The sequence below is a fragment of the Brevundimonas phoenicis genome, from assembly GCF_047237745.1.
Lineage (GTDB): Bacteria > Pseudomonadota > Alphaproteobacteria > Caulobacterales > Caulobacteraceae > Brevundimonas.
Map to the genome: position 1 here is coordinate 2,244,507 of NZ_JBDFLN010000001.1, position 56,777 is coordinate 2,301,283.

Below are 56,777 nucleotides of genomic sequence, written 5' to 3' on the forward strand. Positions count from 1 at the left end.
GGCTTTCAAAGACGAACTTCATCGAGGCCAAGTCCTGGGGCCTTACGCCGCGCACCATGCCGCCGGTCGCCAGATTGCCCGCGCGGAACATGGCGGGGCTTTCGGTCAAAGGCGTCACAGACACGACGCCCGGCACGTCGGCGATCCGCTTCAGCGCGGCGTCGCGATCGGGCGCATAGAGCACCGGCCCCTGCACATACATATGGCCGTTGAACGACAGGATCCGATCCATCAGCGTGCCGCGAAAGCCCGCCATGATGCTCATCACGCTGATCAGCACGGCGACGGCCAGCATGATGCCGATGAAGCTGATCATGGCGATCAGCGCCACCCCGCCCTGCTTGCGCTTGGCGCGCAGATAGCGGAGCGCCAGCCCGATCTCCCAGCTGGAGAACGGGCCGGCCGGCTTGGGCGCGGGCTGCGGGGCGGAAGCCGTCGCGGCGTCGGTCATTTCGTCAGCAGCTCCAAGGCGGCGTCCAGCGACAGGCTCTGATTCTCGCCGGTGGCGCGGCGCTTCAGTTCAACCACGCCGTCAGCCAAACCCTTGGGCCCGATGGTCAGCTGCCACGGCACGCCGATCAGGTCGGCGGTGGCGAACTTGCCGCCCGGCCGCTCGTCCGTGTCGTCGTAGAGGACGTCCTTGCCCAGAGCTTCCAGCTTGGCCACGGCGTCTTCACACGCGGCCGAGACGGCTTCGTCGCTGGCGCGCAGGTTGATCACCGCCACGTCGAACGGTGCGACCGAGTCCGGCCAGATGATGCCGCCCTCGTCATGGCTGGCCTCGATGATGGCGCCCAGCAGGCGCGACACGCCGACGCCGTAGCTGCCCATGTGGACCTCGGTGTCCTGGCCGTTCGGCCCGGCGACCTTGGCCTTCATGGCGGCCGAGTATTTGGTGCCGAAGTAGAAGATGTGGCCGACCTCGATGCCGCGCGCCGACAGGCGGTCGCCCTCGGCGGTCTGGGTCTCGAACTGGGCCGCGTCGTGCATTTCCTCGGTCGCGGCGTAGAGGGCCGTGCGTTCGTTGAACACGCCCTCCAACTGCTCGACGCTGAGATTGTGGCCGGGCGCAGCCATCTCGACCAGCTTGCGGTCGCAGAAGACCTCGCTCTCGCCGGTCTCGGCCAGAACGATGAACTCGTGGCTCAGGTCGCCGCCGATCGGGCCGGTATCGGCGCGCATCGGCACCGCCTTCAGGCCCAGGCGGGCGAAGGTGTTCAGATAGGCGGCGAACATCCGCTTGTAGGCGATGCGGGCCGAGGCCTCGTCCAGATCGAAGGAATAGGCGTCCTTCATCAGGAACTCGCGACCGCGCATGACGCCGAAGCGCGGGCGGCGCTCGTCGCGAAACTTCCACTGGATGTGGAAGAGGTTCAGCGGCAGGGCCTTGTAGCTCTTCACATAGGCCCGGAAGATATCCGTGACCATTTCCTCGTTGGTCGGTCCGTACAGCAGCTCGCGCTCATGACGGTCGGTGATGCGCAGCATCTCCGGGCCATAGGCGTCGTAGCGGCCGCTCTCGCGCCACAGGTCCGCCAGTTGCAGCGTCGGCATCAGCAGCTCGACGGCGCCGGCTTTGACCTGCTCGTCGCGGACGATGTTCTCGATCTTGCGCAGCACCCGCAGGCCCAGCGGCAGCCAGGCGTAGATGCCCGCGGCCTCTTGCTTGATCATGCCCGCGCGCAGCATCAGCTGATGCGACACGATCTGGGCGTCGGAGGGGGCTTCTTTCAGGATCGGCAGGAAGTAGCGCGACAGGCGCATGGGAGGATTCTCGGCAAATTCAGTCAGGCCCGAGGTTTAACCGGGCGAAGGGGGCGAAAGCTAGAGCGCGTTGGCGTGGGTGATGTCGGGCACGGGGGTCCAGCCGATCCAGACGATGGCGACGATGATGACCCAGACGATGATCGACACCCAGGTCGTGGTGATGAACTTCTTCTTGAGGTTCGGGTTCTTCGGCGCTCCCCACTGGGTGCCGTCCGTCGGCGGATCCTTGATCTGGTCCGACATGCCCAGCGGCAGAATCGCGAACAGCACGATCCACCACACCGTCAGAAAGGTGGCGACCAGGGTGAAGGGGCCAAGGGGCATCGTCTCTAAAGTCCGTTCATCGCAATCATCGTCGCGGCGCGATAAGAGAGGCTCCGCAACAAGGACGCCCTGAATGCCACAGATTACGCTGGAACACTCCACCCATTTCGACGCGACCGACTGGCGCGCCATGGCGCTGGAGATTCATCGCCTCTGTGTCGAGATGGTCGGCGCGACCCTTCCCGCCTGCAAGACGCGCATCGTGCGCTGCGACCGCCTGATCATCGCCGACGGCGACCCGGATCAGGCCATGGTCCACTGCGACCTGCGCATCCTCAGCGGCCGCACCCAGGAACAGAAGACCGCCCTGGGCGAGGCGGTGGAGGCGGCCTTGCTGGCGGGCCTGGCGCCTTATGACGGGCCGCAGCAGGTGTCGGTCGAGATCGGGAATCTCGACCGGGATAACTATCGCAAGGTCACGCTGGGGAGTTGATTCCCTCTCCCTCCCCTTCATGGGGAGGGTGGTCGCGAAGCGACCGGGTGGGGAGGGCGAGGCGATCCTGGCCTCCGCGCCTGAACAGCCTTGCCGCCCCCACCCGGCTTCGCCCTATCTGGCTCAGCCACCCTCCCCATGAAGGGGAGGGAGAAAGAGGCGCTCCTTTTTCCTCCCCACAAAGTGGGCAGGGGGACCGCGAAGTGGTGGAGGGGCTTAGCGACAGCGGAACCAAGCAGCCCCTCCGTCTCGGGCGCTCACGCGCCCGATCCACCTCCCCATTTCATGGGGAGGAGAAGGCCTTACGGATGCGGTCGCCCGATCCCGTAGCGCGCGGCCCAGTACGGCAGGATAGCGTCGTCCTGCAGGAAGCGCGCGCCGGTCTCTTCGCTGACCTGGGCGTCGGGCCAGTCGAACTCGTCATCCAGCACCAGCAGCGGGCAGCTCTGGTTCGCCTCCCCCACCTCGGCGATCACGGCCGGGCGCGGGCGCGGGTGATCCAGGTGGGTCACCGTCAGATGCTCGCGCAGGCGCGGATACAGGCCCAGCACCCCCTCGATCCGCGCCCCGGGCGGGCAAAACCACGGCCCGCCCTGATCATCGAACCAGTCGGCGTTCAGAAGATACAGACGATCCGCCATCAGAGCCTCAGCACCACGGTTTCCACGATCGGACGACGATCCCAGATCTGCTGGCTGGCCTTCTTCAGGGTCCGGCTGACGGCCTGTTCGATGACGGCTTCGTCTTCCAGAGCCTCGCCCTTCAGGCCGCGCACCGTGTTCTCCACGCGCTCGGCCATGTCGTCCAGAACATCGCCCAGCGGACGGTCCGCGTCGCCGGGCAGGCCGATGCCGCGCACGTCGATGTCGCTGGCGATCCGGCCGCGCTTGTCCAGGGCGAAGCTGACGATCAGGATGCCGTTGCTGGCGGCGTGCTTGCGCTCGCGCAGGGCCTCGCCCGCCTCCTCCACCAGCATGCCGCCGTCGACGAACAGACGGCCCGAGGGCACTTCGTCGATGATGGCGGCGGGTCCGGGCGCCAGGCGCACCATGTCGCCGTTGCGCGGCGTGACCGTCTCGGGCACCTGCATGTCCTTGGCCAGGTTGCCGTGCTCGATCAGGTGGCGACGCATGCCGTGGGTCGGCACGGCGATCTGCGGCCGGGCCCACTGATACATCTGGCGCAGTTCGTCACGGCACGGGTGGCCCGAGACGTGGATGCCGGGGTGATCCTTCTCGGTGTAGATGCGGATTCCGCGCTCAGCCATCTTGTCCTGCAGACGGCCGATGGACAGCTCGTTGCCGGGGATGACGCGCGACGAGAAGATGCAGTGATCCCCCTCGCCCAGCTTGATGAAGGGATGCGTCCCTTCGGCCACGCGCGACAGGGCGGCGCGCGCCTCGCCCTGGCTGCCGGTGCACAGGTACAGGATCTCGTCGGCCGGCCAGACCTTGGCCTCCTGTTCGGACAAGAAGGGCTTGATGTCGTTCAACATGCCGACCGACTTGGCGGCGGCGGTGATGCGGTGCATCGAGCGCCCGGCCAGGGCCACGCGGCGCCCGGCGGCCTCTGCGGCGCTGATGACGCTGTGCATCCGCGCGACGTTGGAGGCGAAGCAGCCCACGGCGACCCGCCCCTTCAGGCCCTGGATCAGTTCGGCCAGCTTGACCTTCACATCGCCCTCGGACCCGGCGACGCCGTCCACGAAGACGTTGGTGGAGTCGCACACCATCGCCAGGACGCCCTCGTCGCCCAGCTTCTGAATGAAGTCGACGTCGGTGCGCTCGCCCACGACCGGATCGTTGTCGATCTTCCAGTCGCCGGTGTGCAGCACCGTGCCCAGCGGCGTCTTGATGGCCAGGCCGTTCGGCTCGGCGATCGAGTGGGTGATGGTGACGTAGGTCACCTCGAACGGGCCCAGGTTCACCGTCGAACCCAACGGCGCCTCGTGCAGCTCGACATCTTCATAGATGCCGGCGTCGCGCAGCTTCTCGCGGATCAGGAAGGCAGTGAAGGGCGTGGCGTACAGCGGCGCCTGGATGCGCGGCCACAGCCAGCCCAGGGCGCCGATGTGGTCCTCGTGGGCGTGCGTCAGCACGATGCCCAGGATGTTCTCGCCTTCAAGGAAGGTCGGATCAGGCACGATGACGTCCACGCCGGGCGTGGACTGGTCGCCAAAGGTCACGCCGACATCGACGATGATCCATTTGCGGTCATGCGCCGGGCCGAAGCCATAGGCGTTCAGGTTCATACCGACCTCGTTCGAGCCGCCCAGCGGCAGGAAGACGAGTTCGTCGTTTTGAGTTTTCTTAGTCATGCGGCCTTACAGATGGGAGTTCCGCCGCCAGATTTCGAGTAGGCCGCGGATGGTCAGGTCCGGATCAAACCGGTCGATAGAGTCGGTTGCGCCCTCGAACAGGGAGGCGACGCCGCCGGTGCCGATGACCGTCATGGGCTTGCCCCACTCGGCCTTTATACGGTCCACCAGCCCTTCGATCAGGGCGACATAGCCCCAGAAGACGCCCGATTGCATTGAGGTGACGGTGTCGCGCCCGATCACGGTGTCGGGGCGCTGGATGGCGATGCGCGGCAACTTGGCCGCCGCCTCGTGCAGGGCCTGAAGCGACAGGTTGATGCCGGGCGCGATCAGCCCGCCTTCGAAGGCCCCCGCCCCCTGCCCGTTCGCGCCGGACACGACGTCGAAGGTCGTGGCCGTGCCGCTGTCGATCAGCAGCAGGTCGCCCTCATAGACCTGAAGCGCGCCGATGGCGTTGACCAGACGGTCGGCTCCGGCCTCGCTGGGCTTATGGATGCGCACTTCGATGCCCAGTTCGACGTTCTCGCCGATCACCAGGGGTTCGACGTTCAGGTACCGCCGCGCCAGGTTGCGCAGGTTGAAGATCGACTGCGGCACCACGCTGGAGATGATGCAGCCGTCCATGTCGGCCATGGTCTGGCCCTGGCCGCGCATCTCGAACAACTGATGCAGCCAGACGGCGTATTCATCGGCCGTGCGCATGGGGTCGGTGGCGGTGCGCCACTGGAAGATCCACTCTTCGCCATCGTGAACGGCGAACAGGGTGTTGGTGTTGCCTTGCTCGATCGCCAGAAGCATCAGGCGGCCTCTCCGAAGAAGACGTCGCCGGCGGAGATGACCCGCAGGCTTCCGTCCGGCAGTTTCAGGCGCAGGGCGCCGTCGGCCTCGACGCCGTCAGCGATCCCGCTCAGGGTTTCATGGCTCAGCCGCGCCGTGCATGGGCCGAACAGGCCCGGCGTCCGCGCGACCCAGGCGTCTAGCACGGGCTGAAAGCCCAAGCGCGTCCAGCGTTCCAGCCAGTCATCGAAGGTTTCGGCTAACGCCTTGGCTCCCTCCTCCATCGACGGCGCGGCGGCCACGTCATGACGCAGGTGCTCGACGATGCAGGTGGTCGGGCGCTCGGTCCCTTCGGGTGCGTGGGACAGGTTCACGCCGACGCCCACAGCCAGCCACAGGCCGCCGGAAGGCGCAGGTCCAGATTCGATCAGGATGCCCGACGACTTGCGCCCGTCCAGCAGGACGTCATTGGGCCATTTGATGCTGACCAGCGCGGGCGGAACATAGCGATCCAGCAGGTCGGCCACCGCGAGTGCGGCGGCGAAGGTCAGTTGCGCCGCCTCGGCCGGGGTGCGGTTCAGCGTCAACAGCAGGGTCGTGGCCAGATTGCCGTCCCGGCTGTCCCAGGCGCGGCCGCGACGGCCCCGCCCGGCGGATTGACGCCGGGCCGCGATCCACAGCGGCCCGGCCTCGCCCGCCTCGGCGCGACGACGCGCCTCGGCGTTGGTGGAGTCGGTCTCTTCGAGGATCAGGACCGGAGCCGCCAAGGCCCCTTATCCGATCCCGACGCCCGCGGCCGCCGCGCGCGTCAGCGGCTCCAGCCAGGTCAGGGCGATCAGCAGCACGGGGAAGCTGAAGGCCGCAGCCGCCCAGCCGATCCATTGCGCGCCGGCCGGCGCCTTGTCCGTCGTCACGTCGAACTCAGGCGTGTCGAACCAGATCACCTTGATGATGCGCAGATAGTAGAAGGCCGCGACGACCGAGGCCACCAGACCCGCAGCGCCCGCCATCCAGTAGCCGGCGTCGGCGGCGGCGCCGAAAACGTAGAACTTGCCCCAGAAGCCCGACATCGGCGGAATGCCGACGGCCGACAGCGACAGGATCGTCAGGGCGACGGCCGTCACCGGACGGTCCTTCTTCAGACCGGCCAGATCGGCGATCTTGCGGATCGGACGGCCGTTGCGGCTCAACGACAGCAGGATGGCGAAGAAGCCGATCTGATCCACGACATACAAGGTCATGAACATCAGGGTCGCCTGAACGCCGACCTGGGTGCCCGCCGCCACGCCCAGCAGGGCGTAGCCGATGTTGATGATGGACGAATAGGCCAGCAGGCGCTGGATGTCCTTCTGCATCAGGCCGCCGAAGGCGCCGACCGCGAAGCTGATCAGCGAGATCAGGATCAGCACCTGGGCCCACTGGGCATGAGCCAGGCCGAAGCCTTCGACCAGCACGCGGATGATCAGCACCATGGCCGCCACCTTGGGCGCCGTCGAGAACAGGGCCACGACCGGGGTCGGGGCGCCTTCATAGACGTCCGGCGTCCACATGTGGAACGGCGCAGCCGAAACCTTGAACGCCAGACCGCAGATCAGGAAGACCAGGCCGAAGATCAGACCCGGACCGGGGTTGGCGGTGGCGAAGGCGGCGATGTCCTCGAACCGCATCGAACCGGCGAAACCGTAGATCAGGCTGGCGCCGTACAGCAGCAGACCCGACGACAGGGCGCCCAGGACGAAATACTTCAGGCCTGCTTCCGAGGCCTTCAGGTCGTCGCGGCGATAGGCGGCCAGGACGTAGAGAGCCAGCGAGTGCATCTCGATGCCGATGTAGAGCGAGATCAGATCGCCCGACGACGCCATCATGCCCATGCCGACCGAGGCCAGCACGATCAGGATCGGATATTCGAACTTGGCGATGTTGTTGCGATGCATCCAGCCATCGCCCAGCACCACGGCCACGGCGGCGGACAGGAAGATCACCGCCTTGCCGAAGACGGCCAGCGGATCGGCAACATAGGCCCCGTTGAAGGCGGACCCCAGCGGGCCGACGACGGCCAGAGCCGTCGCCGCCAGCAGCAGCAGCACCGACAGGCCCGAGACCAGGCGCGTTGACTTCTCGCCGGCGAAGGCGCCGAGCATGAGCAGCACCAGCCCGCCGACCGCAAGGGTCAGCTCCGGGGCGGCGAGTTGGAGAGCGGAGGACAGATCAGGCATTATGGTCTCACCCGCCGATCGCGGCGCGATAGGCGCTGGTCAGGGCTTCAACAGTCGGCCCGGTGTAGTCGAGAACGGCGTTGGGATAGAGGCCCAGCCAGATGGTGCCGACGATCAGGGGCACGAAGATCAGCAGTTCGCGCTTGTCGATGTCGGTGATGTTTTCCAGCGCCGGATTGGTGATCGGGCCGTACATGACGTTGCGGAACAGCGTCAGCGCATAGACCGCCGAGAAAATCACGCCCGAGGCCGCGATCAGGGCCGCCCAGGTCGAGACCTGATAGGCGCCCGTCATCGTCAGCACTTCGCCGATAAAGCCCGAGGTGCCCGGCAGGCCGACGTTGGCCATGGTGAACATCAGGAAGATGGCCGCATACCAGGGCATCCGCGCCGTCAGGCCGCCGTAGAAGGCGATCTCACGGGTGTGCATCCGGTCATAGACCACGCCGACGCAGAGGAAGAGCGCGCCCGAGATCAGGCCGTGGCTCAGCATCTGGAAGACCGCGCCCTGCACGCCCGTGTCATTGCCCGCGAAGATGCCCATGGTCACGAAGCCCATGTGGGCGACCGACGAATAGGCGATCAGCTTCTTGATGTCCGTCTGACGGAAGGCGACCAGCGAGGTGTAGACCACGGCGATGACCGACAGCGTCAGCACCAGAGGCGTGAACATCTGCGACGCCAGCGGGAACATCGGAATGTTGAACAGGATGAAGCCGTAGCCGCCCAGCTTCAGCAGGATGCCGGCCAGGATGACCGAACCGGCCGTCGGCGCCTGAACGTGGGCGTCGGGCAGCCAGGTGTGCACCGGCCACATCGGCATCTTCACCGCGAAGGAGGCGAAGAAGGCCAGCCACAGCAGCGGCTGCACCGCCGGGTCGAAGGCGTACTGCTTCAGTTCCGGAATGCTGGTGGTGCCGGTCGTGTGGGCCATCCACAGCATGGCCAGCAGCATCAGGACCGATCCCAGCAGGGTGTACAGGAAGAACTTGTACGCCGCGTAGATGCGGTTGGCGCCGCCCCAGATGCCGATGATCAGATACATCGGGACCAGGGTGCCTTCGAAGAAGATGTAGAAGAGGAACAGGTCCAGCGAGGTGAACACGCCGATGACCATGGTCTCCAGGATCAGGAAGGCGATCATGTATTCGACGACGCGCGTCTCGATCGACTTCCAGCTGGCCACGATGCAGATCGGCAGCAGGAAGGCCGTCAGCAGGACGAACAGGATCGAGATCCCGTCCACGCCCAGGTGATAGCCGGCGCCCGCGAACCAGGCGTAGTTCTCGACGAACTGATAGGCCGGGTTCGACGGATCGAACTGCGCGACCAGCAGGACGGACACGGCCAGCACCACCATTGTGGTGATCAGGGCGATCCAGCGAGCGGCCGGGGCCGCGGCGTCCTGACCGCCCTTGTTCAGCAGGCGCGCGACCAGGATCGCGGCTGCGCCCAGAAGCGGCAGGAAGGTGACGATGCTCAGAATGTGAGGCACGAGGCTCAGGCTCCCCACGTGAAGATGGCGAAGGCAAGGAACGCAGCCACGCCGATCAGCATCACGAATGCATAGAAGTAGACGAAACCGGACTGGAACCGGGACAACCAGCCGCCCGACTTCAGCGAAGCCCAGGCCGCGCCGTTCGGACCGAGGCCGTCGATGATCTTCACGTCGCCGATCTTCCAGAAGAAGTCGCCGATCGCCTTGGTCCCCTTCACGAAGACGGCGTCGTACAGCTCATCGAAGAACCACTTGTTGTAGAGGAAGGTCCACAGCGGGCCCTTGCGGTCGGCCATCTCCTTGGCCGCGCCTTCCTTCACGACATACAGCCAGTAGGCGATGGCCGTGCCCAGCAGCGTCACGATCAGCGGCGCCCACTTCACCCAGGTCGGGACGTTGTGGCTTTCGTGCAGGACGTGGTTCTCAGCCCCGACGAAGATGGCGCCGCGCCAGAACTCAGCCTCATGGTGACCGATGAAGTGCGGGGCGAAGATCATGCCCGCGAACACCGCGCCGATCGACAGCACCAGCAGCGGCACGACCATGACCAGCGGGCTCTCATGCGGCTTCAGCGGACCATGGTGATGGTCGTCATGCGCATGATCGTCGTGGGCGTGATGATCATCATGAGCGTCATGAGCGTGGGCGTCCGCATGGTGCGCGCCCTCCTCTTCCTTCCACACAGGCTTGTTGTGGAAGGTCATGAACACCAGACGCCACGAGTAGTAAGCCGTCAGCAGGGCCGCCGAGATGCCGATGACGAAGGCGAACATGCCCGCAGCCGAGTGGCCGGTCGTCGCCGCCGCATAGGCGCTCTCGAGGATGGAGTCCTTGGAGTAGAAGCCGGCGAAGCCGCCGACGCCGGGCATGCCCAGGCCGGTGATGGCGATGGTGCCGATCATCATCGTCGCATAGGTGACGGGCAGCAGCTTCCACAGGCCGCCCATCTTCCGCATGTCCTGCTCGTGGTGCATGCCGTGGATCACCGAACCGGCGCCCAGGAACAGCAGGGCCTTGAAGAAGGCGTGGGTGAACAGGTGGAACATGGCAGGCTGGTAGGCGCCGACGCCCGCCGCGAAGAACATGTAGCCCAGCTGCGAACAGGTCGAATAGGCGATCACCCGCTTGATGTCGTTCTGCATCATGCCGACGGTCGCGGCGAAGATGGCCGTGATCCCGCCGATGATGGCGATGAACTGCGACGCGACGGGCGCGTGCTCATAAAGGGGCGACAGCAGGCAGACCATATAGACGCCGGCCGTGACCATGGTGGCCGCGTGGATCAGCGCCGACACGGGCGTCGGGCCTTCCATCGCGTCCGGCAGCCAGGTGTGCAGGAAGAACTGCGCCGACTTGCCCATCGCGCCGATGAACAGCAGCAGACCGGCCAGATCCAGCGCCGACCAGGTGTGGTCCAGGAATTCCCAGCCCGTCCCGGCCTTGCCCGCGATCAGCGGGAACAGCTTGGCGAACTCGATCGTGCCGAACATCCAGAACACGGTCATCATGCCGAGCAGGAAGCCGAAGTCGCCGACGCGGTTGACCACGAAGGCCTTGATCGAGGCGGCGGTGGCCGAGGGCTTCTTATACCAGAAACCAATCAGCAGATAGGACGCCAGGCCCACGCCTTCCCAACCGAAGAACATCTGCAGGAAGTCGGCCGCCGTCACCAGCGCCAGCATCATGAAGGTGAACAGCGACAGATAGGCGAAGAAGCGAGGACGGCTGTCGTCCTCCTTCATGTAGCCCCAGGAATAGAGGTGAACCAGCGAGGACACCGACGTCACAACGATCAGCATGACAGCCGACATGGCGTCGACGCGGATCGACCAGTTCGACTGGAACTCGCCCACGTGGATAAACGGCGCCAGGTGCACGGTGAAGGCTTCCAGCCCGCCCCAGGTCCACTGGCTGAACACGATCCAGGAGACCGCGCACGAGAAGAACAGCAGGCCCGTGGTGACGGCCTGCGAGGCGACGTCGCCGATCCGGCGACCGAAGAAGCCGGCGATCATGGCCCCCAGCAGGGGGGCGAAGACGCCGAGAGTGACGAGAGTCTGGATAGTCACGGTTCCGATCAGCCCTTCATCACGGAGGCGTCGTCGACCGCGATGTCGCCGCGGTTACGGAAGAAGGTCACGAGAATGGCCAGGCCGACGGCGGCCTCGGCCGCGGCGACGGTCAGGACGAACATGGCCATCAGCTGACCCGACACGTCGTTCAGGTGAGTCGAGAAGGCCACGAAGTTGATGTTCACCGCGAGCAGGATCATCTCGACCGACATCAGGATGATGATGACGTTCTTGCGGTTCACGAAGATGCCGAAGACGCCGATGGTGAACAGCATGGCGGCGACCGCCAGATAATGCTGGAGCGAGATATCCATTACAGAAGCTCCTCGGGGGTGACGCCCTGGCCCGTGGTCACGGACTTGATCTCGACGGCCTTGGCGCGTTCGCGGTTGGCCTGGGCGGCCAGATCCTGGCGATGCACGCCCGGACGGTGACGGAGGGTCAGGACGATGGCGCCGATCATGGCGATCAGCAGGACCACGCCCGCCGCCTGGAAGAAGTAGACGTAGTCCGTGTAGAGCACGCGGCCGATCGTCTCGATGTTGGTGACGTCAGGCCCGGCCGGAACCGGCGCGGTTGCGTCGCGGGCGGCCCCGCCCTGAACGACGGTGATCGACACCATGATCATCTCGGCCAGCAGCACGCCCGCCACGATGCCCGCCAGCGGCAGGTAGCGCGCGTAACCCTCGCGCAGCTTCACGAAGTCGACGTCCAGCATCATGACGACGAACAGGAACAGCACCGCCACGGCGCCGACGTAGACGACGACCAGCAGCATCGCCAGGAACTCGGCGCTCAGCAGTACGAACAGACCGGCCGCCGAGAAGAAGGTCAGGATCAGCCAGAGAACGGAGTGCACGGGATTGCGCGCGGTCACCACCAGCAGGGCGGAAACCACGGCGACCGTCGCGAGAAGATAGAAGGCCAGGCCTTGCAACATGTGCGGGACGACGCCCCTCTTCAAAACCAATGGCCCGAGGGGAAACCTCGGACCCTTCCAAAATCGGCCCCGGCCCGAAGGTCAGGGTCAGCGTGGCGGAATCGCCGCTCCGTTTAGCGATACGGAGCGTCGAGTTCCAGATTCTTCGCGATCAGACGCTCCCAGCGGTCGCCGTTGTCCAGCAGGCGCGCCTTGTCATAGAGCAGTTCTTCGCGCGTCTCGGTGGCGAACTCGCTGTTCGGTCCCTCGACGATGGCGTCCACCGGGCAGGCCTCTTGGCACAGGCCGCAGTAGATGCATTTGACCATGTCGATGTCGTAGCGCGTCGTGCGGCGGCTGCCGTCGGCGCGCGGTTCGGCCTCGATGGTGATGGCCTGGGCGGGGCAGATGGCCTCGCACAGCTTGCAGGCGATGCAGCGTTCTTCGCCGTTCGGATAGCGGCGCAGCGCGTGTTCGCCACGGAAGCGCGGCGACTGCGGGTTGCGCTCGAACGGATAGTTCACCGTCGCCTTCGGCTTCATCATGTACTTCATCGACAGGCCGACGGCGCCGAACACGTCGGTCAGCATCGCGCCCTTGGCCGCCTGAACGATACGGGTCAGCATTACGATTTCACTCCGGCGCACTCGCGTTGATAGCGGGCGCTTTCCTTGTCGAGGGTCTGGCAAAGGCGCTGGCGTTCCGCCTCGCGCCGTTCGATTTCCTGCACCTTGCGCTCCCACTGATAGACCGACACCGGGTCGGCCTCATAGGGCGCGCAGGCCGACGCCAGCATGGGCGCGGCCAGGGCGAACATCAGGGCTGCGGCTTTCGTCTTCATCCGCCGATCCGGCGTTCGCAGCCGTCCCTGCTGAAGCGCGGATCGTCCCGCGACAGACGTTGGCAATAGGCGCGCTTGTCCGCCTCCTCTCCCCGCTCGCGGTCCAGCCGCTCGAGACGCGCGGACGCGGTCTCGGGCGCAGCCGGATCCATCGGCTTGAAGGTGCAGGCCGACAGGCCGGCGGCGAGCGCCAGCGCGATCAGGACTGTGGCGCGAGCGCCCATCACGCACCCACCGCGAAGACGCGCCACGCCGCCACGAAGACCACGGCCACCAGCGAAGCCGGCAGGAAGATCTTCCAGCCCAGACGCATCAGCTGGTCATAGCGGTAGCGGGGCACGAAGGCCTTCACCAGGGCGATCATGAAGAACCAGAAGACGACCTTGGTGATGAAGACCAGCAGGTAGAACAGGTTGGCGACGAAGGCCGGGACGCTGTTCAGGAAGTCGGTCGGGAAGCCCGGATTCCACCCGCCGCAGAACAGCAGGGTGATCATGGCGCACATGAAGACGATGTTGGCGTATTCGCCGATCATGAACAGCAGGTAGGGCGTCGAGGAATATTCGACCTGATAACCGGCCACCAGTTCCGACTCCGCTTCCGGAAGGTCGAACGGCGGGCGGTTGGTCTCGGCCAGAGCCGAGATGAAGAAGACGATGGTCATCGGCAGCATGACGATGATCGTCGGCAGGGTCTCAAGGCCGCCGCCGAAGGCGTTCCAGTTCCAGAACCAGCCGGACTGCTGGGTCACGATCTGCGTCAGGTTCATCGTCCCGGCCAGCAGGATGACGTTGATGATGATGAGGCCCATCGAGACCTCATAGGACACCATCTGCGCCGCCGAACGCAGCGCCCCCAGGAACGGGTACTTCGAGTTCGAAGCCCAGCCGCCCATGATGATGCCGTAAACGCCCAGTGAGCTGATCGCCAGAATGTACAGGATGCCGACGTTCAGGTCCGCGACCACCCAGCCCGGCGCGAACGGGATCGCCGCCCACGCCACGAAGGCCAGCACGAAGCTGATCAGCGGGGCCAGGATGAAGACCACCTTGTCCGACCCGGCCGGAATGACGATCTCCTTCAGCACGAACTTGAAGAAGTCGGCGAAGGACTGCAGCAGGCCGAAGGGGCCGACCACGTTCGGACCCTTGCGCAGCTGAACGCCCGCCCAGATCTTGCGGTCGGCCAGCAGCAGGAAGGCCAGGGAGATCAGGATACCGACCACCACCAGCAGGATCCCGCCGACAGTGGCGAGGGTCCAACCCAGAGGCGTAGTCCAGAAGGAAGTCGCAGCGTCCATGATTTACTCCGCCGCCAGGGCGACCGGCGCCGTCCGCTCAGCGGACAGTTGGGCCATGGTTTCACTGGCGCGCGCGATCGGGTTGGTCAGATAGGGATCGGCGATGACGGAGACGAAGGCGACGTCGCCCAGGTCTCCCTTGGCGCCCAGCTTGGCGACGTCGAACGTCGCGGCCGGGGCCAGATAGTCGATGCGGCCGAAGGTCGGATGGTCGCCCATCAGCTTGGCGCGCAGTTGCTCAAGCGTGTCGAACGGCAGCTTGTGGCCGACGCGCTCGGACAGGGCGCGGATGATGGCCCAGTCGTCCTTGGCTTCGCCCTTCGGGAAGACCACGCGCTCGGCCATCTGCACCCGGCCTTCGGTGTTGACGTACAGGCCCGACTTCTCGGTGTAGGCCGCGCCCGGCAGGATCACGTCCGCGCCGTGCGCGCCGCGATCGCCGTGCGAGCCCAGATAGACGCGGAAGGCGCCCGATGCGTCCGCGTTCACCTCATCGGCGCCCAGCAGGAACAGCACGTCCAGCGCGCCCGGCTTCAGCATAGCGGCGACATCCAGACCGCCCTCGCCCGGCAGGAAGCCCATGTCCAGACCGCCGACGCGCGCGGCGGCGCTGTGCAGGACGTTGAAGCCGTTCCAGCCGTCCTTGACCACGCCGACCTTCTTGGCCAGCGCGCCCAGGGCGTTCAGCACGGACGGGCCGGTCTCGCCGGTCAGGGCGCCCGCGCCGATGATGATGGCGGGACGTTCGGCCTTGGTCAGGAAGTCGGTCGCGGCCTTGGGCAGCTTGCCCAGGGTCTTCGAACCGGCGCCCAGCCAGGCGTAGCCATAGGTCAGATCGGCTTGCGGCCCGATGACGCCGACCTCGACGCCGCCCTTCAGCCAGGTCTTGCGGATGCGCGCGTTCAGCAGCGGCGCTTCCGTGCGCGGATTGGCGCCGACGATCAGGATGGCGTCAGCGTTTTCAATGCCTTGCAGGCCAGAGTTGAACAACCAGCCCTCGCGAGCCTCGCCGCCCAGCGCTGCGCCGTCCTGACGGCAGTCCGTGTTGGCCGAACCCAGCGAACGGAACAGATCCAGCAGAGCCTTCATCGACTCGGCGTCCTGCAGGTCGCCGGCGATGGCGCCGATACGGTCGGCCGGGGCCGCCTTCAGCTTGTCGGCGACGGCGGTCAGCGCCTCGTCCCACGACGCCGGACGCAGCTTGCCGTTCTCACGCACCCACGGACGGTCTAGGCGACGCGCCTGCAGGCCGTCGACGGCGTAGCGGCTCTTGTCCGACAGCCATTCCTCGTTGATGCCCTCGTTCACGCGCGGCAGCACGCGCATGACCTCGGCGCCGCGGGAGTCGGCGCGGATGTTCGAACCGAGCGCATCCATCACGTCGATGGTCTCGGTCTTCTTCAGCTCCCACGGACGATAGTGGTACTGCCACGGGCGGTGCGTCAGGGCGCCCACCGGGCACAGGTCGTTGACGTTGCCCGACAGTTCGCTGTCGATGTTCTTTTCCAGATAGGTCGTGATCTCGGCGCTTTCGCCACGCGAGATCATGCCGATGTCCGGCACGCCCGCCACTTCGGTGATGAAGCGAACGCAACGCGTGCACTGGATGCAGCGCGTCATGAACGTCTTGACCGTCGGGCCCATGTTCTTTTCTTCAACCGCGCGCTTGTTCTCGCCGTAGCGCGAACCATCGCGGCCGTAGCCGACCGCCTGATCCTGCAGGTCGCATTCGCCGCCCTGGTCGCAGATCGGGCAGTCCAGCGGGTGGTTGATGAGCAGGAACTCCATCACCCCTTCGCGGGCCTTCTTGACCATAGGCGTGTCAGTAAAGATTTCCTGACCGTCGGCGGCCGGCAGCGCGCACGAAGCCTGCGGCTTCGGCGGTCCAGGCTTCACCTCGACCAGGCACATACGGCAGTTGCCGGCGATGGACAGGCGCTCGTGGTAGCAGAACCGCGGGATTTCCTGCCCGGCGCGCTCGGCGACCTGCAGCACGGTCATGCCCGGTTCGAACTCGACTTCAACGCCGTTGACTTTGGCGATGGGCATCAGCGGGCCTCACTCTCGGCGGCTTGACCCGCCTCGGACGAAAGAGAAACGGTCTGGGTCTGGCCGTCGCGCGACAGCGACACCGTGGAATCCTTGACCGAACAGTTGAAGGTGACATGGCCGCCATCGACCGGCGCGCGCCACGACACGGTGGAGGCCGCCGCGTCGAACGTCACAGCATCGTCGCCTTGGCCATACAGCGTCAGCACCGCTTGGCGGCAAGCCTGTTCGCCCTCGAGCGGCGCGGACGGCGCCGCCGCCCCCCGGATGAAGGCGTCCCCCACCTCGGATGGCAGCACATACGGTTCGCGCGTGTTTGCCTGCTCGCCGCAGGCGGCGAGAGCGATCAGGCAAAGAAGCACTGGAGCTGCGCGTTTCATGCGGTCAGTCCTGCGCCCATTCGATGGTGGAAATGGCGCCCGACTGGGTGCAGGCCGCAGGGCCCATCAGCACCGTCGTCTTCAGCAGAAGCATCGGAGATCGCATAGCCCTACTCCGCCGCGATCGCGTGGCCGGCGAAGTTCGCGCGGCGGCTGCGGTAGGTGTGGATGCGCTCTTCGATCTCGTGACGGAAGTGCCGGATCAGGCCCTGAACGGGCCAGGCGGCGGCGTCGCCGAGGGCGCAGATGGTATGGCCTTCGACCTGACCGGCCACGTCGAGCAGCAGGTCGATCTCGGACGGGTCGGCGTCGCCGATGGCCATGCGTTCCAGCACGCGCCACATCCAGCCGGTGCCTTCACGGCACGGCGTGCACTGGCCGCAGCTCTCGTGCTTGAAGAAGTAGCTGATGCGGGCGATCGCCTTCACGATGTCGGTGGACTCGTCCATGACGGTCACGCCAGCCGTACCCAGCGACGAACGCATTTCGCGCATGGAGTCGAAGTCCATCAGCGCGACTTCAGCCTGCTCGCGCGTGATGACCGGGCAGGACGCGCCGCCCGGGATGATGGCCTTCAGATTGCCCCAACCGCCGCGCACGCCGCCGCCGTGATCCTCAATCAACTGGCGCAGCGGGATCGACATGGCCTCTTCGACCACGCAGGGCGTGTTCACGTGACCCGACAGGGACATCAGCTTGGTGCCGGTGTTGTTCGGGCGACCGAAGCTGGCGAACCAATCCGCGCCACGGCGCAGGATGGTGCCGACCACGGCGATCGATTCCACGTTGTTCACGGTCGTCGGGCAGCCGTACAGACCGGCGCCCGCCGGGAACGGCGGCTTCAGGCGCGGCTGGCCCTTCTTGCCTTCCAGGCTTTCCAGCAGGGCCGTCTCTTCGCCGCAGATATAGGCGCCGGCGCCGTGGTGGATATAGACGTCGAAGTCCCAGCCGTGGACGTTGTTCTTGCCGATCAGCTTGGCCTCATAGGCCTGCTTAACGGCGGCTTCCATGCGCTCGCGCTCAAGGATGTATTCGCCGCGCAGGTAGATGTAGCAGGCGTGGGCCTGCATCGCGAAGGAGGCGATCATCGCGCCTTCGATCAGCAGTTGCGGATCATGACGCATGATCTCGCGGTCTTTACACGTCGCGGGCTCGGACTCATCGGCGTTGATGACCAGGTAGTGAGGGCGATCCTTCACTTCCTTGGGCATGAAGGACCACTTCAGGCCGGTCGAGAAACCGGCGCCGCCGCGTCCGCGCAGGCCCGAGTTCTTGACGTTGGTGATGATCCAGTCGCGGCCAAGGTCCAGCATGTCCTTGGTGGCGTTCCACGCGCCGCGCTGCTTCGCCCCCTCAAGGCCCCAGTCCTGGAGACCGTAGAGGTTGGTGAATATCCGATCCTTGTCTTGGAGGATGCCGACCATGATCCCTTAAAGTCCTTCCGCCATGCGGCGCTTGTGGTGGCGGGTGCGCTGGAAGACGGCGTAGATCACCAGCACCCATCCGACGGCCAACAGGCCATAGGCCGCCACCGCGGCGTTTTCAGTCAGGCCGAAACGGCCTTCGCGCGCGAATATCACCAGAGCGGCCGCGACCACGATACAGGCCAGCCCCGCCCAGCGCGGACGCCAGCCGACGCGACGCAGCTCGGCCCGATAGGCCGCCCTGCCCGTTTCTGTTTCGAGGTCCGGCCGCGCCATCAGGCCGGAGCCTTTTCAGCGGCAGGCTCCGAGTTCGGCAGCTTCTTGATCTTCTTGGCGGCCGAGCCGTCGTACAGCGACGGATCGGTCAGCGTCCGCGCGCCGCCTTCAGGCTCCGACGTGTGACGGCCGACATAGCTGCCCGCCTTCGGCGTCTTGCCGGCGGCGAAGTCGTCGATGATCTGAGCCATATTCTCGGGCGTCAGGTCTTCGTAATAGAGGTCGTTGATCTGGGCCACCGGCGCGTTCGAGCAGGCGCCGATGCACTCGATCTCCTGCCAGGTGAAGCGGCCGTCGGCGGACAGCTCGTCCTTGGGGCCGATCTTCTCGCGGCAAACGCGCATCAGATCGTTGGAGCCGCGCAGCATGCACTGCGTCGTGCCGCACACCTGGATCAGGGCCGCCGTGCCGACCGGCGTCAGCTGGAACATGGTGTAGAAGGTCGCGACCTCCAGCACCCGGATATAGGCCATGCCCAGCAGCTCGCCGACAGCGCGCAGCGAGGGCTCAGACACCCAGCCTTCCTGCTTCTGGACCAGCCACAGCACCGGGATCACGGCCGACTGGCGACGCGATTCCGGGTATTTCTTGATCCACCACTGAGCCTTGTCCATCGTCTCTTTCGAGAACTCGAAAGAGGCGGGTTGCTCCTTGGCCAGACGACGAACGCTCATCGGTCCACTTCTCCGAACACCATGTCGAGCGAGCCGAGGATGGCGGACACGTCCGCCAGCATGTGGCCGCGGTTCATCCAGTCCATCGCCTGCAGGTGACGGAAGCCGGGCGCCGACAGCTTGACGCGGTAGGGTTTGTTGGTGCCGTCCGACACCAGATAGACGCCGAACTCGCCCTTGGGCGCTTCGACGGCCGCATAGACCTCGCCTTCCGGGGTGCGGAAGCCTTCGGTGTAGAGCTTGAAGTGGTGGATCAGCGCTTCCATCGAACGCTTCATCTCACCGCGACGCGGCGGAGCGATCTTGTGGTCCTCGGTCAGCACCGGCTCGCCGGGGCAGTTGCGGAGCTTGTGGATGCACTGCTCCATGATGCGGACCGACTGACGCATCTCTTCGACGCGGACCAGGTAGCGGTCCCAGCAGTCGCCGTTCTTGCCGACGACGATGTCGAACTCCATGTCGGCGTAGCAGTCGTACGGCTGGGCCTTGCGAAGATCCCAGGCGATGTCCGAGCCGCGCAGCATGACGCCCGAGAAGCCCCAGGCCATGGCGTTTTCCTTGGACACCACGCCGATGTCGACGTTCCGCTGCTTGAAGATGCGGTTCTCGGTGACCAGGCTTTCGATGTCCGCCAGCTTGGCCGGGAACTCGGCGCACCAACGGCCGATGTCGTCGATCAGCTCGGGCGTCAGATCCTGGTGGACGCCGCCCGGACGGAAGTAGTTGGCGTGCAAGCGCGCACCGCAAGCCCGTTCGTAGAACACCATCAGCTTCTCGCGCTCTTCGTGGCCCCACAGCGGCGGGGTCAGGGCGCCCACGTCCATGGCCTGCATGGTCGCGTTCAGAAGGTGGTTCAGGATACGGCCCATCTCCGAGTACAGAACCCGGATCAGCTGGCCGCGATACGGCACGTCCAGACCCAGCAACCGCTCGATGGCGAGGCAGAAGGCGTGCTCCTGGTTCATCGGCGAGACGTAGTCCAGCCGGTCCAGGTAGGGGATGTTCTGGAGGTAGGTGCGCGCCTCCATCAGCTTCTCGGTGCCGCGGTGCAGCAGGCCGATGTGCGGATCAACGCGCGTGACCAGTTCGCCGTCCAGCTCCAGCACCAGACGCAGCACGCCGTGCGCGGCCGGGTGCTGCGGGCCGAAATTGATGGTGAACTTGCGGTCGTCCATCGCCCGCGCGTGCGGGGTCAGGCCGTCTTCATAGTCCTCGAACGGGTCGATGGCGGCGCCGAGCGGCGCGGGCATGTTCTTGACGTCGGCCATTACTGCGCTCCCGCCTTTTCATCGCCCGGCAGGACGGTCGGATAGTCGGCGCCTTCCCACGGAGACAGGAAGTCGAAGTTGCGGAATTCCTGCGTCAGTTTCACCGGCTCATAGACCACGCGCTTCTGCACTTCGTCGTAACGCACCTCGACGTAGCCCGTCATCGGGAAGTCCTTGCGCAGCGGGTGCCCCTGGAAGCCGTAGTCGGTCAGGATGCGGCGCATGTCCGGGTGATCCGAGAAGATCATGCCGTACATGTCGAAGGCTTCACGCTCGAACCAGCCGGCCGACGGATAGACCGACGACACGCTGGGGACCGGCTTGACCTCATCGGTCGACACCTTGACGCGAACACGCGCGGCGCGCGTCAGCGACAGCAGGTGATAGACGACCTCGAACCGCTCGGCGCGGTCGGGATAGTCGGCGCCGCAGACGTCCATGCACTGCTGGAAGCCGAACTGATCGCGCAGGGCCGTCATGACCTCGACGATCTTCTCGCGCGGGGCGATCAGGGTCAGCTCGCCATAGGCCACCACGGCCTCGACGCCCAGCGCCGCGACCATTTCCGTGCCCAGAGGCGTCAGGGCGGATTCGCGCTCCGCAACGCGCACCAGTTCGCTCATCGCTCGATGGTCCCCGTGCGGCGGATCTTCTTCTGCAGCTGCAGGATGCCGTACAGCAGCGCCTCGGCGGTCGGCGGGCAGCCCGGAACGTAAACGTCCACCGGCACCACGCGATCGCAACCGCGCACGACGCTGTAGCTGTAGTGATAATAGCCGCCGCCGTTGGCGCAGCTGCCCATCGAGATGACGTAGCGCGGGTCCGGCATCTGATCGTAGACCTTACGCAGGGCCGGAGCCATCTTGTTGGTCAGCGTCCCAGCGACGATCATCAGGTCCGACTGGCGCGGCGAACCGCGCGGCGCGGTGCCGAAACGCTCCAGGTCGAAGCGCGGCATCGACAGGTGGATCATCTCGACGGCGCAGCAGGCCAGACCGAACGACATCCACATCAGCGAACCCGTACGGGCCCAGGTGATGACGTCATCCAGCGAGGTCGTCAGGAAGCCGCGCTCGCCCAGCTCCGTATTGACGAACTCGAAGAACTTGTCGTGGATCTTGGGATCATAGCCCTCGACGGTCGAACGCGCAGCCGAGCCGGCGGGGACCAGAGGACTGGAGGGGGCGATCACTGCCATTCCAGGGCTCCCTTCTTCCATTCGTAGATGAAGCCGACCGTCAGGACGCCCAGGAAGACCATCATCGACCAGAAGGCGAAGACCATGCCGCCGTGCGACAGGTCGAACATCGACACCGCCCACGGGAACAGGAAGGCGATTTCCAGGTCGAAGATGATGAAAAGGATCGACACCAGATAGAAGCGCACGTCGAACTTCATGCGCGCGTCGTCAAAGGCGTTGAAGCCGCACTCATAAGCCGAGAGCTTCTCGGTATCGGGGTTCTTGGGGGCCAGCACCCAGGCCGCCAGCATGAAGCCGACGCCGAGCACGATGGCGATGCCCAGGAAAACGACGATCGGAAGATATTCTAGAAGAAATTCGTTCATTCGAGCTGCCTCGCCCGCCGGGAGGTAGGGGGCGGATTCGGGGCTTCTTAGACCCAACCTCGCCAGGGTTCAAACCCATGTCGGCAAAGGTTTTTTGTTGCGAACGGTTCGCAGTTTTTTGGGCGATTTGCCGCAGGCCGCGCGATTGCCTCTTATGCCGTTGATCCGCGAAATGCGTCACCGCCTCCAACATAGCCGAGAGCTTGCGTATGAACCTGGCCGCCCGCCTGCTGAACTCCATCGAACGCATCGGCAATCGGCTGCCAGATCCCGTCTTCCTATTCCTTTGGCTGATCCTGGGCCTCGTGGCCCTCAGCCTGGTCGGCGCAGGGCTGGGCTGGTCGGCGGTCAACCCGGTGACGGGCGAGGTGCTGCAGGCGCAGAGCCTTCTTTCCCCCGCCAACCTCGAACGGCTGTTCATCGGCATGCCGCGCACCCTGGCCGACTTCCCGCCGCTGGGGATCGTCATCACCATCATCTACGGCGCCTCGGTAGCCGAACGGACGGGCCTGTTCTCGACGGCCATCCGCGGCGCCCTGCTGAATGCGCCGCGCTTCATCCTGACGCCGATCGTGGTGGTGACGGGCATGGTGTCCCACCACGCCTCGGACGCCTCCTATGTCGTGGTGATTCCGCTGGCGGCCGTGATCTTCGCCGCGGCGGGCCGTCACCCCCTGGCCGGCCTGGCCGCCGGCTTCGCCGCTGTCTCAGGCGGCTATGCGGGCAATCTGTTCCCCGGCGCCAGCGACGCCCTGATCCTGGGCATCACCGAGCCCGCCGCCCACCTGATCGACCCGTCCTACGCCGTCAGCATCGCGGGCAACTGGTTCTTCATCGTCGGAGTGGTGATCGTCTTCACCCCCATCGTCTGGTTCCTGACCGACCGGGTGATCGAGCCGCGCCTGGGCCCCTGGGTACCGCATAACACCGCCCCGATCGCCGCCGAGGAGAAGACGCCCCTCACCGCCGCCGAAAAGCGCGGCCTGGCCTGGGCGGGCCTGACCATCCTGGCCATGATCGCCGTCTGGGCGACCGTGACCTTCCTGCCCGGCTCGCCCTTCGTCGACGCCGACGCCGAACCGGCGCAACGCTACAACCCGCTGTATCGTTCTCTGGTCGCCTTCTTCGCCCTGACCTTCTTCATGGCGGGCGCGGCCTTCGGCGCAGGCTCCGGCTCGATCAAGACTCACCACGATCTGGTCCGCATGATGCGCGACGGGATCAGCCAACTGGCCCCCTATATCGTCCTGGCCTTCTTCGCCGCCCACTTCGTCGCCATGTTCAACTGGTCGGGCCTGGGGCCGATCCTGGCGGTCAACGCCGCCGCCTCCCTGCGTGAACTGGCCCTGCCCACGCCGTTGCTGTTGATCGTGGTGGTGCTGGTATCCTGCGTCTTCGACCTGTTCATCGGTTCGGCCTCGGCCAAGTGGTCGGCCCTGGCGCCCATCGTCGTGCCCATGTTCATGCTGTTGGGCATCAGCCCCGAGATGACGACCGCCGCCTATCGCATGGGCGATTCCGTCACCAACATCGCCACGCCGCTGATGAGCTACTTCCCGTTGATCCTGACCTTCGCCCAGCGTTGGGATCCCAGGTTCGGCCTGGGCTCGTTGATGGCGACCATGCTGCCCTACGCCGGAGCCTTCCTGGTCGCCGGTCTGATCATGGTGGCGACCTGGGTGGCGCTGGACCTGCCGCTGGGGCCGGGCGTGGGCGTGCACTACGAACCGCCGGCGCCCGCCACGGCGTCGCAGTTGCCTGCGGACGGCGGAATCGCCGGTCCCACAGCCCCGCCGCAAGCCGCCGCTACGCCCTCGGCAAGATGATTTGATTTATCCACAGCCGCGTCGCTTGACGTGCGACGCGGCCCCGCCTAAACGACGCCCCTCGCCGGGGCGCACAGCGCTTCGGATGGGAACGCGGGTGTAGCTCAGTTGGTTAGAGTGCCGGCCTGTCACGCCGGAGGTCGCGGGTTCGAGCCCCGTCACTCGCGCCACTCCTCTCAAGGCTTTGAGGGAGTGGCGCACCGCCCTTCCCTCTCCTCTCTCAGAAAATCGAGATTGATCACAGACGCAGCTTTCGCGCGTCTGTTCCGCCGTGTCCGGCCTTAAGCCCTCGGGACGAGCCCGAGGGCGACTACCACAGGACGGCTAGTTGATCGGCAACGCCTCTTGCGGCGTGACGAACTCCGCCTTTCCGGTCAGTTCGCCGTAGAGCATGGTCAGATCCTCGAACACGCGGCTCCAGGCGAACTGTTCCACCGCCTTGACCCGCGCCGCCTGACCCAGAGCCTCCACGTCACGCGCGAACAGGGCCTCGATCGCCTCGGCGTAATCGACCGGATCGGCCGAGGCGGCCAGTTGGCCCACGCTCTCGTCGACCGTCTCGGCCACGCCGCCCGCGTTGACGCCCACCACGGCCCGGCCGCAGGCCATGGCCTCCAGCACGATCAGGCCGAACGGCTCCTTGTCGTTGGCGTGCACGAAGGCGTCGCAGCTGGCGATGATGCGGGCCACGGCGCGCGGATCCTTCTCATACGGCAGGGAGATGACCCGATCCTCGGGCGGCATCCCCGCCCCCGCGCCAACCAGCACCAGATGATAGGGCGCGCCCAGACGCTGCACCGCGTCGATCAGGACGCCGACGTTCTTTTCCTTGGCCGGACGCCCGGCGAAGCACAGCAGGCGGGCGTCGGCGCCCAGACCCAGCTTCTTCAACAGCCAGTCGCGATCCCGACGATCCGGATGGAAGGTGTCGACCTCGACGCCGAGCGGACGAATCACAATGCCGCCCACGCCCGCCTCTTCCAGGCGCTGGGCGATGAATCGGCTGGGCGAGACGACTCGATCGAATTGCGAGAACAGCTTGGCCCAACGCTTTTCGACCGGCTTCTTGGCCCATTCACCGAAATGCAGCGCCGCCAGCGCCGCTGGGTCCGAGTGGCAAAAGCCGACGACGGGGCAGCCGACCCTCTGGCCCGCCTCCAGCGCGCCCTGGCCCGGCGTATAGGGATCGCCCGCCTCGATCAGCGTGGGGTTGAGCGACGACACCCAGGCGCCCCAGCGGCGCACCGAACTGGGCCAGCGATAGCCGTCGCCGAACGGCAGCTTAGCGGCCTGCAACCGGACGATTCCGTCCAAGCTTGCCTTGTAGCCCGCCCCGGGCACCACCAGGCTGTGCGCCACATCCGGACGATGGTCCGCGAGCCAGGCCTTCTTGGACAACAGATAACGTTTCACCCCGCCCGAACGGGGCGCAAACAGCATGGTGGTGTCCACCAATCTCGGCCGCTCCCCAGCCGCAGAAGCCTTCAGCGCCCGGAGAGTCGCCGCCACTTCGTCGTCCAGGCCAGGAAACAGCCGCAGTTCGCTTTCCTGAACGTCGATGGGGCTGGCGCTCATGCCGGAAACCTTTTCGTTGAACTTCTTCACGCTAACGCCAAGGCTCCGACTTTGGATGCGGAACGTTGGAAATCAGCGCCCTGCAGATTTTCCGCCCTACATTCGTCGCCGAGAACGCTCAAGTGAGAAGCACGAAAGGTCCAGCTTTCACTGGCGTGAAACCCGTGTTTTCATCTGGCGTTCAGCTTCGTCCCCCTACGCCAGGCCTTGCATTCGCCCCAAATTCAAGAAACTTGGGGCGTGCGGGTGCGGACCCTGTTAGGAGGGGCGCCTCAATCCTTGCGCGTGCGACCACGAGGGGTTTCCTACGAATGCGTATTCTGCTCGCGACCGCTGTAGCGATCGCTCCCCTGATGGTTGCGGCCGGCGCTCAGGCCGAACAGGTCATCTCGAACGGCCGCACCACGCCGATCAGCACATCCACGGCCAACAATGGCGCGCGCGACGACGTGCGGATCGCCAACGGTGGCTCGATCACGGTAACGTCTGGTGCGGCGGTGACGCTGGATTCGAGCAACAGCGTCGATCTCGACGCCGGCTCCAAGATCGACATGCTGAAAGCCGCCGACGGCGCCACGGGCGTGCTGGTCAACGGCGGCAACACCGGCAACGTCACCATCGGCGGCGCCATCAACATCACCGACTCGGTCGAGGAATATAAGGACGACGACAAGGACGGCGACCTGGATGGTCCCTTTGCGGATGGAACTGGCCGCTACGGCGTGCGAGTCGCCGGTTCGTCGCCGCTCGTCGGCAACATCACGATCGAGAATTCCGGTTCCATCCGGGTCGAGGGCAACAACTCCTACGGCCTGTCCGTTGAAGCGCCCCTCACCGGCAACATCATAAGCCAGGGCCAGATCACGGCCATCGGCAACAATACCTATGGCGTGCGAACCACGGGGGACGTCAGCGGCGATGTAACCTTGCTGGGCGCGGTCAGTGCTGTCGGTGAGAATGCGACCGGCGTAGCTATCGACGGAGCCGTCGGCGGCGGGGTCAAGATTCAAGGCGCCGTAACCGCTACCGGCTATCGCTATACCGTCCCGCCGCCTTCGAAACCGGCGACAGGCGAGCCGCGTGAAGGCCAGACCTATCTCGAAAACCTCGACGCGGACGACCTGCTGCAGGGCGGTCCCGCCGTGCGCATCGCAGGCGATGTAGGCAAGGGCGTCGTCTTCGACACCGCACCTTCGTATGGCTCCGGCGGCATCGATGGCGATGACGACGGCGACGGCGTCAAGAACGGTGATGAGGACGACGACGGCGACGGCAAAAAGAATCGCGAAGACACCGACCGTGACGGCGACGGCATTCTGGACGCCCAGGAAACGACGGCCAGCATCCGCTCCTTCGGCGGCGCGGCCGCCGTCCTCGTAGGATCCACGGACAGCGCCATCACCCTCGGCGAAGTCGGCACGGGCAATTCCGCCTATGGCCTCATCAACCGAGGCGCCATCGAGGCGTCGGGGGTCTATAAGGACGTGGACGCCAAGGCCGTGCAGATCGGCGGCACGGGGCAAGCCGTGAACATCGCCGGCGGCTTCCGCAACGAAGGAACTATCGGCTCGTCCGCCCTGTCAGCCAACAGCAGCACAGTGCTTGTCGGCAGCGGCGCGTCGCTTCCCACGATCATCAACACGGGCGCCATTCAGAGCGCCGTCACCAGTTCCGACGCAGACACCGCTACAGGCGTTCTGATTCAAAGCGGCGCCAATGTCGCTTCGCTCTCGAATTCGGGCACCCTCGCCGTCGGCGTTAACGGCTCCAAAGGCAACGCCGTGGCGATCCGCGACGAGTCGGGCACGCTGTCGTCGATCAACAACACCGGTCGGATCGTCGCCGCCATCACGCCCGAAAAGGATGTCGAGCGTACCGGCTCCGCCATCGCTGTAGACGTCAGCGCCAACATGACCGGCGTCAACCTTGTGCAGGACGGGACAGTAATCCCGGACCACAAACTGCCTGACGCAGACAAGGACGGTGTTCCGGACGCCAACGAACCAGCCATCATCGGCGACATCCGCCTCGGCTCAGGCGCAGACGTGCTGGACATCCGCAACGGTACGATCAACGGCGACATCTCCTTCGGTACGGGTGCCGACCGCCTGTCGATCAGCGGCGGCGCCGTCGTGACTGGCAAGCTGTCCAACGGCGACGGCCAGTTGGACATTGATATCTCCAAGGGCACGCTCGACGCCCGCCACACGGGCCAACTTCAAGTCAGCGACCTGAACGTCGGCGCTGACGGCAATCTGATCGTGACCTTGGATCCCGCCAACCAGGCTTCTGGCGGCTTCAAGGTCAGCGGCTCGGCCGATCTGGCCGACGGCGCCGGTCTCGGCGTGCGGTTCAACTCTCTGATCCAGGATCCGACCTCCTTCACCATTATCGAGGCCGGCGACCTGAACGTCGGCGACATCGACCAGGCCGCCTTGCAGTCCAACTCGCCCTACGCCTTCGTCGTCAGCGCGAACGTCGATGAGGCTGCAGGAAAGCTGACCGTCGATGCGCGCAAGCGCACGGCCGAAGAGGCTGGCATGATCAAGGCCGAAGCATCGGCCTATGACGTTCTGTACGCTGGCCTGGCTGACAATGAAGTCATCCGCGCCGCCATGCTGAACCAGACGGACCGCGACGGCTTCTTCAACATCTACCAGCAATTGCTGCCCGAACATTCGGGCGGCCCGCTGCTGTCCCTGGCCAGCGGCGTGGACGCCGTGACCCGCGCCCTGACCGGCCGTAACGCCGCCGCCGCGCCGGGCGAAACCAGCGCCTGGGTGCAGGAGATCAACTTCTACGCCGACAAGGACAAGACCGACACCTACGGCTTCCGTTCGGAAGGCTTCGGCCTCGCGGGCGGCGTCGAGCGCGGCACCAACATGGGCGCTTTCGGTCTGACGGCGGCCTTCACCTCGTCGGATCTGGAAGACCCGGAATCGGCGGCTGAGGAAGTGCTGTCAGCCAATCTGCTGGAACTCGGTCTCTACTGGCGCGCCCAGGGTCAGTACTGGACCACATGGGCCCGTGCCGCCGGCGGTTACGCTTCCTTCAGCGCCACGCGCAAGCTGGTCGCCGACGGCGTCAACCTGAAGAACGAATCCGACTGGAACGGCTTCACCCTCGCCGCAGCCGGGGGCGCCTCGTACGAACGCCACTTCGGCCGGGTGAACGTCCGTCCCGAAGTCTATGTCGAGTATTTCTCGCTGAGCGAAGACGCTCGCACCGAAGAAGGCGGCGGCGACGGTTTCGACCTGAAGATCGACGAGCGCGACGGCCATCTGTTCTCGGGCGTGGCCGCCGTCAACATCGGCTACGGATTCGGCAAAGACGGCTGGATTCGTCCGGAGCTGCGCGTCGGCTGGCGCCAGAACTTCTCTGTCGATGCAGGCAAGACCATCGCCCGCTTCGCCTCGGGCGGCGACTCCTTCACCCTGGATCCCGCCAGCATCGAGGGCGGCGGCCCGATCCTGGGCTTCCGTCTGAATGTCGGCAACGACCTGGGCATGCTGGCCATCACCGGCGACGCCGAGCTGTTGGAAGACTACGTCCGCTACACCCTGTTGCTGCGGGCCAGCTTCAAGTTCTGACTTTTCTTCGGAACCCGAATGAAAATGGGCCGCCGGATTCGTTCCGGCGGCCCTTTCCATGTCTTGTGGCGCACTCGGGCCTTTCTATGATCCCTCTCAACCAGAGGGGGTTTCAAATGAACAAGTTCGCCTGGGCGGCCTGCGCCCTGATCCTCAGCGCCCACGCGCCCGCGATGGCGCAAACCACCGCCCAAACGGCCGCCGCGCCCAGCCTGCCGACCGCCGACCGCGGCCTGTTCACCGCGCAAGATCTGTTCGGCATGGAGGTCGCCTCCGACGCCCAGATCAGCCCGGACGGGGGGCAGATCGCCTATGTCCGCCAGACGGCCGACATCATGACCGACCGGATGCGCCCGACCATCTGGTTGATCGACGTGAAAACCGGCCGCCATTCGCCCCTGATCGCCTCGGCCGGGTCGCACCGCCAGCCGCGCTGGTCGCCGGATGGTACGCGCCTGTCCTACATCTCCAGCGCCGAGGGCGGCGCGCCGCAGTTGTTCGTGCGCTGGATGGCGTCGGGCGAATCGGTCCGCGTCACCAACCTGCCCAACACCCCGTCCAGCGTCAGCTGGTCGCCCAACGGCGAGCAGTTGGCCTATTCCGTCCTGGTCCCCGGCGAGAAACCCAAGATCGGCTCGCCCCTGGCCAAGCCCGAGGGCGCCCAGTGGGCCCCGTCGCTGGAGATCATCGACAGCGTCTCCTACCGCTCCGACGGCCAGGGCTATCTGAAGCCCGGCTTCCGCCACGTCTTCGTCGTCGGGTCGCAGGGCGGCGGCGCGCGCCAGCTGACGCACGGCGACTTCCACCACGGCGGCGGCCTGTCCTGGTCGGCCGATTCCCGCACCCTCTACCTCAGCGCCAACCGTCGCCCCGACTGGCAGCGCGAAGCCGCCGACAGCGAAGTCTTCGCCCTAGATGTCCAGACCGGCGGCCTGACCGCCCTGACCAGCCGCGCCGGGCCGGACAACGCCCCCGTCGCCTCATCCGACGGCCGCCGCATCGCCTATCTCGGTTATGACGACAAGCGGATGGGCTATCACAATACCCGCCTCTATGTGATGGACGCCGACGGCTCGAACAGCCGCGTCCTGACCGAAAGCCTCGACCGCTCGGTCCAGTCTCCGGTGTGGAGCCGCGATGGCCGGTCGGTCTATGTCGCCTATGACGATCAGGGCCGCACCAAGGTCGCTCGCGTGTCGATGGACGGCGCCGTCACCACCCTGATCGAGGATCTGACGGGCGACGATTTCGGCCGCCCCTACACCGGCGGCGGCTTCACCGTGGCCGACGACGGCGCCATCGCCTACACGCGCGGCGATTCCAGCCGCCCGGCCGACGTCCACGTCCTGAAGGGCGGCCGCAGCACCCAGCTGACTCGCCTGAACGCCGACTTCCTCAACGCCCGCCGCCTGGGCGAGGTGCGCCGCATCCAGGTCGCCTCCTCCCACGATCAACGCGCGGTCGAAAGCTGGCTGACGCTCCCGGCCGACTATGTCGAGGGCCAGCGCTATCCGCTGGTGCTGGAGATCCACGGCGGCCCGTTCGCCGCCTATGGCCCGCACTTCGCCACGGACAACCAGTTGTTCGCCGCTGCGGGCTATGCGGTGCTGTCGGTCAACCCGCGCGGCTCGACCTCCTATGGGGACGAGTTCGCCAACCTGATCCACCACAACTATCCGTCGAACGACTATGACGACCTGATCAGCAGCGTCGACGCCGTCATCGCTCAGGGAATCGCCGACCCGAACAAGCTGTTCGTCACCGGCGGTTCGGGCGGCGGCGTGCTGACCAGCTGGATCGTCGGCAAGACCGACCGCTTCAAGGCCGCCGTCGTCCAGAAGCCGGTCATCGACTGGGCCAGCTTCGTCCTGACGGCCGACAACCCGGCCTTCTTCGCCCGCTACTGGTTCGGCGAATATCCGTGGGAGAACCCGGAGGCCTACTGGCGCCGGTCGCCGCTGTCGCTGGTCGGCAACGTCAAGACGCCGACCATGGTCGTCGTCGGCGACGAGGACTATCGCACACCCGTCAGCGAGTTGGAGCAGTACTACACCGCCCTGCAGCTGCGCGGCGTGCCCACGGCCCTGGTGAAGATCCCCGGCGTCGGCCACAGCCTGGCCGTCCGCCCGTCCCAGAACGCCGCCCGCATGAACGCCATGATCGAATGGTTCGCGCGCTACAAGGACGGCGCACCGGCCGCTCCGGCGCAATAAGACCCGGCCCCGCGCCCGTCATGCGGCGGGCGCGGGGTTCAGCGTGGCGTTAGTTGACTTTTAACCAGAACACTTACAGAACATCATCAACGGTTCACGCCTTGTTCTGGATTCTGCGCCATGCTCACGAAGAAACAGCACGAACTCCTGATGTTCATTCATGAGCGCATCCGGGAGACGGGCGTTTCGCCGTCCTTCGACGAGATGAAGGAGGCGCTGGACCTGGCGTCCAAGTCGGGCATCCACCGCCTGATCACGGCGCTGGAGGAACGCGGCTTCATCCGCCGTCTCGCCCACCGCGCCCGCGCGCTGGAGGTGGTGAAGCTGCCGGAGCAGGCGACGACCGCCGCCCCGGCCAAGGGCCGCGCGCCTTTCAAGCCCGACGTGATCCAGGGCGGCGGCCTGAATCCTCGCCCCGCCGTCGCCGAGGCCGCCAACGACGTCCGCGACTTGCCCCTGCTGGGCAAGATCGCCGCCGGCACCCCCATCGCCGCCATCCAGCACGAGCGCGAGCGCCTGCCCGTCCCCGAAGCCATGCTGGGTGCGGGCGAGCACTACCTGCTCGAAATCGAGGGCGACTCCATGATCGAGGCCGGCATCCTCGACGGCGACACGGTCATCATCAAACGGGTGGAGAACGCCTCTTCCGGCGAGATCGTCGTCGCCCTGGTCGAAGGCGAGGAAGCCACGCTGAAACGCCTGCGCAAGAAGGGCCAGTCCATCGCGCTCGAGCCCGCCAACAGCGCCTATGAGACCCGTATCTTCGGCCCCGATCAGGTCGAGGTTCAGGGCAAGCTGGTCGGGCTGCTGCGCCGCTATCACTGAGCCCCACTTCCGCTCATCCTTGCGGACGCCGGGATCCAGTGCTTTGGCTTCAAGCGGGCCGTCTGGAAGTTTGCCTGTCCTCTGGCCTCATCTGGCCAGCGATAGCGCGTGTATCTCTTACTGGATCCCGGCGTCCGCCGGGATGAGCGGTTAGGAGTGAGCCCCGCTCCACGGCCGCCGTCCCCGCACCTCCGCCGCCCACAGGGCGCGCCAGCCGCCGGCCCCATCGCGCCACAGCTCCACCGAACCGCCGCGCGCATGATCCGCGCCGTCCAGCACCAGCCGCCCCTCGCATGACGACGGCAGGACCGCGACCACAGCCCTTATGCTGACCACCTCGGCGCTGCGGCACATATGATCCAGTTGCGCCTCGCTAGGCGACGCCTTGCCCCACCACAGCACCAGCGCGCCTTCCTCACCCTCCGGCGCGCAGAAGGACCGCTTGCAGGTCCAGCCTTCGCCCGACCGCCCGACCGCCTCCAACCCCCGCCGCCGGGACCACAGATCACTGGCGAACTGGCGCACCGCAGGCCGCATGACGATCGCCTGCTCTCCCTGCCGATACGCCGCATTCGCACCGCCGTCGCCGACCCAGACATCCGGCGGCGCCGGGCGCGGCCAGATCAGCACCGCCGCCGCGAACGGCAGGCCCAGCCAGCGCCACCGTCCGCGCCACAGGCACATGAACAATATGCCCACGAAAGCGACCGGCAGAGCCGCCGCCGGGGCGCTGGGGATCGCCTGAACCGCGCCGGGCAGACCCGCCGCCCAGTGCCCTATCGCCAGCATGACATCCACCGACTTGCCCGCCAGCCACAGGAAGGGCGCGCCCAGGCCCAGCGGCTCCAGCGCCGCGCCCAGCGCCAAGGCGGGCATCATGATGAAGTCCGCCAGCGGCGCCGTCGCCAGATTGGCGATCAGTCCATAGACGGCCGTGCGGTTGAAATGCTGCATAGCGAACGGCCCCGTCGCCATGCCCGCGACCAGGCTGGCGGCGCAGGCGGCCAACAGCCAGCTGCCGAACCGCTGCACGGCGACAATGGGCCAGGGCGCGGCGAACTCTCGGATGCGGCGCGGCCAGACCTCGACCAGGGCGACCAGGGCCGCCGTCGCCGCAAAGGACATCTGGAACCCCGGCGTCACCACGGCCTCGGGCCGCAGCAACAGCACGACAAAAGCCGCCGCCGCCAGCGCCCGCATCGTCACCGCCTGCCGGTCAGCCAATACGGCCAGAAAGGCGATAGAGGCCGTGACCGCCGCCCGCTCGGCCGGCGGCGGCGACCCCGAGATCACCAGATACGTCCCGACCGCGATCAGGCCCGCGATCGCCGCAACCTTCTTGCCCGACACGCGCAACGCCAGCCACGGCCAGGCCGCGACCAGCAGACGCACGGCGAAGAAGACGAAGCCCCCCACGACCGCCATATGCAGTCCCGAGATCGACAGGATGTGCGCCAGTCCCGAATCCCGCATGGCGTCCAGGTCCGGGCTCTGGATCCAGGTCTCGTGCCCCGTGGTCATGGCCGCCGCCACCCCGCCGGTGCGCTCGCCCAGGCGCGCGACGATCCGTTCGGCCAGGGCGTAGCGCACGGCGTTGACCTTCATCGCCATGCGCACCCGCCAGGGCGGCGGCGCCAGATCGGCGGTGCGCGTCGGTCCCAGGGCGAACAGCGTCCCGCCCATGCCCTGAAAATAGGCGTTGCGGCCAAAGTCATAGGCGCCGGGACTGGCGGGCGGCGGCGGCGGGTTCAGGATGCCGAAGACGCGGATGGCCGCGCCGGGCGGCGGCGGCGCGCCTTTCACCGTCACGCGCAACCGCTCGGGCGTCGCCTGGGGCGTCAGGCCGCGCACCCGCACCGGCGCGACGACAATGCGCGCGCCGTTCTGGCCCGGCGAATCCACGTCCATGACCCAGCCCTCGAGCTGCGTAGGCTTCATGTCGGCGGGTGCGATCGGCGCCGCTACGGCCTCGGCCCTCAGCTTGGCGACCGCCAGGCCGCCGCCGAAGCACGCCAGCATCAACAGGATCAGGGTCGCCGCGCGTGGCAGCCCCCGCGCCCGCCCGACGATCCAGGCTCCGAACAAGACCATGGCCGCCGTCGCCAGCGGCCACGTCGCAGGTTCATCCTTCAAGGCAAAGTAGGCGGCGCACCCTGCACCGAAACAGACGGACGACCACAGGGGCCAGCGATCCGCCTGCGCCCGCACGTCATGGCGAAGACTGTCAAATAACCGGGCCATAAGGGTTCGCTTCCCCACGGGCGGGCGTATAAGACCCTGCCCTATGGACCCTGCCTCTATGACCTCCCCTTCCTCGACCGTCGTCACCCGCTTCGCCCCCTCGCCCACAGGCTACCTGCATATCGGCGGGGCGAGAACTGCGTTATTCAACTGGCTGTACGCCAAGGGGCGCGGCGGCAAGTTCCTGATCCGCATCGAGGACACCGACCGCGAACGTTCGACCGACGAGGCGGTGAAGGCCATCTTCGACGGCCTGTCCTGGCTGGAGTTGTTCGGCGACGAAGAACCGGTCTTCCAGTTCGCTCGCGCCGACCGTCACCGCGACGTGGTCAATGAGCTGCTGGCGACCGGCCACGCCTATCGCGACTTCCTGACCGCCGACGAGACCACGGCCCTGCGCGACCAGGCCAAGGCCGAGGGCCGTGACTTCGTCTCGCCCTGGCGTGATCGCGAACCGAGCGTCGACGATCTGGCCAAGCCGCACACAGTGCGCTTCCGCCGCCCGCTGGATCAGGCCGTCGCGGTCGATGACGCCGTGCAGGGAACCGTGCGCTGGGACTCGGCGTCGCTGGACGACCTCGTCATCCTGCGCTCGGACGGGGCCCCGACCTACAATCTGGCCGTGGTGGTGGACGACCACGACATGGGCGTGACTCACGTCATCCGCGGCGACGACCATCTGAACAACGCCGCTCGCCAGAGCCTGATCTACGACGCCCTGGGCTGGACGCGGCCGACCTTCGCCCACATCCCCCTGATCCACGGCCCGGACGGCGCCAAACTGTCCAAGCGCCACGGCGCCCAAGCGGTGCACGAATACGCCGACATGGGCTATCTGCCCGAGGCCATGCGCAACTATCTGGCCCGCCTGGGCTGGGCGCACGGCGATGACGAACTTTTCAGCGACGAGCAGGCCCTGGCCTGGTTCGACCTGACCGGCGTCAACAAGGCCCCTGCCCGCCTGGATTTCGACAAGCTGGCCCACGTCAACGCCCACTGGCTGCGTCTGGCGGACGACGATCGCCTGGCCAAGCTGACCCTGGACGCCCATCTGGCGCGCGGCCGCACGTTGCAGCCGGACGACGAGGAACGACTTCTGAGGGCCATGCCTTTCGTCAAGGATCGCGCCAAGACCATCCCCGAATTGGCCGATCAGACGGTATTCGTGTTGCAGGTGCGTCCACTCGCCTTAAACGAGAAATCCGCCGGTTTGCTGCAAGGCGAAAGCGGCCAGCGAATTTCACGACTGCGTGAGCGCCTGAACCTTTTCCAGAGCTGGGACGTCTTCGCCCTGGAAGCCGAACTTAAGGTTTTTGCTGAGGAAGAGAACGTAGGCTTCGGAAAAATCGGACCTTCCATGCGCGCCGCCTTGACGGGCGGCTCGGCATCGCCAGATATCGCGCGTACTCTTTGCGCTCTCGGGCGCGACGAAAGTCTCGGACGCTTGGATGATGCGCTGCAACAGACTAAGTGATCACCCATAACCAACTCAGGCCGTCCGCCTCCCCGCGCGCCGGTCGAAAGAAGAACAAGGGGCCTAGATGACTGAACAAGCGAAACCCGCCGGCTCGGCGACCCTGTCCTACCAGGACAAGTCCATTGAGCTCCCCGTCCTCTCCGGCTCGACCGGCCCGGACGTCATCGACATCCGCAAGCTGTACGGCGGCACCGGCGCCTTCACCTTCGATCCCGGCTTCACCTCCACGGCGGCCTGCGAATCGGGCCTGACCTATATCGACGGCGATGAAGGCGTGCTGCTGCACCGCGGCTACCCCATCGACCAGTTGGCCTCCAAGTCCAACTTCCTGGAAGTCTGCCATCTGCTGCTGCACGGCGAACTGCCGAACGCCGCCGAGTTCGAAGAGTTCGAGCAGAGCGTCACGCGCCACACCATGCTGCACGCCCAGTTCGACCGCTTCTTCGAAGGCTTCCGCCGCGACGCCCACCCGATGGCGATCATGGTCGGCACCGTCGGCGCCTTGTCGGCCTTCTATCACGACAGCCTGGACATCCATGATCCGGTCCAGCGCAACATCTCGGCCATCCGTCTGATCGCAAAGATGCCGACGATCGCGGCTCGTGCGTACAAGTACCACATCGGCCAGCCCTTCATCTCGCCGCGCAACGACCTGTCGTATGCCGAGAACTTCCTGCGCATGTGCTTCGCCGTGCCGGCCGAGGACTATCACGTCGATCCGGCCCTGGTGCGCGCCATGGACCGAATCTTCATCCTGCACGCCGACCACGAGCAGAACGCCTCGACCTCGACCGTCCGCCTGGCCGGCTCGTCGGGCGCCAACCCCTTCGCCTGTATCGCCGCCGGCATCGCCTGCCTGTGGGGCCCGTCGCACGGCGGCGCCAACGAAGAGGCGCTGAACATGCTGAAGGAAATCGGCACCCCGGACCGCATTCCTGAATTCATTCAGGGCGTTAAGGACAAGCGCTACAAGCTGATGGGCTTCGGCCACCGCGTGTACAAGAACTACGACCCGCGCGCGAAGGTCATGCAGCAGTCGGCCTATGAAGTGCTGGCCGCCACGGGCCGCGAGAACGACCCGCTGTTCCAGGTCGCCAAGGAGCTGGAAGCCGTCGCCCTGAAGGACGAGTACTTCACCTCGCGCAAGCTGTTCCCGAACGTCGACTTCTATTCGGGCATCACCCTGTCGGCCATGGGCTTCCCGACCACCATGTTCACCGTGCTGTTCGCCCTGGCGCGCACCGTGGGCTGGATCGCCCAGTGGCAGGAAATGATGGCCGATCCGTCGCAGAAGATCGGCCGCCCGCGTCAGCTGTACACCGGCCCGACCGAACGCGACTACGTGCCGCTGGCCCAACGCGGCTAAGACCGCGCACAGCGCGAAATGCAGAAACGCCGGGGCGCAAGCTCCGGCGTTTTTTCTTGACCGAATTGGAGGCTGAGTGCTGGCGATTGCCTCCCCCCTCATCTCGACGTCCACCGGGATGAGCGGGACTGAAAGTGTGCGGCCGACACATAGCGTGAACTCAGCTTTTTTCTTTGGCGTCCAGACGCGTCGTTTCCTGTTCCGTCAGAGGTCGTCTCATCCAAGCGAACACGGCAGAACGAGTTCGAAAGCGGCTCCTTTTGAGGCGGACTTCAACACCAGGTCCGCATGATTGGCTCGTAGAAGCGAACGGGCGATCGACAGTCCCAGACCTGCGCCGCCTTCGCTTCGGCGGGTCGTGAAAAAAGGCTCGAAGATACGCCCGGCGTCCCCCTCGGCCACGCCGGGTCCGTCGTCCGCTACCCGCAGGCAGACCTGTTCGTCCTCGACACGAGCGGTAATCGCGACCTCGCCCGCCCCGACCTGGCGGCTGTTCTCCAGCAGAATCGTCAAGGCCATCTCCAGACTGGCCTCGGGTACGGCGACACGGGGCAAGTCGTCCGGAAGATCAATGACGATCCTCAAACGGTTTCGAAGAGCATCCGCGATCCTAGCCGCCGCCAACTGAACATCCACCGCCGCCCCCGCTTCTGGCTTCGCCATGTCGGCCCGCGCCAGGTCCAGCAATCGCGTCACTAGGTCCGACAGACGCCGCGCATCAGCGTCGATGTTGTCGAGGAAGCGTCGGCGCTGCTCCGCCTCCATGTCGTCGCCGTGGTCCTGAAGCAGTTCGACGGCGCCCTGGATGCCTGTCAGCGGCGTTTTGAATTCATGACTGACGGCGGCGGCGAAGTCGCGCAGATAGCGTGAGCGACGATCGACTGCCTCAGCCATACGGCCGAAGTCCTGATAGAGGTCGCGAATCTCGACCGCCGCCGTTGCGGGCGGAGGCGGCACCGCCCCCCCGCCATGGGTCACGTCCCTGGCGACGCGACGCAGCGCCTCGATCGGTCGTGCGATGCCGCGCGAGACCACGACCGCCAGCACGCTGAGCAGGCCGAGGACCGTGATGATCCCGAACAGGATCTTGCCCCGGTCCTGATAAATCCCCTTGAACAGGGCGCGCGGTGATCGCGAAGCCAGAACCACGCCCTCAACCCGACCATTCACCACCACCGGCCGCGCGTGATGGATACGCAGTCCCGAAGCTCGACTGAGCCATTCCATCTGATATCGCGGCAGATAGGCGTCGTTACGACGCAACACGGTCGCTGAGGCGCCGGAAAGGGCGGTCCTCACCTCCGGTAGATCGCCCCATGATCCGCCTCGCCCCAATCCTCTCACCACGACGCCGTTCCGGTCCAGAAGCGCGACGGAAGCCAGGGTGATCCGACTGGTCTCCTCTATAATCGGCGCCATGTGCGCCGCGGCGACCACCGCCGCTTGATCCGGCGGTCCATGGGCGCGACGAACGGACGGACGTGGCGGCAGGACCGGATCGGAACGCAGGTCGATGTCCGCCGGTTCGGGTCGGTAATACCCCGGCTCCGACCGCTGGACCTCTGTCGAGGCGACGTTAAGGGCGCCCGGCCACAACGCCTCGGCCGCGGCAGACAAGGCGGCGGTCTGCGCGATCAGTTCAGCCTCCGTCTGGCGGACCAGGGTATTCTCGTAGACGCGCAGGAAGATCGCACTGATCCCCGGCAGGACCGCCGCAAAGAACAGCACCGACAGCAGGATGGTGCGCAGGCGCATGGCCGGCCAATGCTCACGAACGAACGTTCGAACTCGCCGGACAACGTCGCCGATCACGCCGAACCGCCGCGACAGGGCCCCATCTGATAGCCTACTCCCGCACGCGTCTCGATCACGTCAGCGGCGCCTAGCGCGGCGAACTTGGCGCGCAGGTTGCGGACGTGGCTGTCAATGGTCCGGTCCGTCAAGGCGAAGCCCGGCCCGTGAATGCGATCAATGATGGCGTCGCGCGTGAAGACCATCCGCGGCGCCGAAGCCAGCATCTTGACGATGCCGAACTCGGTCAGAGTCAGCGAGACCTCAAGATCATCCCAACGCGTACGCCAGCCGTCCGTATCCAGAGACAGACGTCCGATCCGCACCCCGCCGGGCGGAGACGGAGGCGGCGAGAGGTTCACCCGTCTCAGAATGGCGGCGACGCGAGCGACCACCTCCCTTGGACTGAACGGCTTGACCACATAGTCATCGGCGCCCAGCTCAATACCCAGGATGCGGTCGATCTCGTCGTCGCGCGACGACAGGAAGAGAACAGGAAGCGGTCCTTGCGCGCGAATACGGCGGCAAACCTCGATCCCGTCCATACGCGGCATGTTGATGTCGAGGATCACCAGGTCCGGCGACCGTTCTGCTATGGCGGCCAGCGCCGCCTCTCCATCTCCGGCCTCACGCGTGGCCAGCCCCGCCTTGCCGAGGGCGAAAGTCAGAAGGTCGCGGATATGCGGGTCGTCGTCAACGACCAGAACTGTGCGCTGCATAATGGCCATGTTCAGGCTCCGGCTTCAGAGGTCAACGGTGCGACCACAGGCGCAGGCGGCGGCAAGAGCGTTCCGGCGCAATCGCGAACGCCGGGGACCGGCGCCGTCAACGGCCGATTTGCGGTTAAGCGCGCCACACGGTCCAGCCGCCGCGCATCCCGCCAGCGCCAGCCGCGCCATTGGGCCTGCTGGGCTTGCATCGCCTCCAGTTGCCGAACGCGCACCGAAGCGACACGGTCCCTGAGCGTCGGGTCCGACAGACGCAGCTCCAGTTCGACCAGCGGCGCCAGAGCTGCACCGTTCAGACTGTCCAGATAACAGAGATCCAGTCCCGCCCCCTGCCCGTCGATTTCACGAGCATGGCGCACGTTCCAGGTCGCGGCGATCGCTCCCAGGTCAACCACGCTGACGATCGCCAGAACGGCCAGCCCGACGCCGACATTGACGTTGATCAGCCAGCTCGCGCTCTTGTTCCTCAACAGACGCCAGCAGATAAGACCCAGGCCGACGCCCACAAGCGCCATCCAGATCATGGCAGCGATGCGGAAACGGGTCAGTGAATACACCTCTATATAGTCCGCCGTTCGCAAGAGACTGGACGCCACCAGCAACAAGTTCTGCCCGACCCAGAGCATGACCAGTCCGCGGATCAGCGGTCTCGACGCGGTCTCTGATCCCGGCCGCAGGAAGACCAGGACGAACAGGCCAGCCAGCAAGGCTGTCACGATCAGCGGATAGGCGCCGCGGTGGGCGTACTCGGCCAGGGACACGCCCTCGGGTAAAGGCGCTCCGCTCCACAGGAAAGTCAGATCCAGCCCGTTCTGCACCGCGAACAGCACGTTGAAGACCACCAAGGACAGGGTGACGGACGTCGCAGCGCCGCCCGGCACGACCCGCCCCTCAAGCGACGGCAATGCGATCAAGCGACGCCTCCAGCGCGGCCGCAGAATTCCCCCGACCGCCACCAAGACCGCGCCCCAGAAAATAGCGCGAGCCGCCATCTCATGTGTCAGAGAGGGCAGCCGCAGCCGAGTCATCAAATCGCCAATCAGGGGGTTGGCGCTGGCGAATAGGCCCAGAAAAACCACGCCGCCCAAAACAGGTAAAATCAGCAGACGCGCCATGCTCGGCAGGTTGGCGGCGCGCCCACGCCTACGGTTGACGCGGTTCAATCGGATCAAATCGATCCACGGGCCTGCTACAGACACGGCGGCGTGGACGAGCAGTCTTTGGCTCCAGCGCCAAGCGTTCTCGCCGTGGCGGACACGCGTCGATTGCACGGCGACCATCAGAGCCAGCCCGAACAACACCCACGTCAGTAATGCCGGCCGATCAATCATCACAAGAGCCAGCACAGCCGCAAGGCCCGCCACAACCAGCCCGCGTCGATCCCTGTTCCAGCCTTTGCGAAACAGCAGCGCCGCCCCCAGCCACAGCAAGGCAAACACGCCGAGCGTCGCGCCCGGTCTCTGCATGAAGAACAGAAAGTCAGCCGTCGCGACGAGTAAGACTCCTGCGCCGACCTTCGGCCAGAAGGATGATCGATTTAGCGAGAGGGACACGGGCGAACAGGCCTCCTTTTCAGAAGGAGTCTTGTCGTCGTTCTGCATCAAGCCCTGATGGCCGGGCCGTCAACGATCCAGGCAGAACACGTGCAGAAAGCGTGCAGAGGACGGGCGAGGTCACGTGCACATCCGGCACGTGATGCCAAACAGGTATCACAAACAAACAAATCGGCATTTTAGATCATGACGCACGCCTCCTAAGGTCCATCGGAATACGAAGTGCGGAGACGACAGGGTGCAGGGATCAGCGATTGAACGGGTGGAGACGATCGTCCTCGACGTGCCGACTATCCGGCCGCACGTCCTGTCGGTCGCCACCATGCAGTCGCAGACCGTGGTCCTGGTGCGCCTGCGCTGCGCCGACGGGATCGAGGGGATCGGCGAAGGCACCACCATCGGCGGACTGACCTACGGCGGCGAAAGCCCCGAAGGCATCAAGCTGGCCATCGACGCCTATTTCGCGCCGCTGCTGATCGGCGCCGACACCACCCGCCCGGCCGTCATCATGGAGCGGCTGCGCCGCTCGATCATCGACAACCGTTTCGCCAAGAACGCCGTCGAAACCGCCCTGCTGGACATTCAGGGCAAGCGCCTGGGCGTGCCGGTCAGCGAACTGCTGGGTGGGCGCATCCGCGACCGCCTGCCGGTGCTGTGGACCCTGGCCAGCGGCGACACCGCCCAGGATATCGCCGAGGCCGAGGCCATGCTGGCGTCGGGCCGCCACGCCGCCTTCAAGCTGAAGATCGGCAAGCGCCCCGTGCAGGAAGACGTGGCCCACGTGGCGGCGATCAAGCGCGCCCTGGGCGAGCGGGCCAGCATCCGCGTCGACGTCAACCAGGCCTGGAGCGAGGCCGCCGCCAAACGCGCCCTGCCCCTGTTGGCCGATGCGGGCGTCGATCTGGTCGAACAGCCGATCCGCGCCCATGCGACGGCGGGCATGGCCCGGCTCACGGCCATGGGCCTGATCCCCATCATGGCCGACGAAGCCCTGCACGGTCCCGAGAGCGGCTACGCCCTGGCCTGCGGTCAGGCGGCCGACGTCTTCGCCCTGAAGATCGCCCAGGCCGGCGGCCTGACCGAGGCCAAGCGCCTGGCCGGGATCGCCCAGGCGGCGGGCGTCGCCCTTTACGGCGGCACCATGCTGGAAGGGCCGGTCGGCACCATCGCCTCGGCCCAGTTGTTCGCCACCCTGCCCGAGATCGAGTTCGGCACCGAACTGTTCGGCCCCCTGCTGCTGACCGAGGAACTGCTAGTCGAGCCGCTGCACTACGCCGACGGCTGCCTGACCGTGCCCAGCGGGCCGGGTCTGGGCATTCAGTTGAACGAGGACGCCGTCGCGGCGCTCCGCCGCGATCGAGATTCCCGGACCTCGGTCATCACGCCCAAACTGGTTGCGGGGTAAGACGATGCTGTTTCATGTGACCATGGATGTGCGCATTCCGCACGACGCCGACCCGGCGAAGATCGACAGGCTGAAGGCCGAGGAGAAGGCCCGCGCCCAGGATCTGCAACGTCAGGGAATCTGGCGTCACCTGTGGCGCGTCGCGGGGCGATACAGCAACGTCAGCATCTTCGACGTCGCCGACGCCCAGACGTTGCATGACCTGCTCAGCACCCTGCCGCTGTTTCCCTACATGGACGTCCAGGTCACCGCCCTGTGCCGCCATCCGTCATCGATCCACGAGGACGATCGCTAAGAGCCCCCAAGGGCCAAGTACAATGGAGAGGAAGAAGACATGACCGAAGATTTCGTCGCCACGCCCGAGATTCAGCAGCTTCTCGACCGCGCCAGCGGCATGACCGTCGAGGGCGGCGATCCCCGTCTGAAGGCCATCACCCGCGACGTGGTAGAGGCCCTGATGCGCGTCATCGTCAAGCATGACGTCAGCGAGGACGAATTCTGGGGCGCGATCAAATTCTTCCAGGACGGCGCCCAGGAGTTCGGCCTGATCGTGCCGGGTTCGGGTCTTGAGCACTTCATGGACCTGTTCCTCGACGCCAAGGACGCCGAGGCGGGCCGTACCGGCGGCACCCCGCGCACCATCGAAGGCCCCCTCTATGTCGAGGGCGCGCCGCTGGTCGAAGGCGACAGCGTCAACCTGACCGACGACGCCGACGACACCGACACCCTCTATATGACCGGCAACATCGTCGGCCCCGACGGCGAGGCCCCGGCCGACGCCATCCTTCACGTCTGGCACGCCAATTCGAAGGGCTTCTATTCCCACTTCGACCCGACCGGCGAACAGACCCCGTTCAACAACCGTCGCCGCATCAAGATCGGCGCGGACGGCCGCTATTACTTCAGCTCCAAGATCCCCAGCGGCTATTCGGTGCCGCCGAACGGCGCGACCGACCGGATGCTGAAGGCCATCGGCCGCCACGGCAACCGCCCGGCCCACGTCCACTTCTTCGTCGAGGCGCCCGGCTATCGTTCGCTGACGACCCAGATCAACTTCGGCGACGATCCATTCGCGGCCGACGACTTCGCCTTCGCCACCCGCGACGGCCTGCTGCCGGTGCCGCAGCGTCAGGGCGACAGCGCCTATGTCGCCTTCGACTTCACCCTGCAGCGCGCCGCTGAAAAGGCGGACGAAAGCCTGTCCGGCCGCGCCCGCGCGGCGGCCTGATCGAAAGACCTGCGGTTCGTGTCCAAGATTTTCGCTTCTCCCCGCGCCGCGCTCGAGGGCCTGTTGTTCGACGGCATGACCATCATGTCCGGCGGCTTCGGGCTCTCGGGCAACCCCGAGAGCCTGATCCCCGAGATCCGGGCTTCCGGGGTCGGCGGGCTGACCGTCATCTCCAACAATGCGGGCGCCGACGGCTTCGGCCTGTGGATGCTGCTGGAGAGCCGTCAGGTGAAGAAGATGATCTCCAGCTACGTCGGCGAGAACAAGCTGTTCGAGCAGCAGTATCTCTCGGGCGAACTGGAGCTGGAATTGAACCCGCAGGGCACCCTGGCCGAACGCATCCGGGCGGGGGGCGCTGGCATCCCCGCCTTCTATACCAAGACCGGCGTCGGCACCGTCGTCGCCGAGGGCAAGCCCGTCGAGACCTTCGAGGGCGAAGACTATGTGCGCGAAACCTGGCTGCGCGCCGACCTGTCGATCATCAAGGCCTGGCGGGCCGATCCGGCCGGGAACCTGATGTTCCGCAAGACGGCGCGCAACTTCAATCCGAACATGGCGACGGCTGGAAAGACCACCGTGGTCGAAGTCGAGGAGATCGTCCCCGAAGGCGCTCTCGATCCCGACGCCATCCACACGCCAGGCATCTATGTCGACCGCATCGTCCTCAGCACCATCAATGAAAAGCGAATCGAGAAGCTGATGACTCGTCCGCGCGAGGAGGCCTCGGCATGAGCTGGACCCGCGACGAGATGGCCGCCCGCGCCGGGCAGGAACTACGCGACGGCTACTATGTGAATCTGGGCATCGGCATACCGACGCTGGTCGCCAACCATGTGCCGGAAGGCGTCCGCGTCACGCTGCAAAGCGAGAACGGCCTGCTGGGCATCGGTCCCTTCCCGTTCGAGGGCGAGGCGGACCCCGACCTGATCAACGCCGGCAAGCAGACCGTGACCGTGCTGCCGACCTCCAGCTTCTTCTCCTCGGCCGACAGCTTCGCCATGATCCGGGGCGGCCATATCGACATGGCCGTGCTGGGGGCGATGGAGGTCGCCGCCAACGGCGATCTGGCCAACTGGACCATCCCCGGCAAGATGGTGAAGGGTATGGGCGGGGCGATGGATCTGGTCGCCGGGGTCAAGCGCATCGTCGTCGTGATGGATCACGTCGCCAAGGACGGCTCGCCCAAGATTCTGGAGCAATGCGCCCTGCCCCTGACCGGTCGGAAGGTCGTAGACCTGATCATCACCGATCTGGGCGTCATCGCCGTGGATCGCAAACAGGGCGGCCTGACGCTGATCGAGACCGCGCCCGGCGTCACGGTCGAGGAGATCACGGCCAAGACTGGCGCCCCGCTGGCCATCGCGGCGGCGACGGCATGAGCGCCCTCACCCAAGCCTTCATCTGCGACGCCGTCCGCACCCCGGTCGGACGGCTGAACGGCGGGCTGTCGGCGGTGCGCGCCGACGATCTGGCGGCGATCCCGCTGCGGGCGCTGGCCGAGCGCAACCCTGCGCTGGACTGGAGCGCCGTCGAGGACGTCATCCTGGGCTGCGCCAATCAGTCGGGCGAGGACAACCGCAACGTCGCGCGCATGGCCGTGCTGCTGGCGGGCCTGCCCGAGACCGTGCCGGGATCGACGATCAACCGCCTGTGCGGATCGGGCCTCAACGCCGTGGGGCTGGCGGCGCAGGCCATCCGCGCGGGCGAGGCCGAGCTGATGATCGCCGGCGGCGCCGAGAGCATGACCCGCGCCCCCTATGTGATGGGCAAGGCCGCAACCGCCTTCGACCGCGCCCAGACGATCGAAGACACGACGATGGGCTGGCGCTTCATCAACCCGGCCCTGTGCGCCGCCTATGGCGTGGACACGATGCCCCAGACGGCCGAAAACGTCGCCGAACAGTGGGCCATCACCCGCGAGGCGCAGGACGCCTTCGCCCTGGACAGCCAGACCAAGGCCGCCGCCGCCCTGGCCTCGGGCCGGTTCGACGCCGAGATCACGCCCGTCTCCGTGCCCCAGCGGCGCGGCGACCCCGTCCTCTTCGCCGTGGACGAACACCCGCGCGCCACCTCCCTCGACGCGCTTGCCAAGCTAAAGCCGGTCGTGCGACCCGACGGGACGGTGACGGCGGGCAACGCCTCGGGCCTCAATGACGGAGCGGCCGCGATGATCGTCGCCTCCGAGGCCGCCGCCCGCACCCACGGCTTGACGCCGCGCGCTCGCGTCGTCGCCATGGCGACCTCGGGCGTGGCGCCGCGCATCATGGGCGTCGGCCCGGTCGAGACGGCGCGCAAACTGTTCGCCCGCACCGGCCTGAGCATGGCCGACATGGACGTCATCGAGCTGAACGAGGCCTTCGCCGCGCAGGCGCTGGCCGTGCTTCAGGTGCTTCAGGTCGATCCGCGCGATCCGCGCCTGAACCCCAACGGCGGCGCCATCGCCCTGGGCCATCCGCTCGGGATGTCGGGCGCCCGCATCGTCATGACGGCGGTGGAACAGCTTCACCTCACCGGCGGCCGCTACGCCCTTTGCACCATGTGCATCGGCGTCGGTCAGGGCATCGGCATGATCGTGGAGCGGGTATGAGCAAGCAACACGTTACGCTCGGCGACGGCTGCCGTCTGGCCTGGCGCTTCGACGGCCCTGAAGACGCGCCGGTGCTGCTGCTGTCCAACTCTCTGGGCACGCGGATGGAGATGTGGGACGCCCAGATGGGCGCCTTCTCCGCCCGGTTCGGGGTGCTGCGTTATGACAGCCGGGGGCACGGCGCCTCGGACGCGCCAGCGGGCGCCTACGGCCTCGACCGGTTGGGCCGCGACGTGGTGGAATTGCTGGACGCCCTTGGCCTTGAGCGCGTCGCCTTCTGCGGTCTGTCGTTGGGCGGCATGGTCGGTCAATGGATGGGGGTGCGCGCGCCCGAACGGCTGGAGCGGCTGGTGCTGGCCAATACTTCGGCCTTCATGGGACCGCCATCGGCATGGGACGCACGCATCGCCGGCGCCCTGTCGCAGGGGATGGCGCCGCTGACGGCGGCCTCGGTCGCGCGCTGGTTCACGCCGGACTTCGCCGCCCGATCGCCCGATCCGGTCGCCGTGATCGAGGCCGGGCTGCTGGCGACCTCGCCGCAGGGCTACGCCGGGTGCTGCGCCGCCATCCGCGACATGGACTTAAGACGCTTGGGCGGGCTGATTACGACGCCGACGCTGGTCATCTCGGGTGCCGCCGATCCGGCCACTCCGCCCGACCAAGCCGCCGCCCTGGTGAAGGCCATCCCCGAGGCCCAGTTGAAGGTGCTGGACGGCGCCCACCTGTCGAACGTCGAACAGCCCGACCTCTTCGCCAGCGCCGTGCTCAGCTTCCTCTCGGCCTGATCTGGCTGCGGGTGCGTTCGCGCACCAGGGCGCAGAAGCCGCCCAGAACCGAGGACCGATTGTCGCGCAGATAGGCCAGGCTCAACTGCGTCTCTTGCTCCTCGCCCAGCAGGGGGCGATAGGCGACGCCGTGCAACTGGGCGTCCGAGGTCGATTCCGGCACGATCGACACCCCCGCTCCCACCGACACCAGCGACAGGGCCGTCTGGATCTCCAGCGTCTCCTGAGCGATCTCGGGCGTGAAGCCCTCGGCGCGGCACAGGTCCAGCACATGGTCGGCGAAGCTGGGCCGGGGCTGGCGCGGGTAAAGGATGAAGGGCCGCACCGCCAGATCGGCCAGGGCGATGTGGCTCTGTTCGGCCAGCACGTCGGTGTCGGGCAAAGCCACGATCAGCGGTTCGCGCTGGACCACCTCGCTGACGATGTCGGGATCCTGAATGCCGGGTCGGGCGAAGGCCACGTCGATGGAGCGGTCGCGCAGCGCCACCCTCAACTCGGCCGTGTTCATGGCGTGCAGCACCAGTTCAACCTCAGGATACTGTTCGCGATAGGCGTTGAAGACGCCCGGCAGGATCGAAAAGGTCGCCGAGCCGACGAAGCCCACCTGGATCACCCCGACCAAGCCCTCGGCCGCGCGGCGCGCCACGCGCACGGCGTCGGCCACCCGCGCCTGAATGTCGCGGGCGCGCGGCAGCAGGGCCTCGCCCGCCGGGGTCAGCTGGATGACGCTGCGGCTGCGGTCGAACAGCAGGGCGCCGATAGCGTTTTCAAGGCTGGCGATCTGACGGCTGAGGGCGGGCTGGGCGATGAAGAGGCGTTCGGCCGCACGGCCGAAGTGCAGTTCTTCGGCCACGGCAAGAAAATAGCGCAGACGCCGCACATCGACGCCCGAAAGGACGGCGCGCGGCAGAGGTTCCGGCATCGGCGAGCGTTTCATTCCAACATCAGAGCCTGACGCTGGATTGCAAGGCAATAACCAAAAGGCATCAGACTCTGCCCTTTTTGTATTGGCTCATTATCAGACCCTCCGACAGTCTTCGTTTCAGGGACAAGCAACGAGCCGCGAAAAGCGGCCCAACCCAGGAAACGAACATGACAGCGGCGCCCAGCCCGATCACGCGATCCTGCCCGGTTCCGGGCAGCCGACCCAAGCTCCAGACCGTCGTCCGCAATGTGACGGGCAGCGGCATCGTGGAGTTCGACTTCATCTACGGCGACCCGGACCTGAGCGTCGAACTGGTTCTGCCGATCGCCGCCTTCAAGGAGTTCTGCTTTGAGAACGGCTGCCTGGTGACCGCCGCCGATCCCGCCGCCAGCCACGCCGTGCTGCGCCTCGTCAAGGACGGCCCCGCCGTCGCCCCCGTGTCTGTTGGAGCGTCACAATGAATATCGACCTCAAGGCCGAGGCGATCACGCCGCGGCGTCACACCTTCTCACACATCGCGCGACGGTTCGGCGTCGACAAGCCCGCCTCTCGCTATGACGAGGCGACCTATGACGTGCAGCCGATGGTCAACTTCCACTATCGGCCGACTTATTCGCCCGAATTCGAGCTGTACGACCCGCGTCGCACGCGCATCGTGATGAAGGACTGGTTCGTCTTCCGCGACCCGCGCCAGTTCTACTACGCCTCGTACAATATCAGCCGCGCGGCCATGCAGCAGTCGTTCGACGACGCCGTGAACTTCGTCGAGAAGCGCGATCTGGTCGCCGGCGTCGATCCGGCCTGGCGCGACCTGTTCGCCGCCTATCTGCTGCCGCTGCGCCACGTCGAGTGGGCGGCGAACATGAACTGCCAACTGATGGCCGACTGGGGCTTCGGGACGCAGATCACCTCGGCGGCGGCCTTCTGCGGCGCCGACCGTCTGGGCATCGCCCAGGTCATCTCGCGCATCGGCCTGCTGCTGGGTCAGGGAACCGAAAGCGCCCTGGCCGACGCCAAGACCCAATGGCTGGAGGCCGATGTCTGGCAGCCGATGCGCCGCCTGGCCGAAGATCAGATGGTCGTCCACGACTGGTTCGAGCTGTATGTCGCCCAACTGATCGTGCTGGACGGCTATATCTATCCGCTAGTCACCGGCGCCTTCGACCGCGCCGGCGCCGCGCACAACGGCGCGCCCTTGTCGATGATGACCGGCTTCCTCGGCGACTGGTTCGCCGACAACAGCCGCTGGACCGACGCCGTGGTCAAGGCGGCGGCGGCTGAATCGGACGCCAACCGCATCGTCCTGGGCGAGTGGTTCGAGCGCTGGTCCGCCCGCGCCGAAGAGGCCGTCCGCCCGATCGCCGCCATGGTGCTGGGCGCTGAGGGCGACGCGGCCGTGGACGCCGTCGGCGCGCGTCTGCGCGAACGGATGGTCGGCCTGAACGCCCTGGAAGCCCGGGAGATGGCGGCATGATCAAGCCCGTTTCCATCAGCATTCAAAACACTCAGGACGGATTCGCCATCGTCGAAGCCATCCTGGCCGACAACCCCGAGGCCCAGAGCACCCCCTTGCCGGCCATGACCAAGATCGACTGCCCCGGTCGGCTGGAGATCCGCGCCGAAAGCGTTTCCGAACGCCTGGGCCGCGACTGGGATCCTCAGGAAATCCACCTCAGCGTCATCTCCCTGTCCGGTTCGGTGGACGAGGACGACGGCTCTCTGATCATCTTCTGGAGATAGGCATGACCCCGCGCAAAATGAGCCTGAAGCAGAAATACGGCGCCTATACGCGAGGTCTGGACTGGAAACCGACCTATCAGAGCGCCGACGACATCTTCCCCTTCGCCAAATATGAAGGGATCAAGATCCACGACTGGGACGCCTGGGAAGACCCCTTCAAGCTGACCATGGACGCCTATTGGAAGTTCCAGGCGGAGAAGGAGCGCAAGCTCTACGCCGTCATCGACTCCATGGCCCAGAACAACGGCCAGCTGGGCATCACCGACGCCCGCTATCTGAACGCGGTCAAGCTGTTCATCCAGGGCGTGACGCCGCTGGAGTATCAGGCGCACCGCCACTTCGCCCACCTGGCGCGGCACCTGCCGGGCGCCGGCCTGCGCGTGGCGGCGCAGATGCAGTCGATCGACGAACTGCGTCACTGCCAGACGCAGATCCACACCATCAGCCACTACAACAAGTATTTCGACGGCATCCATGACTTCGCCCACATGCATGACCGCCTGTGGTACCTGTCGGTGCCCAAGTCCTTCTTCGACGATGCGACCAGCGCCGGGCCGTTCGAATTCCTGACCTCGATCAGCTTCGCCTTCGAATACGTCCTGACCAATCTGCTGTTCGTGCCCTTCATGTCGGGCGCGGCCTATAACGGCGACATGGCGACGGTGACGTTCGGCTTCTCGGCCCAGTCTGACGAGAGCCGCCACATGACGCTGGGCCTCGAAGCCGTCCGCTTCCTGCTGGAACAGGACGAGGCCAATGTGCCGATCGTCCAGGGCTGGATCGACAAGTGGTTCTGGCGCGGCTACCGCCTGCTGTCGCTGGTCGGCATGATGATGGACTACATGCTGCCCAAGAAGGTCATGTCCTGGGGCGAGGCGTGGGAGACCTATTATGAGCAGGCGGGCGGCGCCCTGTTCGCCGACCTGGCCCGCTACGGCATCCGCGAGCCGAAATACGCCGACGTCGCCAAGGCCGAAAAGGGCCACATGACGCACCAGGCGTGGGGCATCTTCTACAACTACACCCACGCCGCCGCCATGCACACCTGGGACATCGACGAGGCCCACATGGCCTGGCTGCGCGAGAAGTATCCCGACACCTTCGCCCAGCACTATGAGCCGCGTTATCGCAAGTGGCGCGAACAGGCCGAGGAAGGAAAGCGCTTCTACAACGACGGCCTGCCCCAGCTGTGTCAGGTCTGCCAGATCCCGATGGCCTTCACCGAGGTCGGCGATCCGAACACCATCAGCTTCCGCGTCTCAGAACACGGCGGCGACAAGTTCCACACCTGTTCGGACGGCTGCAAGGACATCTTCGACCACGAGCCGGAGAAGTACGCCCAGGCTTGGCTGCCGGTGCACCAGATCTTCCAGGGCGCCTGCGGCGGGGCGACCCTGCCCGAGGTGCTGGACTGGTATCACATCAACCAGGGCGCCGATAACATGGACTACGCCGGATCCCCCGAAGAAGAGCAGTGGAACCGCTGGATGGAGGGGCGCCGCCCCGTCGTCCCGGTCGCGGCGGAATAAGGAGGACAGCTCATGGCCACCGCAAGCCTGCACCCCGGTTACACCGGCCCCGTCCGCGACCGCGTCGAGAACTTCAATGGCGCCCAGCTGGTCTATGTCCACTGGGAGGAGCATCTGAACTTCTGCTCGGCGATCACCCTGCCGCTGCCGCCGCAGACGCCCTTCGCCGCCCTGACCGGCGAGATCCTGCCGTCGCTCTACGCGGTGGATCCGGAATGGGCCGAGGTCGACCTGTCCAAGGCCCGCTGGATGCTGGACGGCGCCGACTGGACGCCCGATCCGGCCCGATCGCTGGCCGATCAGGGCGTCGGCCACAAGTCGCTGATCCGCTTCTGGACCGGCCTTTCCGCCACGGCCTGAGGATACGCCGATGCCGACCCTGACCATCGAGCCGATCGGCGAGACCATCGAGGTCGCGCCCGGTCAGACCCTGCTGGACGCCTGCCTTCGGGCCGGCGTCTGGCTGCCCCACGCCTGCGGCCACGGCCTGTGCGGCACCTGCAAGGTCGAGGTGCTGGAAGGCGAGGTCGATCACGGCGGCGCCTCCCCCTTCGCCCTGATGGATTTCGAGCGCGACGACGGCAAGACCCTGGCCTGCAGCGCCATGCTGTTGGCCGACACGGTCATCGAGGCCGACGTCGACGAAGACGAAGACGCCCGCCGCATCACCGTCGACGACTATGTCGGTCAGGTCGAGCATCGCGAGATGATCACCCCGGACATCATGGCCCTGTGGCTGCGTCTCGACGGCGCGGGGCTGGACTTTCAGGCGGGGCAGTACGTCAACCTGCGCCTGCCGGGCATAGAGGGCGCCCGCGCCTTCTCCATCGCAAGCAGCCCCGCCCAACCGAACCTGATCGAACTGCACGTCCGTCGCGTCCCCGGCGGCGTCGGCACCGCCTGGCTGCACGACGAACTGAAGACGGGCGACCGGCTGGAGTTCACCGGGCCGATGGGGCGCTTCTACGTCCGCCGCTCGGCCGAGAAGCCGCTGATCTTCCTGGCGGGCGGATCGGGCCTGTCCAGTCCCAAGGGCATGATCCTGGACCTGCTTGAACAGGGCTATTCCGAGCCCATCACCCTGCTGCACGGCGGGCGCCGCCCATGCGACCTGCATTTCGGCGACCTGTTCCGACGGCTTGAGGCCGAGCACGACAACTTCCGCTATGTCCCCGCCGTGTCCCAGCCCGAGGCCGACGACGTCTGGGACGGCGAGACCGGCTATGTCCACGAAGCGGCCGAACGGCTGTTCGAAGGACGGTTCAGCGGCTGTCAGGCCTATCTGTGCGGGCCGCCGCCGATGATCGAGGCGGGCGTCATCGCCCTGATGAAGGGCCGCCTGTTCGAGCGGGACATCTTCATGGAGCGGTTCCTGACGGCCGGCGACGCCGAGGCGACGGCGCGCTCGCCCCTGTTCCGCAAGATCTGACGCCGAAACGCCGCGTCTGAGGGGGCGCGGCGCAATCCAAAACCGGGCGGGTTCGACCGGCGCACCCGCGCCGGACGGCGGCCTGCGCCCAAAAACCAAGGGAGGGAAACGACAATGAAGACACTGAAAATCACGACCGCCTTGATGGCCGCCAGCTTGGCCATCGGCACCACGGGCGCCGCCCATGCAGGCGAAACGCGCGGCACGGCCTATGCCGACGGCGCGGAATCCCTGGGCGTGGCGCAACTGCCGCCGCCCGGAACCTATCTGCTGACCTACACCAACTATTACACGGCCGACCGCCTAAACGACGGCGACGGCGACAACCTGGTCCCGGACTTCTCGCTCAACGCCTTCGCCAACATCGCCCGCGTGGTCCACGTCAGCGACAAGACCTTCCTGGGCGCCACGGTCGCCGCCCACGCCCTGATTCCGATCGTCAATCTGGACGTGAAGGCGGGCGGCCAAAGCCAGAGCAATTTCGGCCTGGGCGACATCATCGTCAGCCCACTGGTGCTGGGCTGGAAGAAGGGCGACTGGAATCTGGTCGCCACCGTCGACACCTTCATCCCCACCGGCGACTACAAGGCGGGCGACCTGGCCAATATCGGCCGCAACTACTGGACGTTCGAGCCGGTCTTCGCCGCCACCTACGCCCAGCCGGGCGGCGGCTGGGAGGCCTCCGCCAAGGTGATGTACGACTTCAACACCACCAACGACGACACCGACTACAAGTCCGGCCAAAGCCTGCACACCGACGCGGCCGTGGCCTACACCACCGGCAAGCTGACGCTGGGGCTGACCGGCTACTATTACCGCCAGACCACCGACGACAAGATCGCCGGCGCCCGCGTCGGCCCCGACGGCGTGCGCGGCGAGGCCTTCGCCCTCGGCCCCCTGGTCCGCTACGTCGTCGGTCAGGTGCCGATCACCGCCCAGTGGCAGCATGAGTTCCACGCCGAGAACCGCCCGCAAGGCGACAAGCTCTGGGTAAAGGCGGCATTCCGCTTCTAATAGGCGCGTCAGCGCTCCAGGCAGGCAACAGCCCCCCAGGACCGTTCACAACCCGCTGAAATGCAAGGAAGATGGTAGGCGGCGACGGGTTCGAACCGCCGACCCTCTCGGTGTAAACGAGATGCTCTGACCAGCTGAGCTAGCCGCCCACATCATCCGACTCATCGTCGGGACAGGCTTCATGCCCTGTGACGGTCAGCCGTTCAAGGCGCTTTTCAAGCCTTCGCCGGGACGGAAGCGCGCGGTGCGCGAGGCCGGACGGGCGATCTCCTGGCCGGTCTGGGGGTTTCGAGCCACGCCCGCCTTGCGGTCTACGGCGACAAAGCTGCCGAAGCCGACCAGGCGCACGTCGCGCCCCTGAACCAACGCCCCCGTCACCTGATCGGTGAAGGCTTCCAGCGCCAGCTTGGCCTGGTCGCGGCTAATGCCCGCCGCCTCGGCCATGCGGCCGATCAGTTCCGTCTTGGTCATGCCTGCGGCTCCCCTCGGGAACGAAGGGCGCACTTAAGCCGCTGTTGGCGGGCGGGTCAAAAAGAAGACGGTCCGGGTCGCCCCGAACCGCCGTCCTTCATCGGATCAGAGACCCCGCGTCAGTGGCTGATGCTGGCCCCCTCGCCCGCCGTCGGGGCGGGCGGCGTCGGAGTCACGGGTTCGGCCGCCTCATCCCATTCGACGGGGGTCGGCGTGCCGGTCAGGGCCCACTTCAGCGCCTCGTCCGCAGTGGAGATCGGCACGATCTCGAGGGCGGCCTTCACGTTTTCGGGCACGTCCTCCAGGTCTTTCTCGTTCTCCTGCGGGATCAGCACGGTCTTCACGCCCGAGCGAAGGGCCGCCAGCAGCTTCTCCTTCAGGCCGCCGATGGCCGTGACCCGGCCGCGCAGAGTGATCTCGCCGGTCATGGCGATGTCCTTGCGGATCGGGATGCCGGTCAGGACCGACACCATGGCCACCGTCATGGCCACGCCGGCCGAGGGGCCGTCCTTGGGCGTGGCGCCGTCGGGGACGTGGACGTGGATGTCGGTCTTCTCGAACACCGGCGGCTTGACGCCGATGCTGAGGGCGCGGCTGCGGACATAGGACGCCGCCGCCGAGATCGACTCCTTCATGACCTCCTTCAGGTTGCCGGTCACGGTCATGCGGCCGCGGCCCGGCATCTTCAGGGCTTCGATGGTCAGGATGTCGCCGCCGAACTCGGTCCAGGCCAGGCCGGTCACGATGCCGACCTGATCTTCCGTGTCCGTTTCGCCATAGCGGAACTTCTTCACGCCCGCGTATTCGGCCAGCTTGGCCGCATCCACGGTGATCGAGGCGGCCTTGGTCTTGGCCATCTCGCGCACCGCCTTGCGGGCCAGACCGCCCAGGGCGCGTTCCAGCGAACGCACGCCGGCTTCGCGGGTGTAGTAGCGGATCAGGTCGCGGATCGTCTCATCGGGGACGATCAGTTCCTCTTCCTTCAGGCCGTGGTCCTTGAGCTGCTTGGGCAGGACGTGGCGCTTGGCGATCTCGACCTTCTCGTCCTCGGTGTAGCCAGAGACGCGGATGATCTCCATGCGGTCCAGCAGGGGTTGAGGCATGTTCAGGCTGTTGGCCGTGGTGACGAACATCACCGGCGACAGGTCGTAGTCGACCTCCAGATAGTGATCGCCGAAGGTCGAGTTCTGGGCCGGGTCCAGCACTTCCAGCAGGGCCGAGGACGGGTCGCCGCGCCAGTCGGCGCCCAGCTTGTCGATCTCGTCCAGCAGGACGAAGGCGTTGGTCGTCTTCGCCTTCTTCATCGACTGGATGATCTTGCCGGGCATGGAGCCGATATAGGTCCGGCGGTGGCCGCGGATCTCGGCCTCGTCGCGCACGCCGCCCAGCGACATGCGGACGTATTCACGCCCCGTCGCCTTGGCGATGGACTGAGCCAGCGAGGTCTTGCCGACGCCGGGAGGACCGACCAGGCACAGGATCGGCCCCTTCAGGCTGCCGGTGCGCGCCTGAACGGCCAGATACTCGATGATCCGTTCCTTGACCTTCTCGAGGCCGTAGTGATCCTCTTCGAGGATGTCCTCGGCCTTCTGCAGGTCGATGGCCTTGGGCTTGGTCTTGGACCACGGGATCGACAGCAGCCAGTCGAGATAGTTGCGCACCACGGTCGATTCCGCCGACATCGGCGACATGTTGCGCAGCTTCTTCAGCTCCGCCTCGGCCTTGATGCGGGCCTCCTTGGACAGGCGCGTCTTCTTGATGCGCTTTTCCAGCTCCAGCAGTTCGTCGCGGGCGTCGTCGGTCTCGCCCAGCTCGCGCTGGATCGCCTTCATCTGCTCGTTCAGATAGTACTCGCGCTGGGTCTTCTCCATCTGCCGCTTCACGCGGCTGCGGATCTTCTTCTCAACCTGCAGGACGCTGATCTCGCCTTCCATCAGGCCATAGACCTTCTCCAGCCGGGTCGGGATGACCACGGTTTCGAGCAGGGCCTGCTTGTCGGCGATCTTGACCGACAGATGGGCGGCGACCGAGTCCGCCAGCTTGGACGGATCGGTGATCTGGGGGATGGCGCTGAGGGCCTCGGGCGGAACCTTCTTGTTCAGCTTCACATAGTTTTCGAACTGCTCGATCACGGCGCGCAGCAGGGCTTCGCTCTGCGACGGATCGCCCGCCTCATCGTCGATCTCGACGGCTTCGGCTTCGTAATAGTCCTCACGGTCGGTGAAGCGGGTGAGGCGCGCGCGCGACTTGCCTTCGACCAACACCTTCACGGTGCCGTCCGGCAGCTTCAGCAACTGCAGCACCGTCGCCAGCACGCCGGTCGAATAGATGGCGTCCGTCGCTGGATCGTCGTCGACGGAGTTCTTCTGCGTGGCGAG

General features: G+C 66.2%; 54 protein-coding genes and 2 tRNA genes (2 of these 56 cut by a window edge). 22 read left to right on the forward strand and 34 right to left on the reverse strand.

What is annotated here, in order from left to right; genetic code table 11:
* The 3 genes in view from ABC419_RS11110 to ABC419_RS11120 are tightly spaced (at most 60 nt apart) and all read right to left on the reverse strand, a layout consistent with a single transcriptional unit that may run on beyond the window.
* Positions 1-451: the 5' end (the start) of a lipoprotein-releasing ABC transporter permease subunit gene (locus ABC419_RS11110; protein ID WP_200215718.1), read on the reverse strand. The gene continues 863 nt to the left of window position 1, outside the view; the window shows 451 of its 1,314 coding nt (coding positions 1-451); its start codon is at positions 449-451; its stop codon lies off the left edge, out of view.
* Positions 448-1,764 carry a proline--tRNA ligase gene (proS, locus tag ABC419_RS11115; protein WP_412877459.1) on the reverse strand — a complete coding sequence of 439 codons (1,317 nt, stop codon included), beginning with the start codon at positions 1,762-1,764 and terminating at the stop codon, positions 448-450. The genes ABC419_RS11110 and proS overlap by 4 nt, the downstream gene beginning before the upstream one ends.
* Before the next feature lie 60 nt (positions 1,765-1,824).
* Positions 1,825-2,091 carry a DUF1467 family protein gene (locus ABC419_RS11120; protein WP_412877458.1) on the reverse strand — a complete coding sequence of 89 codons (267 nt, stop codon included), beginning with the start codon at positions 2,089-2,091 and terminating at the stop codon, positions 1,825-1,827.
* 73 nt (positions 2,092-2,164) lie between these two features.
* Between ABC419_RS11120 and ABC419_RS11125 the strand changes: the two genes are divergently transcribed.
* Positions 2,165-2,524: a 5-carboxymethyl-2-hydroxymuconate Delta-isomerase gene (locus tag ABC419_RS11125; RefSeq protein ID WP_412877457.1), complete on the forward strand. Its 360-nt coding sequence runs from the start codon at positions 2,165-2,167 to the stop codon at positions 2,522-2,524.
* Between the two features lie 302 nt (positions 2,525-2,826).
* Here ABC419_RS11125 and ABC419_RS11130 read toward each other — a convergent pair whose 3' ends face one another.
* From ABC419_RS11130 to ABC419_RS11235, 22 genes are all read right to left on the reverse strand, one after another.
* Positions 2,827-3,165 carry a DUF3088 family protein gene (locus tag ABC419_RS11130; RefSeq protein WP_412877456.1) on the reverse strand — a complete coding sequence of 113 codons (339 nt, stop codon included), beginning with the start codon at positions 3,163-3,165 and terminating at the stop codon, positions 2,827-2,829.
* On the reverse strand, positions 3,165-4,841 hold the full coding sequence (locus ABC419_RS11135; protein ID WP_412877455.1) for a ribonuclease J: 1,677 nt from the start codon (positions 4,839-4,841) through the stop codon (positions 3,165-3,167). The genes ABC419_RS11130 and ABC419_RS11135 overlap by 1 nt, the downstream gene beginning before the upstream one ends.
* 6 nt (positions 4,842-4,847) lie before the next feature.
* Complete coding sequence (locus tag ABC419_RS11140) at positions 4,848-5,642, reverse strand: type III pantothenate kinase (protein ID WP_412878012.1); 795 nt, start codon at positions 5,640-5,642, stop codon at positions 4,848-4,850.
* Positions 5,639-6,385: a biotin--[acetyl-CoA-carboxylase] ligase gene (locus tag ABC419_RS11145; RefSeq protein ID WP_412877454.1), complete on the reverse strand. Its 747-nt coding sequence runs from the start codon at positions 6,383-6,385 to the stop codon at positions 5,639-5,641. Before ABC419_RS11145 ends, ABC419_RS11140 begins: the two co-directional genes overlap by 4 nt.
* Before the next feature lie 6 nt (positions 6,386-6,391).
* The gene (nuoN, locus tag ABC419_RS11150) at positions 6,392-7,834 is read right to left on the reverse strand and encodes an NADH-quinone oxidoreductase subunit NuoN (protein WP_046653599.1); all 1,443 of its coding nucleotides are present in this window, start codon (positions 7,832-7,834) and stop codon (positions 6,392-6,394) included.
* Positions 7,835-7,841: 7 nt separating this feature from the next.
* Complete coding sequence (locus ABC419_RS11155; protein WP_088412126.1) at positions 7,842-9,329, reverse strand: NADH-quinone oxidoreductase subunit M; 1,488 nt, start codon at positions 9,327-9,329, stop codon at positions 7,842-7,844.
* A gap of 5 nt (positions 9,330-9,334) precedes the next feature.
* A complete protein-coding gene (gene nuoL, locus ABC419_RS11160; protein WP_412878011.1) occupies positions 9,335-11,395 on the reverse strand; it encodes an NADH-quinone oxidoreductase subunit L in 2,061 nt (686 codons plus the stop codon).
* Between the two features lie 14 nt (positions 11,396-11,409).
* Positions 11,410-11,718 (reverse strand): NADH-quinone oxidoreductase subunit NuoK, encoded by a 309-nt coding sequence (nuoK, locus tag ABC419_RS11165; protein ID WP_003164596.1) that lies wholly within the window; start codon positions 11,716-11,718, stop codon positions 11,410-11,412.
* Entirely contained in the window at positions 11,718-12,344 is a 627-nt protein-coding gene (locus ABC419_RS11170; RefSeq protein WP_088411531.1) for an NADH-quinone oxidoreductase subunit J, read from the reverse strand. The genes nuoK and ABC419_RS11170 overlap by 1 nt, the downstream gene beginning before the upstream one ends.
* A 113-nt stretch (positions 12,345-12,457) precedes the next feature.
* A complete protein-coding gene (gene nuoI / locus ABC419_RS11175; protein ID WP_040345161.1) occupies positions 12,458-12,949 on the reverse strand; it encodes an NADH-quinone oxidoreductase subunit NuoI in 492 nt (163 codons plus the stop codon).
* Entirely contained in the window at positions 12,949-13,164 is a 216-nt protein-coding gene (locus ABC419_RS11180; RefSeq protein WP_125900147.1) for a hypothetical protein, read from the reverse strand. The genes nuoI and ABC419_RS11180 overlap by 1 nt, the downstream gene beginning before the upstream one ends.
* On the reverse strand, positions 13,161-13,391 hold the full coding sequence (locus ABC419_RS11185; protein ID WP_412877453.1) for a hypothetical protein: 231 nt from the start codon (positions 13,389-13,391) through the stop codon (positions 13,161-13,163). The genes ABC419_RS11180 and ABC419_RS11185 overlap by 4 nt, the downstream gene beginning before the upstream one ends.
* Positions 13,388-14,464 (reverse strand): NADH-quinone oxidoreductase subunit NuoH, encoded by a 1,077-nt coding sequence (gene nuoH, locus ABC419_RS11190; protein ID WP_200165435.1) that lies wholly within the window; start codon positions 14,462-14,464, stop codon positions 13,388-13,390. The genes ABC419_RS11185 and nuoH overlap by 4 nt, the downstream gene beginning before the upstream one ends.
* Positions 14,465-14,467: 3 nt before the next feature.
* Complete coding sequence (gene nuoG / locus ABC419_RS11195; protein WP_125900144.1) at positions 14,468-16,513, reverse strand: NADH-quinone oxidoreductase subunit NuoG; 2,046 nt, start codon at positions 16,511-16,513, stop codon at positions 14,468-14,470.
* Entirely contained in the window at positions 16,513-16,893 is a 381-nt protein-coding gene (locus tag ABC419_RS11200; protein ID WP_200165437.1) for a hypothetical protein, read from the reverse strand. Before ABC419_RS11200 ends, nuoG begins: the two co-directional genes overlap by 1 nt.
* 110 nt (positions 16,894-17,003) lie before the next feature.
* On the reverse strand, positions 17,004-18,317 hold the full coding sequence (gene nuoF / locus ABC419_RS11205) for an NADH-quinone oxidoreductase subunit NuoF (protein ID WP_200165439.1): 1,314 nt from the start codon (positions 18,315-18,317) through the stop codon (positions 17,004-17,006).
* Positions 18,318-18,323: 6 nt separating this feature from the next.
* The gene (locus ABC419_RS11210) at positions 18,324-18,593 is read right to left on the reverse strand and encodes a DUF3611 family protein (RefSeq protein ID WP_200165441.1); all 270 of its coding nucleotides are present in this window, start codon (positions 18,591-18,593) and stop codon (positions 18,324-18,326) included.
* Positions 18,593-19,267, reverse strand: coding sequence for an NADH-quinone oxidoreductase subunit NuoE (nuoE, locus tag ABC419_RS11215; RefSeq protein WP_412877452.1), 675 nt, complete (start codon positions 19,265-19,267; stop codon positions 18,593-18,595). Before nuoE ends, ABC419_RS11210 begins: the two co-directional genes overlap by 1 nt.
* Complete coding sequence (locus ABC419_RS11220) at positions 19,264-20,517, reverse strand: NADH-quinone oxidoreductase subunit D (protein WP_371412927.1); 1,254 nt, start codon at positions 20,515-20,517, stop codon at positions 19,264-19,266. The genes nuoE and ABC419_RS11220 overlap by 4 nt, the downstream gene beginning before the upstream one ends.
* 17 nt (positions 20,518-20,534) lie before the next feature.
* Positions 20,535-21,158, reverse strand: a complete 624-nt coding sequence (locus ABC419_RS11225; RefSeq protein WP_200165445.1) for an NADH-quinone oxidoreductase subunit C — start codon at positions 21,156-21,158, stop codon at positions 20,535-20,537.
* Positions 21,155-21,754, reverse strand: a complete 600-nt coding sequence (locus ABC419_RS11230) for a NuoB/complex I 20 kDa subunit family protein (protein ID WP_412878203.1) — start codon at positions 21,752-21,754, stop codon at positions 21,155-21,157. The genes ABC419_RS11225 and ABC419_RS11230 overlap by 4 nt, the downstream gene beginning before the upstream one ends.
* Positions 21,724-22,101, reverse strand: coding sequence for an NADH-quinone oxidoreductase subunit A (locus ABC419_RS11235; RefSeq protein WP_292056347.1), 378 nt, complete (start codon positions 22,099-22,101; stop codon positions 21,724-21,726). The genes ABC419_RS11230 and ABC419_RS11235 overlap by 31 nt, the downstream gene beginning before the upstream one ends.
* A 209-nt stretch (positions 22,102-22,310) precedes the next feature.
* Between ABC419_RS11235 and ABC419_RS11240 the strand changes: the two genes are divergently transcribed.
* Both ABC419_RS11240 and ABC419_RS11245 read left to right on the forward strand, forming a co-directional pair.
* Positions 22,311-23,927: an AbgT family transporter gene (locus ABC419_RS11240; protein ID WP_412877451.1), complete on the forward strand. Its 1,617-nt coding sequence runs from the start codon at positions 22,311-22,313 to the stop codon at positions 23,925-23,927.
* Positions 23,928-24,020: 93 nt separating this feature from the next.
* Positions 24,021-24,097, forward strand: a tRNA-Asp gene (locus ABC419_RS11245).
* 154 nt (positions 24,098-24,251) lie between these two features.
* Here ABC419_RS11245 and ABC419_RS11250 read toward each other — a convergent pair.
* Complete coding sequence (locus tag ABC419_RS11250; RefSeq protein ID WP_125900312.1) at positions 24,252-25,502, reverse strand: glycosyltransferase; 1,251 nt, start codon at positions 25,500-25,502, stop codon at positions 24,252-24,254.
* 311 nt (positions 25,503-25,813) lie between these two features.
* Here ABC419_RS11250 and ABC419_RS11255 point away from each other — a divergent pair, with 311 nt between their 5' ends.
* The 3 genes from ABC419_RS11255 (at position 25,814) to lexA (ending at position 32,130) form a co-directional block, all read left to right on the forward strand.
* Entirely contained in the window at positions 25,814-29,092 is a 3,279-nt protein-coding gene (locus ABC419_RS11255; protein ID WP_368925493.1) for an autotransporter outer membrane beta-barrel domain-containing protein, read from the forward strand.
* A 116-nt stretch (positions 29,093-29,208) separates the two neighbouring features.
* Positions 29,209-31,305 (forward strand): S9 family peptidase, encoded by a 2,097-nt coding sequence (locus tag ABC419_RS11260; RefSeq protein ID WP_412877450.1) that lies wholly within the window; start codon positions 29,209-29,211, stop codon positions 31,303-31,305.
* Positions 31,306-31,425: 120 nt separating this feature from the next.
* Positions 31,426-32,130 (forward strand): transcriptional repressor LexA, encoded by a 705-nt coding sequence (gene lexA, locus ABC419_RS11265; RefSeq protein ID WP_003164579.1) that lies wholly within the window; start codon positions 31,426-31,428, stop codon positions 32,128-32,130.
* 150 nt (positions 32,131-32,280) lie between these two features.
* On the opposite strand, the gene ABC419_RS11270 is transcribed toward lexA, so the two are convergent.
* The gene (locus ABC419_RS11270) at positions 32,281-34,371 is read right to left on the reverse strand and encodes a ComEC/Rec2 family competence protein (RefSeq protein WP_412877449.1); all 2,091 of its coding nucleotides are present in this window, start codon (positions 34,369-34,371) and stop codon (positions 32,281-32,283) included.
* Between the two features lie 58 nt (positions 34,372-34,429).
* Here ABC419_RS11270 and gltX point away from each other — a divergent pair, with 58 nt between their 5' ends.
* Both gltX and gltA read left to right on the forward strand, forming a co-directional pair.
* Complete coding sequence (gene gltX / locus ABC419_RS11275; protein ID WP_412877448.1) at positions 34,430-35,845, forward strand: glutamate--tRNA ligase; 1,416 nt, start codon at positions 34,430-34,432, stop codon at positions 35,843-35,845.
* Positions 35,846-35,912: 67 nt separating this feature from the next.
* Positions 35,913-37,214 (forward strand): citrate synthase, encoded by a 1,302-nt coding sequence (gltA, locus tag ABC419_RS11280; RefSeq protein WP_125900134.1) that lies wholly within the window; start codon positions 35,913-35,915, stop codon positions 37,212-37,214.
* A gap of 216 nt (positions 37,215-37,430) precedes the next feature.
* Here the strand turns inward: gltA and ABC419_RS11285 are convergent, their stop codons facing one another.
* Genes ABC419_RS11285 through ABC419_RS11295 form a run of 3 tightly spaced genes read right to left on the reverse strand, consistent with a single transcriptional unit; the run spans position 37,431 to position 41,334 of the window.
* A complete protein-coding gene (locus tag ABC419_RS11285) occupies positions 37,431-38,969 on the reverse strand; it encodes a sensor histidine kinase (RefSeq protein WP_412877447.1) in 1,539 nt (512 codons plus the stop codon).
* Positions 38,970-39,022: 53 nt separating this feature from the next.
* On the reverse strand, positions 39,023-39,733 hold the full coding sequence (locus ABC419_RS11290) for a response regulator (protein WP_412877446.1): 711 nt from the start codon (positions 39,731-39,733) through the stop codon (positions 39,023-39,025).
* A 2-nt stretch (positions 39,734-39,735) separates the two neighbouring features.
* On the reverse strand, positions 39,736-41,334 hold the full coding sequence (locus tag ABC419_RS11295; protein WP_412878010.1) for a DUF4153 domain-containing protein: 1,599 nt from the start codon (positions 41,332-41,334) through the stop codon (positions 39,736-39,738).
* Between the two features lie 214 nt (positions 41,335-41,548).
* Between ABC419_RS11295 and ABC419_RS11300 the strand changes: the two genes are divergently transcribed.
* The 7 genes from ABC419_RS11300 to pcaD are packed head-to-tail and all read left to right on the forward strand — an operon-like array spanning position 41,549 to position 47,291.
* The gene (locus ABC419_RS11300; protein ID WP_412878206.1) at positions 41,549-42,691 is read left to right on the forward strand and encodes a muconate/chloromuconate family cycloisomerase; all 1,143 of its coding nucleotides are present in this window, start codon (positions 41,549-41,551) and stop codon (positions 42,689-42,691) included.
* A 4-nt stretch (positions 42,692-42,695) separates the two neighbouring features.
* Entirely contained in the window at positions 42,696-42,986 is a 291-nt protein-coding gene (catC, locus tag ABC419_RS11305; protein ID WP_200165468.1) for a muconolactone Delta-isomerase, read from the forward strand.
* A 39-nt stretch (positions 42,987-43,025) separates the two neighbouring features.
* Positions 43,026-43,919: a dioxygenase family protein gene (locus tag ABC419_RS11310; RefSeq protein WP_412877444.1), complete on the forward strand. Its 894-nt coding sequence runs from the start codon at positions 43,026-43,028 to the stop codon at positions 43,917-43,919.
* An 18-nt stretch (positions 43,920-43,937) separates the two neighbouring features.
* Positions 43,938-44,651: a CoA transferase subunit A gene (locus tag ABC419_RS11315; RefSeq protein ID WP_412878207.1), complete on the forward strand. Its 714-nt coding sequence runs from the start codon at positions 43,938-43,940 to the stop codon at positions 44,649-44,651.
* A complete protein-coding gene (locus ABC419_RS11320; RefSeq protein WP_412877443.1) occupies positions 44,648-45,298 on the forward strand; it encodes a 3-oxoacid CoA-transferase subunit B in 651 nt (216 codons plus the stop codon). The genes ABC419_RS11315 and ABC419_RS11320 overlap by 4 nt, the downstream gene beginning before the upstream one ends.
* The gene (gene pcaF / locus ABC419_RS11325; RefSeq protein ID WP_412877442.1) at positions 45,295-46,506 is read left to right on the forward strand and encodes a 3-oxoadipyl-CoA thiolase; all 1,212 of its coding nucleotides are present in this window, start codon (positions 45,295-45,297) and stop codon (positions 46,504-46,506) included. Before ABC419_RS11320 ends, pcaF begins: the two co-directional genes overlap by 4 nt.
* On the forward strand, positions 46,503-47,291 hold the full coding sequence (pcaD, locus tag ABC419_RS11330) for a 3-oxoadipate enol-lactonase (protein ID WP_412877441.1): 789 nt from the start codon (positions 46,503-46,505) through the stop codon (positions 47,289-47,291). The genes pcaF and pcaD overlap by 4 nt, the downstream gene beginning before the upstream one ends.
* Here the strand turns inward: pcaD and ABC419_RS11335 are convergent.
* Positions 47,272-48,228: a LysR family transcriptional regulator gene (locus ABC419_RS11335; RefSeq protein ID WP_292056431.1), complete on the reverse strand. Its 957-nt coding sequence runs from the start codon at positions 48,226-48,228 to the stop codon at positions 47,272-47,274. The two genes, pcaD and ABC419_RS11335, sit on opposite strands and share 20 nt — an antisense overlap.
* A 155-nt stretch (positions 48,229-48,383) precedes the next feature.
* Between ABC419_RS11335 and ABC419_RS11340 the strand changes: the two genes are divergently transcribed.
* The 7 genes from ABC419_RS11340 to ABC419_RS11370 all read left to right on the forward strand — a co-directional run bounded on the left by ABC419_RS11340 (position 48,384) and on the right by ABC419_RS11370 (position 53,928).
* Positions 48,384-48,677: a phenol hydroxylase subunit gene (locus ABC419_RS11340; RefSeq protein ID WP_412877440.1), complete on the forward strand. Its 294-nt coding sequence runs from the start codon at positions 48,384-48,386 to the stop codon at positions 48,675-48,677.
* Positions 48,674-49,690 (forward strand): ferritin family protein, encoded by a 1,017-nt coding sequence (locus ABC419_RS11345; RefSeq protein WP_412877439.1) that lies wholly within the window; start codon positions 48,674-48,676, stop codon positions 49,688-49,690. The genes ABC419_RS11340 and ABC419_RS11345 overlap by 4 nt, the downstream gene beginning before the upstream one ends.
* On the forward strand, positions 49,687-49,956 hold the full coding sequence (locus ABC419_RS11350; RefSeq protein WP_200165483.1) for an MmoB/DmpM family protein: 270 nt from the start codon (positions 49,687-49,689) through the stop codon (positions 49,954-49,956). The genes ABC419_RS11345 and ABC419_RS11350 overlap by 4 nt, the downstream gene beginning before the upstream one ends.
* Before the next feature lie 2 nt (positions 49,957-49,958).
* A complete protein-coding gene (locus tag ABC419_RS11355) occupies positions 49,959-51,485 on the forward strand; it encodes an aromatic/alkene/methane monooxygenase hydroxylase/oxygenase subunit alpha (RefSeq protein ID WP_289647617.1) in 1,527 nt (508 codons plus the stop codon).
* Between the two features lie 12 nt (positions 51,486-51,497).
* Positions 51,498-51,845, forward strand: a complete 348-nt coding sequence (locus tag ABC419_RS11360) for a phenol hydroxylase subunit P4 (protein WP_412877438.1) — start codon at positions 51,498-51,500, stop codon at positions 51,843-51,845.
* 10 nt (positions 51,846-51,855) lie between these two features.
* Positions 51,856-52,914, forward strand: coding sequence for an NADH:ubiquinone reductase (Na(+)-transporting) subunit F (locus ABC419_RS11365; protein WP_412877437.1), 1,059 nt, complete (start codon positions 51,856-51,858; stop codon positions 52,912-52,914).
* Between the two features lie 114 nt (positions 52,915-53,028).
* Positions 53,029-53,928 (forward strand): SphA family protein, encoded by a 900-nt coding sequence (locus ABC419_RS11370; protein WP_412877436.1) that lies wholly within the window; start codon positions 53,029-53,031, stop codon positions 53,926-53,928.
* Between the two features lie 72 nt (positions 53,929-54,000).
* On the opposite strand, the gene ABC419_RS11375 is transcribed toward ABC419_RS11370, so the two are convergent.
* The 3 genes from ABC419_RS11375 to lon form a co-directional block, all read right to left on the reverse strand.
* Positions 54,001-54,077: transfer RNA gene (locus tag ABC419_RS11375), tRNA-Val, on the reverse strand.
* A 46-nt stretch (positions 54,078-54,123) separates the two neighbouring features.
* Positions 54,124-54,399, reverse strand: a complete 276-nt coding sequence (locus tag ABC419_RS11380; RefSeq protein WP_312055154.1) for an HU family DNA-binding protein — start codon at positions 54,397-54,399, stop codon at positions 54,124-54,126.
* Between the two features lie 119 nt (positions 54,400-54,518).
* On the reverse strand, positions 54,519-56,777 hold the 3' portion of the coding sequence (gene lon / locus ABC419_RS11385) for an endopeptidase La (protein ID WP_412877435.1). It continues 141 nt past the right edge of the window; only the last 2,259 of its 2,400 coding nucleotides appear in the window; its start codon lies beyond the right edge, outside the window — the gene reads right to left on this strand; the stop codon is at positions 54,519-54,521.

Coding starts and splice junctions, on each gene's coding strand:
- proS (WP_412877459.1), bottom strand. CDS start 1,764: ATGCGCCTGTCGCGCTACTTCCTGCCGATCCTGAAAGAAGCCCCCTCC.
- ABC419_RS11120 (WP_412877458.1), bottom strand. CDS start 2,091: ATGCCCCTTGGCCCCTTCACCCTGGTCGCCACCTTTCTGACGGTGTGG.
- ABC419_RS11125 (WP_412877457.1), top strand. CDS start 2,165: ATGCCACAGATTACGCTGGAACACTCCACCCATTTCGACGCGACCGAC.
- ABC419_RS11130 (WP_412877456.1), bottom strand. CDS start 3,165: ATGGCGGATCGTCTGTATCTTCTGAACGCCGACTGGTTCGATGATCAG.
- ABC419_RS11135 (WP_412877455.1), bottom strand. CDS start 4,841: ATGACTAAGAAAACTCAAAACGACGAACTCGTCTTCCTGCCGCTGGGC.
- nuoN (WP_046653599.1), bottom strand. CDS start 7,834: ATGCCTGATCTGTCCTCCGCTCTCCAACTCGCCGCCCCGGAGCTGACC.
- nuoK (WP_003164596.1), bottom strand. CDS start 11,718: ATGGATATCTCGCTCCAGCATTATCTGGCGGTCGCCGCCATGCTGTTC.
- ABC419_RS11170 (WP_088411531.1), bottom strand. CDS start 12,344: ATGTTGCAAGGCCTGGCCTTCTATCTTCTCGCGACGGTCGCCGTGGTT.
- nuoI (WP_040345161.1), bottom strand. CDS start 12,949: ATGCTGACCCGTATCGTTCAGGCGGCCAAGGGCGCGATGCTGACCGAC.
- ABC419_RS11180 (WP_125900147.1), bottom strand. CDS start 13,164: ATGAAGACGAAAGCCGCAGCCCTGATGTTCGCCCTGGCCGCGCCCATG.
- nuoH (WP_200165435.1), bottom strand. CDS start 14,464: ATGGACGCTGCGACTTCCTTCTGGACTACGCCTCTGGGTTGGACCCTC.
- nuoG (WP_125900144.1), bottom strand. CDS start 16,513: ATGCCCATCGCCAAAGTCAACGGCGTTGAAGTCGAGTTCGAACCGGGC.
- ABC419_RS11200 (WP_200165437.1), bottom strand. CDS start 16,893: ATGAAACGCGCAGCTCCAGTGCTTCTTTGCCTGATCGCTCTCGCCGCC.
- nuoF (WP_200165439.1), bottom strand. CDS start 18,317: ATGGTCGGCATCCTCCAAGACAAGGATCGGATATTCACCAACCTCTAC.
- ABC419_RS11210 (WP_200165441.1), bottom strand. CDS start 18,593: ATGGCGCGGCCGGACCTCGAAACAGAAACGGGCAGGGCGGCCTATCGG.
- nuoE (WP_412877452.1), bottom strand. CDS start 19,267: ATGAGCGTTCGTCGTCTGGCCAAGGAGCAACCCGCCTCTTTCGAGTTC.
- ABC419_RS11220 (WP_371412927.1), bottom strand. CDS start 20,517: ATGCCCGCGCCGCTCGGCGCCGCCATCGACCCGTTCGAGGACTATGAA.
- ABC419_RS11225 (WP_200165445.1), bottom strand. CDS start 21,158: ATGAGCGAACTGGTGCGCGTTGCGGAGCGCGAATCCGCCCTGACGCCT.
- ABC419_RS11230 (WP_412878203.1), bottom strand. CDS start 21,754: ATGGAAGAAGGGAGCCCTGGAATGGCAGTGATCGCCCCCTCCAGTCCT.
- ABC419_RS11235 (WP_292056347.1), bottom strand. CDS start 22,101: ATGAACGAATTTCTTCTAGAATATCTTCCGATCGTCGTTTTCCTGGGC.
- ABC419_RS11240 (WP_412877451.1), top strand. CDS start 22,311: ATGAACCTGGCCGCCCGCCTGCTGAACTCCATCGAACGCATCGGCAAT.
- ABC419_RS11250 (WP_125900312.1), bottom strand. CDS start 25,502: ATGAGCGCCAGCCCCATCGACGTTCAGGAAAGCGAACTGCGGCTGTTT.
- ABC419_RS11255 (WP_368925493.1), top strand. CDS start 25,814: ATGCGTATTCTGCTCGCGACCGCTGTAGCGATCGCTCCCCTGATGGTT.
- ABC419_RS11260 (WP_412877450.1), top strand. CDS start 29,209: ATGAACAAGTTCGCCTGGGCGGCCTGCGCCCTGATCCTCAGCGCCCAC.
- lexA (WP_003164579.1), top strand. CDS start 31,426: ATGCTCACGAAGAAACAGCACGAACTCCTGATGTTCATTCATGAGCGC.
- ABC419_RS11270 (WP_412877449.1), bottom strand. CDS start 34,371: ATGGCCCGGTTATTTGACAGTCTTCGCCATGACGTGCGGGCGCAGGCG.
- gltX (WP_412877448.1), top strand. CDS start 34,430: ATGACCTCCCCTTCCTCGACCGTCGTCACCCGCTTCGCCCCCTCGCCC.
- gltA (WP_125900134.1), top strand. CDS start 35,913: ATGACTGAACAAGCGAAACCCGCCGGCTCGGCGACCCTGTCCTACCAG.
- ABC419_RS11285 (WP_412877447.1), bottom strand. CDS start 38,969: ATGCGCCTGCGCACCATCCTGCTGTCGGTGCTGTTCTTTGCGGCGGTC.
- ABC419_RS11290 (WP_412877446.1), bottom strand. CDS start 39,733: ATGGCCATTATGCAGCGCACAGTTCTGGTCGTTGACGACGACCCGCAT.
- ABC419_RS11295 (WP_412878010.1), bottom strand. CDS start 41,334: ATGCAGAACGACGACAAGACTCCTTCTGAAAAGGAGGCCTGTTCGCCC.
- catC (WP_200165468.1), top strand. CDS start 42,696: ATGCTGTTTCATGTGACCATGGATGTGCGCATTCCGCACGACGCCGAC.
- ABC419_RS11310 (WP_412877444.1), top strand. CDS start 43,026: ATGACCGAAGATTTCGTCGCCACGCCCGAGATTCAGCAGCTTCTCGAC.
- ABC419_RS11320 (WP_412877443.1), top strand. CDS start 44,648: ATGAGCTGGACCCGCGACGAGATGGCCGCCCGCGCCGGGCAGGAACTA.
- pcaF (WP_412877442.1), top strand. CDS start 45,295: ATGAGCGCCCTCACCCAAGCCTTCATCTGCGACGCCGTCCGCACCCCG.
- pcaD (WP_412877441.1), top strand. CDS start 46,503: ATGAGCAAGCAACACGTTACGCTCGGCGACGGCTGCCGTCTGGCCTGG.
- ABC419_RS11335 (WP_292056431.1), bottom strand. CDS start 48,228: ATGAAACGCTCGCCGATGCCGGAACCTCTGCCGCGCGCCGTCCTTTCG.
- ABC419_RS11340 (WP_412877440.1), top strand. CDS start 48,384: ATGACAGCGGCGCCCAGCCCGATCACGCGATCCTGCCCGGTTCCGGGC.
- ABC419_RS11345 (WP_412877439.1), top strand. CDS start 48,674: ATGAATATCGACCTCAAGGCCGAGGCGATCACGCCGCGGCGTCACACC.
- ABC419_RS11350 (WP_200165483.1), top strand. CDS start 49,687: ATGATCAAGCCCGTTTCCATCAGCATTCAAAACACTCAGGACGGATTC.
- ABC419_RS11355 (WP_289647617.1), top strand. CDS start 49,959: ATGACCCCGCGCAAAATGAGCCTGAAGCAGAAATACGGCGCCTATACG.
- ABC419_RS11360 (WP_412877438.1), top strand. CDS start 51,498: ATGGCCACCGCAAGCCTGCACCCCGGTTACACCGGCCCCGTCCGCGAC.
- ABC419_RS11365 (WP_412877437.1), top strand. CDS start 51,856: ATGCCGACCCTGACCATCGAGCCGATCGGCGAGACCATCGAGGTCGCG.
- ABC419_RS11370 (WP_412877436.1), top strand. CDS start 53,029: ATGAAGACACTGAAAATCACGACCGCCTTGATGGCCGCCAGCTTGGCC.
- ABC419_RS11380 (WP_312055154.1), bottom strand. CDS start 54,399: ATGACCAAGACGGAACTGATCGGCCGCATGGCCGAGGCGGCGGGCATT.